General features: G+C 38.9%; 38 protein-coding genes (1 of these 38 running past the window's edge). 18 read left to right on the top strand and 20 right to left on the bottom strand.

The window, feature by feature from the left end:
- Nucleotides 1–213: 213 nt before the first annotated feature.
- The 3 genes from DQ356_RS10605 to DQ356_RS10595 all read right to left on the bottom strand — a co-directional run bounded on the left by DQ356_RS10605 (nt 214) and on the right by DQ356_RS10595 (nt 3,923).
- Nucleotides 214–1,998 (bottom strand): hypothetical protein, encoded by a 1,785-nt coding sequence (locus DQ356_RS10605; RefSeq protein ID WP_114304465.1) that lies wholly within the window; start codon nt 1,996–1,998, stop codon nt 214–216.
- A complete protein-coding gene (locus tag DQ356_RS10600; RefSeq protein ID WP_114304464.1) occupies nt 1,988–3,058 on the bottom strand; it encodes an alkaline phosphatase family protein in 1,071 nt (356 codons plus the stop codon). Before DQ356_RS10600 ends, DQ356_RS10605 begins: the two co-directional genes overlap by 11 nt.
- A 514-nt stretch (nt 3,059–3,572) precedes the next feature.
- Complete coding sequence (locus tag DQ356_RS10595) at nt 3,573–3,923, bottom strand: hypothetical protein (protein ID WP_126723286.1); 351 nt, start codon at nt 3,921–3,923, stop codon at nt 3,573–3,575.
- 1,526 nt (nt 3,924–5,449) lie between these two features.
- Between DQ356_RS10595 and DQ356_RS10590 the strand changes: the two genes are divergently transcribed.
- The 5 genes from DQ356_RS10590 (at nt 5,450) to DQ356_RS10570 (ending at nt 13,336) form a co-directional block, all read left to right on the top strand.
- Complete coding sequence (locus DQ356_RS10590; protein WP_114304462.1) at nt 5,450–8,935, top strand: glycosyltransferase family 117 protein; 3,486 nt, start codon at nt 5,450–5,452, stop codon at nt 8,933–8,935.
- A 49-nt stretch (nt 8,936–8,984) separates the two neighbouring features.
- A complete protein-coding gene (locus tag DQ356_RS10585) occupies nt 8,985–9,509 on the top strand; it encodes a DUF1697 domain-containing protein (protein ID WP_114304461.1) in 525 nt (174 codons plus the stop codon).
- Nucleotides 9,510–9,546: 37 nt separating this feature from the next.
- Entirely contained in the window at nt 9,547–10,356 is an 810-nt protein-coding gene (gene kdsA, locus DQ356_RS10580; protein WP_114304460.1) for a 3-deoxy-8-phosphooctulonate synthase, read from the top strand.
- Nucleotides 10,357–10,443: 87 nt separating this feature from the next.
- On the top strand, nt 10,444–12,621 hold the full coding sequence (locus tag DQ356_RS10575; RefSeq protein ID WP_114304459.1) for a TonB-dependent receptor plug domain-containing protein: 2,178 nt from the start codon (nt 10,444–10,446) through the stop codon (nt 12,619–12,621).
- Nucleotides 12,622–12,850: 229 nt separating this feature from the next.
- Entirely contained in the window at nt 12,851–13,336 is a 486-nt protein-coding gene (locus tag DQ356_RS10570) for a hypothetical protein (protein ID WP_114304458.1), read from the top strand.
- Between the two features lie 39 nt (nt 13,337–13,375).
- Here the strand turns inward: DQ356_RS10570 and cphA are convergent, their stop codons facing one another.
- Complete coding sequence (cphA, locus tag DQ356_RS10565) at nt 13,376–16,000, bottom strand: cyanophycin synthetase (protein WP_114304457.1); 2,625 nt, start codon at nt 15,998–16,000, stop codon at nt 13,376–13,378.
- A 208-nt stretch (nt 16,001–16,208) separates the two neighbouring features.
- On the opposite strand from cphA, the gene DQ356_RS10560 reads away from it, so the two are divergent.
- From DQ356_RS10560 to DQ356_RS10550, 3 genes are all read left to right on the top strand, one after another.
- Nucleotides 16,209–17,093, top strand: a complete 885-nt coding sequence (locus DQ356_RS10560; RefSeq protein ID WP_114304456.1) for a cyanophycinase — start codon at nt 16,209–16,211, stop codon at nt 17,091–17,093.
- Nucleotides 17,094–17,112: 19 nt separating this feature from the next.
- The gene (locus DQ356_RS10555; protein ID WP_114304455.1) at nt 17,113–17,955 is read left to right on the top strand and encodes an isoaspartyl peptidase/L-asparaginase; all 843 of its coding nucleotides are present in this window, start codon (nt 17,113–17,115) and stop codon (nt 17,953–17,955) included.
- Between the two features lie 114 nt (nt 17,956–18,069).
- Nucleotides 18,070–18,312 carry a YtxH domain-containing protein gene (locus DQ356_RS10550; protein WP_114304454.1) on the top strand — a complete coding sequence of 81 codons (243 nt, stop codon included), beginning with the start codon at nt 18,070–18,072 and terminating at the stop codon, nt 18,310–18,312.
- A gap of 196 nt (nt 18,313–18,508) precedes the next feature.
- Here DQ356_RS10550 and DQ356_RS10545 read toward each other — a convergent pair whose 3' ends face one another.
- The 7 genes from DQ356_RS10545 to DQ356_RS10515 all read right to left on the bottom strand — a co-directional run bounded on the left by DQ356_RS10545 (nt 18,509) and on the right by DQ356_RS10515 (nt 26,711).
- Nucleotides 18,509–19,150 carry a YiiX/YebB-like N1pC/P60 family cysteine hydrolase gene (locus tag DQ356_RS10545; protein ID WP_228420713.1) on the bottom strand — a complete coding sequence of 214 codons (642 nt, stop codon included), beginning with the start codon at nt 19,148–19,150 and terminating at the stop codon, nt 18,509–18,511.
- 154 nt (nt 19,151–19,304) lie between these two features.
- Nucleotides 19,305–20,960, bottom strand: coding sequence for a gliding motility-associated ABC transporter substrate-binding protein GldG (gldG, locus tag DQ356_RS10540; protein ID WP_114304453.1), 1,656 nt, complete (start codon nt 20,958–20,960; stop codon nt 19,305–19,307).
- Nucleotides 20,961–20,976: 16 nt separating this feature from the next.
- Nucleotides 20,977–21,705, bottom strand: coding sequence for an ABC transporter permease (locus tag DQ356_RS10535; protein WP_114304452.1), 729 nt, complete (start codon nt 21,703–21,705; stop codon nt 20,977–20,979).
- Nucleotides 21,689–22,249 carry a CopD family protein gene (locus DQ356_RS10530; RefSeq protein WP_114304451.1) on the bottom strand — a complete coding sequence of 187 codons (561 nt, stop codon included), beginning with the start codon at nt 22,247–22,249 and terminating at the stop codon, nt 21,689–21,691. Before DQ356_RS10530 ends, DQ356_RS10535 begins: the two co-directional genes overlap by 17 nt.
- Nucleotides 22,250–22,285: 36 nt before the next feature.
- Entirely contained in the window at nt 22,286–23,512 is a 1,227-nt protein-coding gene (locus DQ356_RS10525) for a porin (RefSeq protein WP_114304478.1), read from the bottom strand.
- A 19-nt stretch (nt 23,513–23,531) separates the two neighbouring features.
- On the bottom strand, nt 23,532–24,725 hold the full coding sequence (gene kbl, locus DQ356_RS10520; RefSeq protein ID WP_114304450.1) for a glycine C-acetyltransferase: 1,194 nt from the start codon (nt 24,723–24,725) through the stop codon (nt 23,532–23,534).
- A gap of 60 nt (nt 24,726–24,785) precedes the next feature.
- Nucleotides 24,786–26,711, bottom strand: a complete 1,926-nt coding sequence (locus tag DQ356_RS10515; RefSeq protein ID WP_114304477.1) for a M1 family aminopeptidase — start codon at nt 26,709–26,711, stop codon at nt 24,786–24,788.
- 118 nt (nt 26,712–26,829) lie between these two features.
- Between DQ356_RS10515 and DQ356_RS10510 the strand changes: the two genes are divergently transcribed.
- Both DQ356_RS10510 and DQ356_RS10505 read left to right on the top strand, forming a co-directional pair.
- Nucleotides 26,830–27,195: a DUF2200 domain-containing protein gene (locus DQ356_RS10510; RefSeq protein WP_114304449.1), complete on the top strand. Its 366-nt coding sequence runs from the start codon at nt 26,830–26,832 to the stop codon at nt 27,193–27,195.
- 21 nt (nt 27,196–27,216) lie between these two features.
- Nucleotides 27,217–27,774 carry a DUF7010 family protein gene (locus tag DQ356_RS10505; protein WP_114304448.1) on the top strand — a complete coding sequence of 186 codons (558 nt, stop codon included), beginning with the start codon at nt 27,217–27,219 and terminating at the stop codon, nt 27,772–27,774.
- A 27-nt stretch (nt 27,775–27,801) separates the two neighbouring features.
- Here DQ356_RS10505 and pdeM read toward each other — a convergent pair whose 3' ends face one another.
- The 5 genes from pdeM to DQ356_RS10480 form a co-directional block, all read right to left on the bottom strand.
- Nucleotides 27,802–28,443 carry a ligase-associated DNA damage response endonuclease PdeM gene (gene pdeM, locus DQ356_RS10500; RefSeq protein WP_166413109.1) on the bottom strand — a complete coding sequence of 214 codons (642 nt, stop codon included), beginning with the start codon at nt 28,441–28,443 and terminating at the stop codon, nt 27,802–27,804.
- Nucleotides 28,444–28,457: 14 nt separating this feature from the next.
- Nucleotides 28,458–29,000 carry a hypothetical protein gene (locus DQ356_RS10495; RefSeq protein ID WP_114304446.1) on the bottom strand — a complete coding sequence of 181 codons (543 nt, stop codon included), beginning with the start codon at nt 28,998–29,000 and terminating at the stop codon, nt 28,458–28,460.
- 85 nt (nt 29,001–29,085) lie between these two features.
- Complete coding sequence (locus DQ356_RS10490) at nt 29,086–31,545, bottom strand: ligase-associated DNA damage response DEXH box helicase (RefSeq protein WP_114304445.1); 2,460 nt, start codon at nt 31,543–31,545, stop codon at nt 29,086–29,088.
- Nucleotides 31,546–31,563: 18 nt separating this feature from the next.
- Entirely contained in the window at nt 31,564–33,147 is a 1,584-nt protein-coding gene (locus DQ356_RS10485; RefSeq protein ID WP_114304444.1) for an ATP-dependent DNA ligase, read from the bottom strand.
- 32 nt (nt 33,148–33,179) lie between these two features.
- Nucleotides 33,180–34,199, bottom strand: coding sequence for a ligase-associated DNA damage response exonuclease (locus DQ356_RS10480; RefSeq protein ID WP_114304443.1), 1,020 nt, complete (start codon nt 34,197–34,199; stop codon nt 33,180–33,182).
- A gap of 623 nt (nt 34,200–34,822) precedes the next feature.
- Here DQ356_RS10480 and DQ356_RS10470 point away from each other — a divergent pair.
- The 6 genes from DQ356_RS10470 (at nt 34,823) to DQ356_RS10445 (ending at nt 41,173) form a co-directional block, all read left to right on the top strand.
- Nucleotides 34,823–35,833, top strand: a complete 1,011-nt coding sequence (locus tag DQ356_RS10470) for a TQO small subunit DoxD (protein WP_114304441.1) — start codon at nt 34,823–34,825, stop codon at nt 35,831–35,833.
- Nucleotides 35,834–36,038: 205 nt separating this feature from the next.
- Entirely contained in the window at nt 36,039–36,389 is a 351-nt protein-coding gene (locus DQ356_RS10465) for a 4Fe-4S binding protein (protein ID WP_114304440.1), read from the top strand.
- A gap of 72 nt (nt 36,390–36,461) precedes the next feature.
- A complete protein-coding gene (gene serC, locus DQ356_RS10460) occupies nt 36,462–37,520 on the top strand; it encodes a 3-phosphoserine/phosphohydroxythreonine transaminase (protein ID WP_114304439.1) in 1,059 nt (352 codons plus the stop codon).
- A gap of 26 nt (nt 37,521–37,546) precedes the next feature.
- On the top strand, nt 37,547–38,503 hold the full coding sequence (locus tag DQ356_RS10455; RefSeq protein WP_114304438.1) for a D-2-hydroxyacid dehydrogenase: 957 nt from the start codon (nt 37,547–37,549) through the stop codon (nt 38,501–38,503).
- 11 nt (nt 38,504–38,514) lie between these two features.
- On the top strand, nt 38,515–39,756 hold the full coding sequence (locus tag DQ356_RS10450; protein WP_114304437.1) for a DUF1015 domain-containing protein: 1,242 nt from the start codon (nt 38,515–38,517) through the stop codon (nt 39,754–39,756).
- A 34-nt stretch (nt 39,757–39,790) separates the two neighbouring features.
- A complete protein-coding gene (locus tag DQ356_RS10445; RefSeq protein ID WP_114304436.1) occupies nt 39,791–41,173 on the top strand; it encodes a M28 family peptidase in 1,383 nt (460 codons plus the stop codon).
- Nucleotides 41,174–41,175: 2 nt separating this feature from the next.
- Here the strand turns inward: DQ356_RS10445 and DQ356_RS11450 are convergent, their stop codons facing one another.
- The 4 genes from DQ356_RS11450 to DQ356_RS10425 all read right to left on the bottom strand — a co-directional run bounded on the left by DQ356_RS11450 (nt 41,176) and on the right by DQ356_RS10425 (nt 44,737).
- Nucleotides 41,176–41,394: an RES family NAD+ phosphorylase gene (locus DQ356_RS11450; protein WP_114304435.1), complete on the bottom strand. Its 219-nt coding sequence runs from the start codon at nt 41,392–41,394 to the stop codon at nt 41,176–41,178.
- A gap of 549 nt (nt 41,395–41,943) precedes the next feature.
- Entirely contained in the window at nt 41,944–42,981 is a 1,038-nt protein-coding gene (locus DQ356_RS10435) for a peptidylprolyl isomerase (protein ID WP_114304476.1), read from the bottom strand.
- Between the two features lie 71 nt (nt 42,982–43,052).
- Complete coding sequence (locus DQ356_RS10430; RefSeq protein ID WP_114304475.1) at nt 43,053–43,571, bottom strand: FKBP-type peptidyl-prolyl cis-trans isomerase; 519 nt, start codon at nt 43,569–43,571, stop codon at nt 43,053–43,055.
- Between the two features lie 92 nt (nt 43,572–43,663).
- On the bottom strand, nt 43,664–44,737 hold the full coding sequence (locus tag DQ356_RS10425; RefSeq protein ID WP_114304434.1) for a branched-chain amino acid aminotransferase: 1,074 nt from the start codon (nt 44,735–44,737) through the stop codon (nt 43,664–43,666).
- An 81-nt stretch (nt 44,738–44,818) separates the two neighbouring features.
- On the opposite strand from DQ356_RS10425, the gene mnmD reads away from it, so the two are divergent.
- Both mnmD and DQ356_RS10415 read left to right on the top strand, forming a co-directional pair.
- Complete coding sequence (gene mnmD, locus DQ356_RS10420; protein WP_114304433.1) at nt 44,819–45,505, top strand: tRNA (5-methylaminomethyl-2-thiouridine)(34)-methyltransferase MnmD; 687 nt, start codon at nt 44,819–44,821, stop codon at nt 45,503–45,505.
- 32 nt (nt 45,506–45,537) lie between these two features.
- A protein-coding gene (locus DQ356_RS10415) for an NUDIX domain-containing protein (RefSeq protein ID WP_114304432.1) crosses the window boundary here: on the top strand, nt 45,538–45,756 show its 5' portion. Its footprint extends 210 nt past the window's final position; the window shows 219 of its 429 coding nt (coding positions 1–219); it begins with the start codon at nt 45,538–45,540; its stop codon lies off the right edge, out of view.

The following is a 45,756-nucleotide window of genomic DNA, read 5'->3' as shown; positions in this document are numbered from 1 at the left end:
ATGCTGAAACGAAAAATCACAGCATTTAAACCCTACAAAGTGCCACTTCTGCCCACAAAAAAAGCAGTACTTCTAAAAAAACTGCTTTGTGTATCTAAATTCTAAAAACGATAACTCCATAAACTGCCAAAAAAGCTCCCGAAGCTTCCGTTCAACGGGCTTTCATTGTTGGCTTTTCAAGCCCAACGAAAGCTTAATTATTACCTGCAGTGATTATTTTATTATTATATATCTACTTTCATCTGGAATTATAAACTCATATTTCAGTAGAATTTTTGCATTTACGTTATTACTTTCTAAAACATCTACTTCTTTTTCGTTATATTCATAACCATCTTTTTCGTTCCATTCCTTGATTACGTTGTCAGTTATATCATCTTTTTGAGATTCAGTTATTTCAACTAAAAGTTGATTCTTGTACCAATTTGGATTATCGCTAGTATAAACAATAGCCTTTATGAGAGTAAAATCTATAACAATGATAGAATCTTTATACTTTGAAAATTGGTGTACTATCGGAATTCCTTCAAATTTTTTATTGAAAATAGAGTTTTTGCTATTATGCTCATAAGTTATGTTTTCTAGTTTATCAGCATTACTCCAATTCGCAAAGATTACAATATTACTTTTATTATCTGTTTTATTTATGAAATTCTGAACCGTTTCCTTAATATTATCAGTTGAAACTATTTTATCATTTTTTAAACTATTGAAAAATCTATTATCTATACTTCTCGCTAAATGAGAACCAAAATCGCTTAAGCCAAAAATATTCTGATATAACTCTCCATCAATAAAGGCAAACTTCATTTTTAAAAGACGTTGAAAGAATCCGTATCCATTTACTTCTTCAATATTAGGAACATAATCAATATTTCCTAAATTTTTTAGTATATTTAAGATTAGTGTATTTTCTTCCCAAAGTTTTCCAACATTGGCTCTAAATTCATCAATTTTTTCTTTTGACAGAGGAATTTCTTTTATTTTTTTATAGTAATCAATTTCAATTTCTTTTTTTAGAAATGAAAATACATTTAGTATTTTTTCTTTCTTGAAACTGAGTTCTGTATTTAAGTCTTGATTTGAAATATTGTTAAAAATGAAATTTTTATACTCTTCATTTTCAACTGTTACATTATCAAGTATTTTCTTTATATCATCATAAATAAATTTAAATCTTTGACTTAATTTTATTTCACTAAGATCATCATTTAAGTTGATAAGATGTTCAAATTTCAACAATATAATTGCTAAACTATATGGAAGCCAATTATGGGGTGATAATGCAGCATAAGCTCGATTCATTGGAGGTTCTTTAATTTCCCATTCTGAAACAGCCCATAAACCTTCATTTTCAATTTTATCAAACAGTTCAAAAAAATGATTTAAAAAAGTGAAATTAAAATCATAAGATATATTTTCTAAATTTTGCTCTAAATAATTGATATCATACTTTTCATAAGTTATTGATTTGGTATTCTTCAGAAAGTAAATCCAACCTAATAGTGTGGTAATAAAATAAAAAAATAAATTCCCTCTATCTTCTTTGTTTTCTATCCTAAAAACAGTGTCTTTAAATTTATTTATGGCAATATTAAACAATTCATAATCATCATCTTGCAGGATTAATTTAAAAATGTTTATTAGAGGTAAATATGATAATTCAATGTATTGTTTATCAATATTTTTATAATCATTGCTTAGGCAAATATTTGTAACTAAAGAATCAAATACTCTCTCTACAAATATTTTTTTATAATTTGGTGAAAGATTGGGAAATATATAAATGAATGTAGTTACTGATTTTGAAAAAGCATTCACTGACCTATTAAAAGATTTACTTTTTAAGTTGTAGATTGAAAAATCTAACAATTTATTAAAAGATTCTAAAAAGTCTTTTTCCGAAGCAACTATAATATCTCGTGATACAGTACTAAAAATTTCGTTCACATAATTGAACGGAATAGTATCATAATTTTTATGTAAATTAAATCTCATTTTCTAATTCTATATATTCTTCGTAAATATCTTCTAGATTTTTCAAATTTGTGGACAACTCGTAATATTTATTACTTAATGTATTATCATTTATTTTTTTTAGGAGCTTATCTAGGTATTCTTGACTATATTCGGATTGCAGAGGTGCTTTTTTAGAAAAAGAATAAATTTTATTGTATTTGAAATTCTTCTTTTTAGAGAAGGAGAATAATTTTATTTCAGTATCTTTCTGATACTGCTTTCCTAATTCTAATACATGATAATACTTTTTAGTATTATTAATTTCTTTAGATAATTTTGTAACAGCATTAACACTAATGTCTTTTAAATAAATATTTTTTGAACTTTTATGGGTGTAGTGATTAATTCCTTCAACTTCTTGCCAAATTGGATAAAGTTGAAAATTTAACTTATCTTCCATTAAATTTATATATTCTTCTTTGAACCTTCTTTTAAAATAGTCAATGTAAAAAGCCTTATAAAATTCAAGATTAAGTTCTGATTTTACTATTTCTGTTCTTTTTGTTTTATGTATAAAATTAAAAACAGTATTATAAAGAATAATAAGTAAAAGAATATAGCAGACAAACGAACTAAAAATGAAAATCAAAATATTACTTTTTACGTTTACATTAGTAATACTAGGGCTGAAAAAATATAGACATAAAACACAAATTATTAATGTGAAGCCTAAGTAGGTTATGAATTTAAAATTTACTTTTCTATCAATAATTGATTGGATATCATCCCTTTCATCCTTTAAATGAGTTAGCAATAAATTGGTTACAAAAAGATTCATTGAAACCAATGTGATTATACCTGTTGTAAATGTTTTTACAGTATCTTCAAATTTTATATCTAAAATTTTTAGAAACTCAAAATCAATATATTTAGAATATAATGCAATAATTAAAATTAGAGCATTATAAATAAGTAATATAGACCAGAAATTTTTACTGTAAAACCAAATGTAAAAATTTGATATTTTATCGTTTTTAGATTTATAAACTTTAGGAAATTTAGTTTCGATTTCCTTAGTTATCAATTTTTTTAGACTCATTTATGAACTGCTGTTTTATTCATCATTGCAGATAACGTTTTCGGGCTTTGCGTTCGGGCGGGTTTAGCTTCGCTGATTTTCAATTCGGAGCACAAAACTGTCAACCTGCACTGAACTTGAATAGAAGCACAAAGTTCCAAGTTTGCACAGCTTGTCCCGTGAGGAACGAAACGGGATCACCCCGCCTGACGCAAAACCCGTGTTATAGCCAGTGCTTCTCTCTGTTGTCATTGTGTTTGTCGTCTTTTAAGCGTTATAAAAAGTCCGTGGGCAAAGCCAATTATTATGTGTCCAATGATAAATAATACTCCAAGCCCAAGTTGTCCAAGCCCATATTCATCGTGTCCTGTCAGTAACTTTGAATAGTTAATTACAAAAGTCATATAAATAATAAATGTAATTGTATGTCCTGTAAATATTTTCTAAAACGATTTACTTTTTGCAGTCATTAGATATGTCGCAAGTAGAAGAAATGGCGAGATGAACAATAATATGATAAAGACGTTAAACATTGTCAGTCAATTGGTCCGTTTACGATTAACATTGTTGCAAATAATAAAATGAATAGAAGTCCGCTATAAAGTTCTTTCGTTTTATTATCTTTAAGGGCAAAGTAAACTTGAAAAAACAAGGTCGTCAAGAATAAAATTGTCCAAGAACCTGTGTAGGTCAAATAGGTCATTTTGTTTTCATAATACCACGGAAATGGTTCAGCTCCCCAATGATACTCTTTCTCTATGTCGGTAAATGAGATTTGATATATTTCAAAAACAGAAGCCAATGAGAATAACATATTTGTCAAAATGACCAATATTGCAATTGTCCAAAAAAGTCCGTCTTTTAAATTTAATTTTCTATTTGTCACGGTGTCTGTTAGCATTGGCTATAACACCCAAATGTACGCATATATTTTAAATAAGCAACAATAAGTGTTAAAATTAATAAATAAATGCAATTCCTTGTTTTTTAAATAATTATACCTACTTTTGATCGGGAAAAGGGAATGAATACCAGAAATACCTGAGTAATATTAAGAAATTCTAACACATACAAAATACGCATCTTTTTATGAATTTTTCTGACAAATATTTTCAGTTTGCATTGGGACATCATCACGGAAAAGAGGTGATCTGGATAATATTTGATAAAAATAATGAACTTATTCAGCTTCTTCGGCAAAACACTAAGACACGCTGAGTCCAGGACACAACACAACCTAAATACTAAGGTTGGCAGCATAAATTATCGTTGAATGTTTTCAGGGAATTAGACTTGGTTTAGGTGTCAAGGACGGGTCACTCGGGTGGGTCATAAGGTAACTACGGGGTATATACGGGGTATGTACGGGGTATGTACGGGTGAAGTATGGAGGTAAAGAATTTTGGGGATGCAAAGTCCCTGTTTCAGGGGTTTTATGGGAGCTAGGAAAAGGATTTGCACAACCATTTAACCACCAAATGCTCTGAAGAAAGCAACCGACCCAAGAGCTTTTTATCTCAGAATTTATTTATTGTTTTTAATGGAATCGATGAATCTGCGATTTGCGTAAAGAATCCGCTTGCGGATCGCCGATAGCATGGCTTCGGCTCCGCTCAGCCTCCCGTGCCGACTAACCCCAGAAAGCGAATCAGCAAATCAGCAAAATTCGCCCCCTAAACAACTAACCGACAAATCAATTTAACCTTCTCAAAACAATTAACCAGCTTCAACTCTTTGCCTGTTTTAAATCTTTGCCTGTCTTAAATCTGTGAGAATCTGCGAAATCTGTGAGAACTAAAATCCGCGCTGGCTTCGAGAGCCTCAGCCACCCGAGCCGACCAAGGCAACCATCACCATTCACCATTCACCAGTCAAGTCTTTTCCCCTTTGCCTTTTGCCTTTTACATTTTAACTTTTACCTTAGAAGAGCAAATCAGCAAATTCGCTCCCTAAACAACTAACCGATTAATCAATTAACCTTCTCAAAACAATAACCCGCTTCAACTCTTTGCCTGTTTTAAATCTTTGCCTGTTTTAAATCTGTGAGAATCTGCGAAATCTGTGAGAACTAAAATCCGCGCTGGCTTCGAGAGCCTCAGCCACCCGAATGACCAACCAAGCTTCACCATTCACCATTCACAATTTACAATTTACTGATTTTCAGGCACCCGAGCCGACTAACCAACTATCCCTCTAAACGATTAATCACTTAATCACAACAAAAAGCAAATTCGCAAATCAGCAAATTCGCCTCCTAAACAATTAATCACTTAACCACCACAAAAAGCAAATCAGCAAATCAGCCTTTAATCCATTAACCGATGAATTAATTCAACAATAATAATGCTAATTGGTATTTTTAACCGGTCTGAATCAAGGAAAAACCTTATTTTCGCAACATTGAAACTTATTATGAAGAACTGGACTTTTAAAAAATGGAACACTGTTTTAGGATGGGTGATTTTTGCAATGGCTTTCATTACCTATTTGATGACCATAGAACCCAATTTCAGTTTCTGGGATACTGGAGAATATATTTCATCTGCCGTGAAGCTGGAAGTAACCCACGCTCCGGGTGCCGCACTTTTCCAGTTGGTAGGTGCTGTGGCCGCTTTCTTTGCTTTGGGTGATGTCACGAAATATTCACTGGTCATCAATGCCATGTCGGCACTTTTCAGTGCTTTTACTATTCTTTTCCTTTTCTGGACCATTACCCATCTTGTAAGAAGATTGCTGAACAAGGAATTTGAAGAAATTAACACCCATCAGGAAATCTCCATTCTTTTTGCAGGTGCTGTAGGTGCGCTGGCGTTTACTTTTTCAGATACGTTTTGGTATTCGGCGGTGGAAGGCGAGGTATATTCCATGGCATCTATGTTCATTGCACTTATTGTCTGGCTTATTACCAAATGGGAAAACGAATATAACCAGCCCGACAACGAACGCTGGATTATTTTGATTTTCTTCACTATCGGCCTTTCTGTGGGTGTTCATATGATGGCGATGCTGGCGATTCCCGCAGTGTGCTTTATTTACTACGCAAGAAACTATCAGTTTACATGGAAGAATTTCTTCTGGGCCAATGCCATAACGCTGGTTATTCTGGCCATTGTTTTCAAAGGAATTTTCCCTGTAATCATGACAATATTCGGGAAAATGGAAATCTTTTTCGTGAACGGAATCGGGCTTCCTTTCCATTCGGGAACTATTATCGCATTTCTGTTGATGATTGCACTTTGTTATTTTGGAATTCAGTACGCCAGAAAATCAGGAAAAAGAATCTATCAGACCATCATGCTTTCGGTGGTGTACATGATGATTGGTTTTTCCTGCTGGATGGTAATTCCGATTCGTGCCACAGCCAATCCGCCCATGAATCTTAATAATCCTGATAATGCCATCGGAATGCTGGATTATTACAACCGCGAACAGTATGGCGACTGGCCTACCATTTACGGGCACAATTACACCGCCTATCTGGATGCCAACGGAATTCAGAAAAATGCAGATGGTAGTTTTAAAACGACCAAGCAGGGAGATATATACGAAAAAGATGAGAAAACCGGCACGTATAGAAAAGTAGGAGAGCGTACCAATTATGTGTATGCGGATGAACATGTAGGTTTCTTGCCGAGAATGTTCAATGAGGACAGAAATGTAATGTCCAATTATATTTCCATGTACGGAGCACCGGATTTTTCCTTCAATTACAGCAATCCTGACATTGCAGACAATCCCGAAGCGATGAAGATTTTTGATGAACTTCGGAACAAATATGAGGAAGGAACCATTCGGGTGGATGATTATCTCGATGTCCGGCCTTATGATCTTCTTCGGGTGCAGAAGCCTTCGCTGGCTCAAAATCTGGATTATTTTTTTACCTTCCAAAACGGATATTATTTCCTGCGCTACCTGATGTGGAATTTCGCAGGCCGCCAGAATGATCTGGAAGGAAACATGGAAAATACCCACGGAAACTGGATTTCCGGATTTTCTTTTATTGATGATGCACGTTTGGGTTCACAGGCGGATATGCCGGCAAAGTTTAAAAATGCAAGTACCGTAAAGTTTTTCTTCTTGCCGCTCATTTTGGGGTTAATAGGATTCTTCTTTCAGTTAAACAGAGATTTCGGACGGTTCTATGCCATACTTTCCCTCTTTATTCTGACCAGTGTGGGAATTATTTTTTATACTGGCGTAAAACCTTTTGAGCCACGTGAAAGAGATTATGCCATGGTAGGCTCTTTCTATGCATTTGCGATTTGGATAGGGTTGGGTGCTGCGGCGATATTGTGGTATTTGCAGTCTAAAATAAAGTCGAACGCCGTCAATATTATTGCCGGAATGTTACTCTTGGGAATTCCTTTTATGATGGGTTTCCAAAACTATACACCGCACGACAGAAGCCAAAGATATGCTGCCTATGATTATGCTTATTCGGTTTTGAAATCGTTGCCGGAAAATAATATTCTCTTTGTTTATGGTGATAACGATACCTATCCGGTTTGGGGAATTCAGGAGACAGAAGGGTTCCGCAGTGATGTGAAAGTGGTGAATTTCACGCTGCTTTCCACACCGTGGAATATCGATCAGGTAAAACGGCGTACCTACGAAGCCATGCCGGTTCCGGGTGCTTTAACTCATGAAGAGTACCGCGATGGCACCAATGATCAGATTGTGGTGATGGATGCAGAAAGTCTGGATCGTTTTATCAAAGGGCAAATTCAGCAGGGAGCTCCGGAAAGTATTTTTGAACCTTTTAAAAAATACATCGCTCAGGATTCCATGACCGTAAAAGAAGCCATTAATTTTATTAAAACCAAAAGTCCTGAAAAGGATGAAGTTTTGAAAATGTTGTTTGGAGACAGCCGTTATGAGAGGTTTAATTTCATTCCTGTTTCTAAACTGATCATTCCTGTTAATAAAGAAAATGCCATCAAATCGGGCGCCGTAAAAGCTTCAGATTTACCCAATATGGTGGATCATATCACGATAAATTATCAGAGAAGCACCATGTTTAAAAACAACCTGATTCTGTTGGATATGCTAGCGCATTTCGATTGGAAAAGAACCATGAATTTTTCTAACGGCGGTATTTACGACAGCGAAAATGTGTTTTATCTGGACGATTATCTTCAGTTTGATGGGTTCACTTATCGTTTGGTTCCCATCAAAACTCCAGTAAGGAAAGATGGCGAAATCGGAAGAGTGGATGCGGAATCGCTGTACCAAACGGTTAAAAATTTCCGTTGGGGCAATTTTAAAAATACGGATGTTCATTTTGATGAAACCTCCACCTCCAATATTATCAGCTACAGGAATTCTGTGGGCAGAGCGGCCGAAGCTTTATCTTTATCCGGACAGAAACAAAAAGCACTCGAAATTCTGGATTTGGCTTCCAAAGAAATTCCGGTTTCCAAATACAATGATGCGCGTTCGCTGGCGTCCATTGCTTATGCCTATATCGTTGCAGGCGAAGAAAAGAAAGGCCTTGATTTGGCGGATCAATTAAAGAAAGAAATTTTCGGGGAATTTGATTATTATTCTGCACTTCCTTCGGAACAACAGCGTTTCGTAAGCCGCCAGATGCGTACCAAAACAATGGAATATTCGCTGGTAGTGGCTGCCGTAACCGATGCTTATGAAAAATCGGGACAGAAAGACAAAGCGTATAATTATCTTGTAAAATCTCTGGAACCGGTGGACAAGCGCTTTAATGATTTTGTAAAAAATCTGGAACAAATGGGCAAGGAAAAAGCGTTCAGGGAAACCGATAAGGTGCAGCGGATAACGCCTTTCTACAGCTATCTTTTTGATATTATGACACCGTATGATTCTACTTTTGCAAAAGAAAAAGAGGATCAGATTACCAAAGCAATCATGAGGGTTGCTCAATAAATATTAGCGGGCTTCATTTCCCGCTTTTTGTTTTCGAACTGATGTCAAAATGAGATATTGTGCATTTCTGAGAGGGGTAAACGTAAAAGGAACGACCATGAAAATGGCTGATGTATGTGCAGTTTTCGCAAATGTTGGGGTGCAAAAAGTGACTTCAGTATTAGCATCGGGCAATATTATATTTTCTTCGGAAGAAGAAGTGGCTGTGCTAAAAGAAACGCTGCAAAAAGCCATGTCAGCACATTTTAATTACGATGCATTTCTGTTTATCAAATCGGAAAAAGAGATTGAAGAAATATTGAAATGCAATCCTTTTCCTAAAGACGAAAACTTTCATACGTATGCTTTCATCGGTAATGATGGTGTTGAGAATATACTGGCAGCGGAATTTGAAAAAGCGGCAAAGGCAGAAAATGAAAAAGGGAAAATCACCGCGCAAACCTTTTATTGGCAGATTTCGAAAGGCAATACTTTGGGCTCAGAATTCGGAAAAATTCTGGGAAGAAAGAGCCTGAAGGAGCAGTTTACTTCAAGAAATATTAATACATTTGAAAAGATAATTAAAAAACGATAACGTTCAGCGATTCATTACATTCCAATTTTCACTGTTTATGATACAACATCTCAATAACATTCATCATCAAAACTCCCGAAACTTTTTCCTGATCGCTGGTCCCTGCATTATCGAGGGCGAAGATATGGCGCTTAGAATAGCCGAAAAAGTCCTGAATATGACAGACCGGCTTCAGATTCCTTTTATCTTTAAGGGAAGTTTTAAAAAAGCCAACCGCAGCAGGGTAGATTCCTTCACCACCATCGGCGAAGAGAAATCTCTGGAAATTCTGAAAAAAGTAGGCGATACTTTCAACATTCCCACCACCACTGATATTCATGAAAATGAACACGCAGCTCTGGCAGCCCAGTTTGTAGATGTACTTCAGATTCCTGCATTTCTGGTGAGACAAACAGATTTGCTCGTCGCCGCAGCGAAAACTGGGAAATGTGTCACCTTGAAAAAAGGACAGTTTCTTTCACCGGAATCCATGAAATTTGCAGTAGAAAAAGTGAAAGATTCAGGAAATGAAAAAACTGCCATTATTGAGCGCGGAAATTCTTTCGGCTACACCGATTTGATTGTGGATTTCCGGGGAATTCCAACCATGCAGCAGTTTGCACCGGTGATTCTGGATGTCACCCATTCATTGCAACAGCCTAATCAAAGTTCGGGTGTTACCGGAGGCCGGCCCGATCTTATTGAAACCATTGCAAAAGCCGGAATTGCTGTTGGAGCAGACGGCCTTTTCATAGAAACACACGAAGATCCTGCTTGTGCATTGTCGGACGGTGCCAATATGCTGAAACTGGATCAACTGGAAAGTTTGCTGCAGAAGCTTACACGAATTCGGGAAGCGATTCTGTAGTTTAGTTTAAATTTTTTACATTTAGTTTTTAAAAACTTCACATTGAAAAAACAGCTCTTTTTAGCCGCATCACTGTTCCCTTTGCTAATGTTGTCGCAGGGAAGAGATACGCTTCGCACCCAACAGATTGAGGAAGTGGTTTTCCAGCGACAGTCCAGCAGATCGAATGATCAGACCAATGTCAGCATCAAAGCCGGCGAAGCAGCACAAATCGCATCTATTTCCGGAGGAATTGAAGGATTGATTAAAACTTTGCCGTCCGTAAATTCCAATACCGAACTTTCCTCTCAGTACATGGTTCGGGGCGGCAATTACGATGAAAACCTGATTTACATTAATGATATTGAAATTTACAGGCCTTTCCTGATCCGAAACTCGATGCAGGAAGGAATGAGCATCATTAATCCTGATATGGTTTCTATTGTGAACTTTTCTGCAGGTGGATTTGAAGCAAAATATGGTGATAAAATGTCGTCTGCACTCAATATTTATTACCGTGAACCTGAGAAATTTGAAGTTTCGGGGGAAGCAAGTTTGATAGGAGGGAGGCTTACCACAGGTTTTGCTACTGACAATAAAAAACTGACCGCACTGGTTTCGGGAAGATATAGAAATACCAACCTCATATTGAAAACGCTGAATGAGAATACCGATTTTAATCCGGTATACATGGATTTTCAGTCGTTTATCAATTATCATGTCAGTCCGAAATTTTCAATGTCGTTTATGGGATATTATTCTCAGAATGATTTTGAAATGATTCCACGGGATAAGGAAGTAGAATTTGGAACGGTCAATCAGCCCATCCGGATTCGCATGTTTTATAGCGGGAAAGAAGACGATCGTTATAAAAACATGATGGGAACTTTTTCCCTTAACTATAAACCCAATGATAAATGGAGGTTTTCACTTGATAATTTTGCGTATCAAAACCGCGAGAGGGAATATTACAGCATCGCTTCCGGCTATATTCTGGAAGCTTTTGATCCCATTACCAATGAACCTGCAACTTCCTACGATATTGGCGGACAGATAGAACATGCACGTAATGATCTTTTAATTAAAACCTACGGAGCGCAGTTTAGAACACGTTTCAAACCGAATATTAATTCCGATATCGAACTCGGAGTGAAATATGAAAGAGAAGATCTGAGAGATTTTACCAATGAATGGAAACTAATAGATTCTGTAGGGTACAGCGTGCCACGAGATCAAGTAATTCCGGGAGTTTTGGATGACAGCGCTCTGGAATTGCAGTATCATTTGGCAGGAAACAATCACATTCAACCAACGAGACTTTCGGCTTATTTACAGTATTCCAATAAATTTTACTGGGGAAGAAGCCGCGCATTCGTGAATGTTGGAGCCAGAGTTGCCAACTGGAGTTATAATAAAGAAACCATATTCTCGCCAAGAGCACAGTTTTCTATAAAACCCGATTGGGAACAGGATATGCTGTTCAGAATTTCCGGAGGTGTCTATTATCAACAGCCATTTTATAAAGAAATAAAAGATTTGGACGGAAGTTTTAATGATCAGATTAAATCGCAGCGTTCCTATCAGCTTATTTTGGGTAACGATTATGAATTTTGGATGTACGACCGGCCTTTCAAATTGACCACCGAACTATATTATAAGAAAATGGATCAGATGATTCCTTATTTTATGGATAATGTCAGAATTCGTTATGCCGGCAAGAATATGGCAGACGGATATGCTTATGGCGTTGATGCGCGACTTTTCGGGGAATTCGTTCCTGGTGTAGATTCTTGGCTGTCTGCAAGTTATGCCCGAACTTTTGAAAACATCAATGGAATGGGAGATTTACCACGCGGAACAGACCAGCGTTTTCGTTTCGCAGTTTTTTATCAGGATTATATGCCGAGATTTCCCAAAATGAGAGTCAATCTAACGGGGGTTTTTGCTATGGGATTGCCTACGGGAGCACCGGTAATGTTTGATGCAGCAGGACAACCGGATGTGATGTCACGGTATCAGTTTCAGAAAACTTTGCCTTCCTACAAACGTGTAGATATCGGACTTTCATATGTTTTTATCGATCCTAAAGAAAAGAATAAAATGTGGGGATTCTGGGGCAACTTCGAAGAACTTACTTTGGGCGTGCAGGTTTTCAATGCATTTAATATTTATAATACAGTCGCCAATCAATGGGTAACCGACGTAAGCAATAATTATATTTATCCGGTACCAGTAAATCTCACAGGACGGTTTTTCAATGCGAAGTTAGAGTTTAGAATTAAATAATAGAAACACCGGTTTTTATAACCGGTTTTCGTTAAGAAATAGTTTGCCTATAATTTATATTATGTTAAATTAAATAGGTTCACATTTAAATAATAAAACCCATATTTATTGATACAGTTTAAAATATGAGAATACCAGATCTTCTGATTCACTCACTATTTATCCGATGTTTACAAAGCCAAACCCATAATTTCACGATAAAATGTATCTTTGCTTGAAATATTTTGAAATGAAGAAATATATTTTTTTAGCGTGTATTTCCTGGCTGTTCATCGCTTGTGAAAAGAAAAATAAGACAGATAACATTCTAGCAAAAAAAGAAGCGGCGACTGTAAATGAAAGCGACATTGTCATCGAAGAAATTCCGGAAGAATGCTATATGAGGGTCAATGGAAAAGATACACTGTTCCTGAAAATGAGTGATAATCTGGGAACCATCACAGGAACAATGAATTATAAGAATTTCCAAAAGGACAGTTCTTCCGGAGATATTGTAGGAATTGCCGATGGCGATACCATCAGGATTGATTATAATTTCGCTGCGGAAGGAACACAATCTACACGAGAAATATGGTTTCTGAAAAAAGACGGAAAACTGATTGAAGGTATTGGCGAGTACGATGAAACGGGTGAGCGATTTAAAAATAATTCTGTGAAATTTACCGACGGACAAATATTACAACCTACAGATTGTAAAGAATTTGATAGGAAATAAATCGGAAATCCGCCTTTAAAAAGCGGATTTTCTTCTTGTTTATTCCATATCTTCCTGTAATTCCTTTGTCTGATAATTTTGTACGAGTTCTATTGCATTAGACACCACATCACTCAGCGCTGTAATATACGTCCCTTCTTCTGCAAGGCTGATGGCGTGTTTTAATGCTTCAATTTCCTTAGGAATTATTTCAAAACTCGGATTTTTTCCTGAAGAATGAATCCCCTCAATCACTAAACCATTTATTTCTTCTTCCGTTCTGCCTCGCAAATGCTTTTCATTCCGGATAATAATATGGTCAAACATTCTGCCTGCAATTTGGCCACATTTTTTAATATCTGAATCTCTGCGATCCCCTACTCCGGATATAATTCCTATTTTTTTCGGACTCTCGATGTTTTTTAGAAAATCTTCAATAGCTTCGTAACCGGCAGGATTATGAGCAAAATCGATGAGAACCTTGAAGTTTTTAAACTTGAAAATATTTAGTCTGCCCGGAGTGAGCTGCGCGCTGGGAATAAAAGTTCTGAGTGAATTGGCGATATCCTCAATTTCAAATCCATGAAGATACGTCGCTAAACTTGCCGCTAATACATTTTGAATCATGAATTTAGCTTTCCCCTCCATGGTGATAGGAATGTTGATTACTTTTGCAATCCTGATTTTCCAGTCGCCTTTTTTAATGGTAATATGTCCTTCTTCTAAAATACATGTCGTTCTTCCCTCTTTTGCAAATTTTTTAATGAAAGGATTTTGCTCGTCCAGACTGAAAATAGCTACTCTGGCATCCAGATCATTAATTAGTCTCATGGAATATTCGTCATCGGCATTCAGAACGCACCAGCCGTTTTTTTTCACACTGTCCAGAACCACCCTTTTTACTTTAGTCAAATCTTTCAAAGTATGAATATCATTGATTCCGAGATGATCTTCGTTAATATTGGTGAGCACGCCGATATCACACTGCCCGAATCCCAATCCTGAACGAAGAATACCACCGCGTGCGGTTTCCAGTACTGCAAACTCTACTGTCGGATCTTTTAAAATAAATTCCGCAGATATTGGTCCTGTAGTGTCACCTTTCGTCAGCATGGTATTTTGAATATAAATTCCGTCGGAAGTGGTGAAGCCTACACGATATCCGTTATTTTTCACAATATGGGAAATAAGTCGTGTAGTGGTGGTTTTACCATTGGTTCCTGTTACAGCTATAATCGGAATGGTAATCGGTTTTCCGGGCGGATACAACATATCTACTACCGGACCGGCAACATTTCTAGGAAGGCCTTCACTGGGTGCAAGATGCATTCTGAATCCAGGAGCTGCATTTACCTCCAAAATAACGCCTCCGCTTTCTTTCAAAGGTTGGGTGAGATTTTCCGCCATGATGTCGATTCCACAAACATCCAGTCCGATGATTTTAGAAATTCTTTCACACATGGTGATGTTTTCGGGATGTACCATGTCCGTAACATCAATCGATGTTCCACCAGTAGAAAGATTGGCAGTAGATTTTAGATAAATGGTTTCTCCTTTTTGCGGAACTGTTTCTAAGGAATACTCTAATTTGTCCAGCAGTTCCAAAGTATCTTTATCGACGTTAATTTCTGTAAGTGCGTTTTCGTGGCCATATCCTCTGCGGGGATTTTGATTTTCTAAATCGATAAGTTCCTGAATGGTTGCCGAACCGTCGCCAACAATATGTGCGGGAACTCGCCGCGCTGCCGCAACCATTTTATGATTAATTACCAAAACTCTGTAATCAAATCCTGTAACATACCGTTCCACAATAACTTTATGGGAAATTGTTTGCGCATAAACCAGACCCTCTTTTGCGGTTTCCCAATCTTGAACATTGATGGTTTGGCCACGTCCGTGATTGCCATCGAGCGGTTTTAACACCAGAGGAAATCCTATTTTTCTGATCACTCGTTCCAACCCATCAGCATCGGTAACCAAGTCACCCGCAGGAACCGGAATGGCGGCATCTTGCAGCATTTTCTTTGTTATTTCCTTGTTGCAGGCAATATCTACCGCAATAGAACTGGTTTTCCCTGTGATGGTAGCCTGAAATCTCTGTTGATTGATTCCATAACCCAACTGGACTAAAGAATTTTTTCCAAGCCGGATCCATGGAATTCTTCTCGACTGTGCTTCTTCCACAATGCTTCCTGTAGATGGTCCCAGCCGAACACGTTCTCTGATTTCTCTTAGTTGCTGGATGCAGGCATCTATATCATATTCTATATTATCAATTAAAGCTTGTGCAATTTTTACGGATTCTTCTGCAGCGTAAATGCCAGCATTTTCTTCAATATAATTGAAAACTACATTATATACGCCGGGAGTTTTGGTTTCTCTGGTTCTTCCAAATCCGGTTTCCATTCCTGCCAAAGACTGTATTTCCAACGCAATGTGCTCAATAACATGCCCCATCCAAGTACCTGTTTCAATCCGGTGAAAAAAACCGCCTTCGTATCCTTCAGAACAGCGGTGTGTGATGAGAGAAGGAATAAGTTTTTCAATCCGTTCTCGAAAACCGTCGATTTTATTCGTAGGAAATTGTTCTAATTCTTCCAGATTGAGCCTCATTTGAATCAGTTTTTTTCTGCTAATACTCCATATATTTGGCCCGCGTAATGCCTGAATTTTTTCGATTTTCATAGTAATTGAGTGCGTTTATTTTTAAATATCAAAATCAAAGATAAACGAAATCCTTGAATATAAATGCGGTCTGTAAATTATTTTTAAAATCTTGTAAACGGCTCTGTATGGGAAAAAGGCGGGATAAGCAATGCTTTATGAAGTTGGGTCGTAATTTGAATGAGATAATCCCATTTCAGATTTAAATATTTTTATAAATTTGTAAGCTATGAAACCTGAAGGAAAATTAATGATCATCGGTGGTGCTGTGAATAAAGGCAGTTTTACGGAAACCGATTATGATCAAAATATAGAAAAAAATCTAAATTTTTTTGAGAGAGGAATTCTGAGAAAGATCATCAATGAAAGTAAGAATAAAAACGATTCTTCCATTGAAATCATAACAACAGCATCCCAAATCCCTCAGATTGTAGGCCCGGAATACAAAAAAGCATTTGAATTCTTAGGTGCTAAAAATGTGAATATTCTGGATATTGAAACACGTGAACAAGCCAATTCCGATGCGATTGTAGCCCGCGCAAACCAAGCCGATGTCGTTCTATTTACGGGTGGAGATCAGCTTCGCCTTACCTCTATTTTAGGAGGAACCCGTTTTCATGATGCCATTTTGTTAAAATATCAAGAAACCGATTTTCTGTACGCAGGTACTTCCGCGGGTGCAGCGGCAGCTTCGGAGAATATGATTTATCAGGGATCCAGCGGTGAAGCTCTTTTGAAAGGCGAAATTAAAACAACACAAGGACTGGGTTTTATTGATAACGTAATTGTGGATACTCATTTCGTACAACGCGGAAGAATCGGGCGTTTGTTCCAGGCGGTAGTCAATAATCCGCGGACTTTAGGCATTGGTCTGGGTGAAGATACCGGCCTTTTTATCAAAAATGATGTAATGACAGCAGTGGGTTCCGGACTTGTAATTCTGGTAGATGGAAGGTTCATTAAAGATACCAATCTTACAAAAATAAATCTCGGAGATCCCGTTTCTATTGATAATTTAGTGGTTCATGTCATGAGTATGAATGATGAATTTGATCTGAAAACAAAAGAGCTTAAGATTAATAATTCACAGTATAATTCTATTCCGGTGGTCTGAGATTTTAAGATAGCATTTTATGAAACTTATAATACACGGTGGTTTTTTTTCCGAAAGCAGCCAAAGTGACGAAACCAAATTCGCCAAACAAAAATCTTTAAAAAATATTGCGGAAAAATCATTTGAATTTCTGAAGAATCATTCAGCATCAGAAACTGTAGTTTTTGCAGTATCATTATTAGAAGACGATCCTCTTTTTAATGCTGGCATCGGTTCCCAAATACAGCGCGACGGCAAAATACGCATGAGTGCTTCCCTGATGGACAGCGCCACACAGAAGTTCAGTGGTGTAATTAATATTCAAAATGTAAAAAATCCAGTACTTGTCGCCAAAGCTTTGATGAATGAAGATGATCGGGTTTTGGGAGACACTGGTGCAAAACAATATGCCGAACAACATGGTTTTGAAGATTTTTCTACAGAAATTTCACAACGGAGAAGCGAATATGAAGCAAAGGTAAAAAGTGAAGGTAAAGGAACTGTAGGATGTGTTGCTCTGGACAAAGATGGGAGATTAGCCGCCGCAACTTCCACAGGCGGAAAAGGGTTTGAACTTCCCGGTAGAATTTCCGACAGCGCAACAGTGGCCGGAAATTTCGCTAATTCATACTGTGCAGTAAGTTGTACAGGTGTGGGCGAAGATATTGTGAGCAATGGAACTGCGGTGAAAATTGCTACCAGAGTGACCGACGGACTCAGCATTCAGCATGCATTTCAAAAAACCTTCATTGAACTGAAAGAAATCGATGGTTTTGCCGGTGCAATTGCGATAGATCACCTGGGAAATATACACCATCAGGAAAGCCATCCTACAATGGTATTTGCAAGCTATGATGGAAATGAATTTAGAATATTTGACTAAGAAATCTGAGATTATATAATTTATTTCTGAAATTATTAAAATAGAAAGCTCAAATTGGCACAGTGTTTACATTGATTAATAAAATCAATTACTAACAATTAAACACAATTTTTTATGGGAAGCAAAAGAAATGGCTTACTCGCATTACTAGGATTATCAGCTTTGGCATGGTGGAGATATAAAAAAGCGACACCAGAAGAGAAACAAGCTGTAAAAGATACGATCAATACAGCTAAAGGTAATCTTAACAAATGGAGTAACGACCTAAAAGAAAAAGCAAGTGATGTAGCATCACAAGTTCAGAGCAAAGTTTCTGAAGGACAGCAGAAAGTTGAAGAACACATTACAAAAAATTAAAACACAAACAACTTTATAGTTGTTGTAGTAAGAAACCACCTGTTTTTAGGTGGTTTCGTTTGTTAAATAGTAAGTTAGAGCGTTGCATCCGAACTAAAGTTATATTTTTAGTGGGATGATGCCTGCATATTCAATTAGTAGAAATATTTGCAATGAGTGATTTGTGAAAACTTAAACTATTTACTGACTATTAAAATCATTCAATTCTAATCAATCCCATTCGCTTTCTATGATTTTCAATTTCATCCGATGAAAAAATAAAGTTTTCATTCAATTTTCCCAAACGTTTCAGATTGGCTGAAGCTGCCAACTGATTAGGATTGGTTCCCGGTTCGTCTTGAGGCACCGCAATTCCAAAATTTTTATAAAGTAATTTCCAGAAGTCATCTATTTCACCGGTTTTGGGATTTTTAAAGTTCATCGGAATGTGCTCGAAAATACCGTGGCTGCGGAACGCTCTTTCTATAAAATCTGAGCAATAATATTGTTCTTCATTCAAAACATAAGTGCTGTTGTAAGGCTTTCCGAGCATGGTTTTGGCTTTGTCTATTGCAGATGGAACTGCATTACCGAATTCTTTTCTCAACCGATATACCACCATATTTTGCTGATTTTTAAGATTACTTCGATAAAATTCCTGAAAAGGCTGCCGCACCGATCCCAACTTAGGCGATGCGTGCAAAACAAACATTCCTTCATCCGAAATTTCGAGGATTCCGATATGATCAAAATTTTCATGTTCTGAAGTTTGGGTGACGCGATTGATAGCTCCCGAAAGATTTTCCTGCCGCGCTTCCACAAAGATAAGATCGCCATTCTGCAAAGATGAGAAAGCCATTTCTCGCTGTGAAGCACAACTACACAATAGCCAAAGAAACAAGAGTAAGCAAAACTTTTTTAGCATTTCAAAATCTTCAATTACATAAAACTTTGTGTTAATCTGTCTCACCTTTGCACAAATCAGCGAAAATTAATATACACAAAACGTTTTTCTATGCAAATTTTCTTTTTCTAAGCAGGAAAAACAAAGCACCTAAAACACCGATAATGGCCAACGGAAGAAGCAAGTTAAACCATTGCCAGTTGGTCTTTTCGTTATCGATACGCTGGCGGTCCAGTAATCGGGCTTCAATATTCCGGTTTCTAAGCTCCATCAAATTGGCATCGTCCAGAAGATAATCGAGTGCATTGCGCAGGAACTGTTCATTTCCAAATTGCTGATTAGTCAGCAAATCGTAGCCTAGCGGAAGCGGATTTCCTTTAATGATTTTATTTCTGCCAACGTCGCCATCCGAAATAACAATCATTCTGTTTTCGGTACTTTTAGGTTTAAAATCCGGATACGCATTCCTTTCGCTTCTGTTAGCATAGGCTGAAGAAAACTCACCATTCAATGCGACAGCAAAAATCTTGCTGTCGGAAGCTCTTTCATTTACACCGATGCTATCGGGTTTTGAAAGTTCTTTCAGATCTACATAATTGGGAACCGTTTTCAGTATCGTTCGCGGACTGGATTCATAAAGGATTTCCGTTTTGATTCCGGGTCTTTCCAAAATTTCAATCGCCGTAGGAAATTCAAACTTTACCGGATTGATGTTGCGGGTAACTGGATGATTGTTTTCAGCAATACCCAATGGAAAATACGGCCAAGGTAAACTCGTATACTGTGGATTTCCGGACACTTCACCGGTGACTAACCTTAGAAGAGCAAATTTCTGAACATCTTTTACCAAAGCAGAATTGATGCGCACGCCATAATTGAAGAAAAAATCATTCATATTCAGATCAATCGGATACGCCATAATTTTTTTGCTGCGCGTAAGCGTATCCATTTCTGCATTCACGGCATCCATCATCCAAAGTGTTTTCCCTCCATTCATAATGTATTGATCCAGAATAACTTTTTCGCCGTCGGTGAAAGGTTTCCTCGGCTTTGCAATTACAAGAGCATCCATTTTTTTCAGTTTTGGAATATCGGCTTGTGTCAGTTCATCACCTTGTTCGGGAACTACGGGACCTGCATTGTAGCTTTCGAGTGCCATTTGCATAAATCCCTGGAACTCTTCTGGGCCCAGCTCATCTTGATTGATCAAAATTCCAACGTTTTTTCGATTTTCCTGAGCGATCGATTTAATATTGGAAATCAGGTTATACTCGAGATATTCTATAGATTTATTAAGCTGTTCAGTCGCATCTATCCCGCTTTGCTGTACAATCAGCGGAACGGAACTTCCGAACTCCTGATATTTTAAAGCCACATAAGGAAAAATAACGATCTGCCGAACCTGCCCGTCTTTCATATCAGGAAGTATAGAAGGCTGCATTCCCATCGCCATCAGGGTATCCTGGGACATTTTGGTTTTGATGGGATCGATAAATTTAAAATCAATATTGGAATTGATCTTGCGGAATTCCTCCAGCATGAACCGGGTTTCATTCTGCAACTGTTTGAAATTCGCCGGGAAATCGCCGTCCAGATATACTTCTATCATCAGCGGTTTCTGTACATTTTTCAGCACCTGAAGCGAGGAAGAAGACAGGGTGTATCTCTTCTCCTTCGTAAGATCAAACCGTGAGGAAAAAATTCCCACAGTTCCAGCCAGCAAAACAAATCCTAAGATAAGATAAATGATCGACCGTTTATTCATTTTTTAGATTTCAATATTATTTTTTCTTTTGAACAAAATACTGTGCAGCAAAAAGTGCCGCTGCAATCACGAGCAGAAAATAAAACACATCCCTTGTATCAATTAACCCTTTGGTAAAAGCGATATAATGCTGATAAAAACCAATATTGGAAAGCAAATAATCAGCACCGCCAAGAAGTTTATAACTCGCGAGTTGTTCGATCCCGAAATACAGAATAAAACACATGAAAACGCCCAGAAGATAGGCCATAATCTGGTGTGACGAAAGCGAAGAAGCCAGAATTCCTACCGCAGAAAAAGCAGCAATTAGAATCACCAAGCCGAAATAACTTCCCAAAGTAGCTCCCATGTCCAGATTTCCTGCCGGAACACCCAATACATACACGGTGTAGAGATACACCAGCGATGGAATAATGCAGAGAATCCCAACCAGCCAGACAGAGAAAAACTTTCCTAAAACGATATCTGAAATCTTCACAGGCTGGGAAAAAAGCCAGTATAAAGTTCCAGTTTGCTGTTCTTCTGCAAAAGATTTCATGGAAATGGCCGGAATAATGAACATCAGCAACCACGGACACAGTGCAAAATAAGTCTGAAGAGAAGCACTTCCTATTTCGAAAATATTAGAACTGTTTTCGAAAAAAAAGAGAAAAAGTGTCGCCGTAATACTGAAAGCTGCGATGATGAACCACGCGCTCCAGTTTCCGAAATATCCCCAAAGTTCTTTTTTAAATATTGCTGTCATGTTTTTTATTTTTATTAACCAGTTTTACGGTGAGAGAAATCCCCACTACCAGAACGACAAAGCCCAAGATTAATTGCCACCAATACTGCAAAACCTGACTTTTCAGAATGACCGTTCCCACCACCAGAAAGAGAATGAAAGTGGCAATTTCGTTGAATTGTCTTAGCTTAATATTGGGTATAGATAAAGGGTTACCATTCAGTGTTGCCATTTCCTGTACTTTTTTCCAACACCAATAATGATAGGCAGCCAATCCGATAAGAAATGTAAGTTTTAAATGAAACCAAGGAGTTTTCATCAATCCGAAATTCAGGAAAATAAGGGTAATTCCGCTGATAAGCATGATGATCCCCGCAGGAATAATGATAATATTCCATAATCTGCGCGCCATCATCACATACTGTTCCCGCAGAATTTCCTGTTTTGTTTTGCCGAAAGCATCGGTATCCTTGTAATACACAAAGATTCTTACAAGATAAAAAATGCCGGCAAAATAACTTACCATAAAAATGATATGAAATGCTTTGATGATAAGATACAGCATCTGGAGTAAATCGTAAAAAATTAAATAATCAAAGAGTTAAATTCCCATTTCAATCTGGAAACGGATGTACCAGTTGTCCTTATTGGTTCCGTCAAAATACTGGAAATCATTTTTTGAAACTTCCATTTGCGCTTTAAAAGCATGTTCCCAAATGTATTTTGTGACCCCGAATGAATATTGTTTTTGCTTCGGCATGAAAGGAAATATTTCATTTCCCGGAGCCAGCTGCGAATATCTGCCGATGATTTCCCAGTTGGATGGGAAAGTATAACTCATTTGAGTATCAAAACCTTGCCCGGTATGAACATAATTGAAATCTGATAGATCTACAGGATTTATCGCTACGGAACTGTGATTGGGCGTTTCTCTATTCATATAAGACGACATGACGGAAAATCCGTTGTATTTTACCATCGCATCCACAAAAAGAGAGGAAAGATCTTTCTGCTCATAAAGCGTAGCTCCGGTTTGTCCGGCAGTTCTTCTTGCTTTTTGGTTATAATGATAGGTAGCTCCCAGATACAGTTTCGGCGTTTCTTCTCTCATCAGATCTCCCTCGAAATATTCACCTCCTTTTTTAAAACTTCCCAAAGGATAGAGTTCCAAACGGCCGGTGTACGCCAAACCGTCGTCTCTTGTTTTGGTCCAGTTTCTTCCTTCTCCGGTAGAAACTGCAGTTTTGACATTAAATCCAAAACCTTCGGTATTTGGTTTTAAGTAATAAGCATGAAGCCCGAAATCCCTGTCGATATTGAAATTGGAATTATTGATGGAACGATCTGTAAGCTGTAAAGCTCCGGAAGAATTGACTCTTTGTCTGTTCCCGGGCAGTTTTGTTTGTCCGAAACCAAAATTCCAGTTTTTATTTGGATTGAAAAAGATCATCGCATCGCGGATAATGTTCAGGTCGCCGTCATCTTCCAGCGGTCCCACATCTTTCGGCGAAAAAGAGAGCTGAATGACATATACAAAACGTGGATCTCCCACATAACCATCAAAACGGAGCCTCAGTCTGCGGATCATGGCATCATAGGAAGTACTTCCTTCATCATTCAGAACTTCCAGTCGGTTCTGCATTCTGAAACGAAGGTTCATCTGAAATAGACTGTCCGGAGACGTCATCCCAACACCTTTCCCGAAATTATAATACGGCAGTGCTTCAATTTTTAATTCATCATTATGATCTAAAATGACAGTATCTTTTTTCTGCGCTCCTATAGCCACAGACAAAGACAACAATAGAATGGATAAAATATTTTTCATTATACCAACAACCAGTTTATTAAATAACACCAAGTTCTTTCCCTACTTTTTCAAATGCTGCAATAGCTTTGTCAAGTTGTTCGCGGGTGTGTGCGGCGGAAAGTTGTACACGGATTCTGGCTTTGCCTTTCGGAACAACAGGATAGAAAAAGCCGATTACATAAATTCCTTCATCCATCAGTTTTTCCGCCATTTTTTGAGAAAGCGGAGCATCATACAGCATCACCGGAACGATGGCAGCGTCTCCATCAGGAATATCAAAACCTTTGGCTTTCATCTTATCTCGAAAATATTCAGCATTTTCCATCACCCGGTCTCTTTTGGAAGTATCGTTTTCAATCATATCCAATACTTTGATGGCGGCTCCTACGATTCCAGGTGCTAATGAATTGGAGAATAAATACGGTCTTGAACGCTGACGAAGCATGTCAATAATTTCTTTTTTCCCGGAAGTAAATCCGCCTAATGCACCACCCAATGCTTTGCCTAAGGTAGAAGTAATAATGTCTACTCTTCCCATCACATCACTGGCTTCATGGGTTCCGCGGCCGGTTTTCCCGATAAATCCTGTAGCATGAGAATCATCCACCATGACCAAAGCATCATATTTTTCTGCCAGATCACAAATTCCTTTTAAATCCGCTACAATTCCGTCCATAGAAAATACTCCATCGGTCACAATAATTCTGAAACGGTGATTCTTTTCGGCGGCAGCTTTCAACTGTTCTTCCAGATCCGCCATATTATTATTTTTATAACGGTAACGCGCTGCCTTACAAAGACGCACTCCATCAATGATGGAAGCATGGTTCAACTCATCAGAAATAATGGCATCTTCTTCACCAAAAAGCGGCTCGAAAACCCCACCATTGGCATCGAAACAGGCGGCATACAAAATAGTATCTTCCATTCCCACAAAACGGGAAATTTTTTCTTCCAGTTCTTTATGAATATTCTGTGTTCCGCAAATGAACCGCACCGAGGACATTCCGTAACCATGAGAATCCATCATGTCCTGCGAAGCTTTTATGACTTCCGGATCATTAGCGAGTCCAAGATAATTGTTGGCACAGAAATTAAGAAGGGTTTTTCCATTGGCTACAATTTCAGCAGATTGCTGCGACGAAATAATACGTTCCCGCTTGTACAGCCCTTCTTTGTCGATATTCTGAAGTTCATTCTGAAGCGTTTCAAGATATTTTTTTGAGATCATAATATTATTTTTTAGAATCTGCTAATTTAAGAAAAAGCCTTCAGTTGAGAAGGCTTTTGTTTATTTCCTAGTAAATTTGAGTTGTTTCCCGTCTACTAAAATAATGTAGAATCCCGAAACAAGCCCGGAAATATTTATCGCCCGTTCCGGCATGTACTTCCCTTGCTGGACCAGCCTTCCTTCCTGATTATGAATCTGATAATCAGCACGACGCTGAAGTCCTTCCAGATAAATTTCATCTTCGGCGGGAACCGGATAAAGCCTGAAATTAGAACGGGTACCTTCCAACGTAGAAAGATTGGCGTCCATCATCACTACAGAATTCCGTTCCAGGAGTTGATGTTCATCATTAAAATCCACTGTTGCAATGGTAAAATTTACAGGTACTGTAAAATATTGATTATTGAAAGTATTTTCAAGTTTCAAATATTCCACTTCTCCATTGGTTCCGGTAACTTTGATAGGCAAAGGCATTTCAAAAAAGCTGACTGAAGGATGGCTTTGCACTTGTGATGCCTGAAGAATCAGTGACTGATTCGGTGCCTGTTTCCATTTGATGGTATACGAAGGATAACCCTGTCCATACAGCCAGTCATTGAAAAATTCAGTAAAATCTACCGAAGTAGACTGGAGCAAAGAGGCTTTCAAATCATTAGTGACAGCATAATTATAAGCCAAATGTGGACGCTGATGATAATCTTGAATGGCCTGAAAAAAAGCAGTTTCTCCCAAAACCCATTTCATCATTCTTAAGATATAGCCGCCTTTAGCATAGGAAAGTCTTCCGTTGAAAATTCCGCTGACAGTTCCCAACTGTGCATCGGGAACATAGGTGCTTCCACCCGGAAGATTGGTAATATAATTCTTTTGACCTTCCAGATAGTCCATAAACTGACTGTGATTCATCAGGAGTTTTTCGTTGGCCAAATGTTCGCCAAAAGTCGCAAATCCTTCGTTCAGCCAAATGTCATTCCACGTTCCGCAAGTTACTTTATTCCCGAACCATTGATGCGCCAACTCATGTGCGATCACATATTTTCCCCAAGAACTCATGGAAGACATGGTCTGATGCTCCATACAAACGCCGTTGTGCCCAAATTCCATGTGCCCGTATTTTTCATTCTGAAAAGGATATTCTCCGAAATAGGTTTCAAAAAGGGTCATCGCCTGTTTGGTCCACTCAATATTATCCATAATCGTCGGATTGGTTGCCGAAGCAGGATACACATAATTGATAAAAGGAAATGGTGGATTTCCGATGGTATCTGTAAATCTCGTAAAATTGGTAATGGAAAACGCTGCGAGATAAGCGGTCATAGGATATTGTGTTCTCCAGAAAGTAAGTTTTTGCCCCGCAGGCAAGGCGGTTTCCGACATCAGAATGCCGTTTGCAGCCACGCTGTATTGTTGAGGCGTAATTATTTTAAAATCAAACCTTTCGATTTTGTCATTCATGCTCTGTTTTGTGGGAAACCAATCCTGCGCTCCATACGGTTCGGAAAGTGTTGACATCACAGGAACCGAATTCTGGGTATGCACAGCGAAAGCATTATACGTAGGTGCCGGTGCTCCGGAATAATGGATCGTCAGTGAATCCAGAGTATTTGCCGGTAATGGCGTAGGAAAATCAATTTTAATTTCGTTGGTAGGAAGTTGCTGAAATGTGAGCGGAACTCCCTGTTTAGTCACCTGAGAAACGGTCAGTTGCGGAGTCAGATCAAAATAAATGCTCTGCATAGATTGGTTGGGCACAAAATGATTGGTAGCACTTCCGCTGATGTGATACACTCCCGGATTTAGTGTCAGATCCAGACGCTGGTATTTCAGATCATAGTTCAGGGTATTGGGATTGACATTTCCTGTTCCCATTTTAAAAAGAAAACCCTTCTTCTCTTTCTCAATAAGAGCTTGTTGATCGGTATCAAACTGTGCATTGATGACAGTGCAAATTCCCAAAAAAACAGCTATAAATAGTTTTTTATGCATAAAAATATTAAAGTTTAAAGATAGAAAAAAGAATGGTGTCTTCATTACGGTTTGCAGGAAAGTAACTTTTACATCATATTTGTAAGAAGAACTTTGTAAAAACAGAATCAGGAAAATCATGAAAACAACACCTGAACATAATGAACGAATCGCTAAACTGACCTTTGCTTCTGTCTATCCTCACTATGTGGCGAAAGTGGAGAAAAAAAACAGATCTATCCACGAACTGCATAAGGTAATGGAATGGCTGACCGGTTTTAACGAGATTAAAATAAAAGAACTGATTGATAACAAAGTTACTTTCAAAGAGTTCTTTGAAGGCGCTGAACTGAATCCGAATGCTCATCTTATTACAGGTGTTATTTGTGGCTACCGAATCGAAGAAATTGATAATCCTTTGACAAAACAAGTTCGCTATCTTGATAAACTGGTTGATGAACTATCAAAAGGTAGAAAAATAGAGAAAATTCTGAGAAACGGATAACGCACAATTTTACATTACAAAATGACTGAACTTAAACGAACTCTTGAAGAACAAAAAGAAGATTTTAAACGGAAAAAACTGCTGGCTTCTCCCATCGCCGGATTAATCGCCTGGTTAACGGTTGCGCTTTCAGGTATTTTTTTTCCTGACCACATAACAGTGTGGGTATTGTTCATCGCTACAGGCTCCATCGTTTATTTAGCCATGGGAATTTCGAAATGGACAGGAGAAGATTATCTGGACAAAACCAAACCTAAAAATACGTTCGATAATTTATTTTTCCTCACAGTTGTTCAGGCTCTTTTGGTCTACTCTATTGCGATCCCGTTTTTCCTCGTAGATTATACCTCACTTCCGTTAACCGTTGGAATTTTAACAGGACTCATGTGGGTTCCTTTAACCTGGATTATTGATCATTGGATTGGCCTTTTTCATTCGATCCTGCGAACCATTTTAATTGTAATTCTCTGGTATTTATTTCCTTCTGAAAGATTTATAACCATTCCACTGACTATTGTTGTCATTTATATTATCTCAATTTTAGTGTTAAAAGAACGAAAAATTCAAGAAGAAGTTTAAGGCTAATTGCCCAACACACATTCTGGTTTACATTTCAAAAATCTCGTTAGGAGTGAGTGGAAAAAATGTTGCGCGTGACGGTAAATTTCTGGTATCAAGTCCGGTAAATTCACTGAAAGCGGGAAGCAAAATTTGCTTTTCAGTAACGGCAAAACAGGGAAGCCGGATATTTTTAATTTTATTTCTGATTTCGATTCCGGGATGAATATGACCCGTAATCTGAAAATCCGTACACTGAGAATCAAACTCATGCACAAAACAAAAAGGGCCTGCTTTCAATTGTTCCTGTATGGAAGTAAGACATAATTTTACTTCCAGTTCTTTTGAAATCCGATCGTGATTGCCTTTTATCAGATGAAAATCTGCCGGAATTCCCTTTTTCCATTCGCAGAAAAAATCCACATCGGTATTGTCGCCGGCGTGTAGAATATCTCCGTTAATGAGCAACTGTTCCGCGCCAAAATAAGAAATCATCTGATCCAGTTTATTCAGATCATTTTTTAGTACGGAATTGGGAATCGCAATACCGTTTTTCCTGAAATGAGCAGATTTTCCGATATGCATATCGCTCAAAATTAGCATTGACTGTGCCTCCCAAAACATCACTTTTTGGTTGCACAGCAGCAGTATCTCACCCAACACTTCTATTTCCAGCGTCCTGATCTTCATTATTTTATTCATTTTCAAAAGGTTTTATCTCCGAACGGATTTTTGAAAATGAGTTCTTCAGTTCTGGATTTCAGCTGGAATTTCCGCTGAATAAGATTCATGGCCATTTTTTTCAGCATCATATCCTTATCTATCAGTTGCCAGTACGGAGTTTCGTGCAGAGTTTTCGGAGTGCGGATCGTTCTGAAAACGGTCTCCCAACGGTCGGCATCGTGATAAAATTCGATAATTCCACAGTGTTCCGGAATTTCTTTGGAATCAATCATTCCCATTGGAAGCAGAAAACTGAAATGATTGCAGACATAATCGCCACAGCAAATCTTATCATGTTTCAGGTACTTCTCTCCTGTGTGCCGGTTTAGATAGAACTTTTTGAAATCGCTTTTGAAATCGCTTTTGCTGAATTTAATTTCAATTTCATGGCTGAAACCATCCGGATTAATCAATAACAAATCCGCTTCCCAATCGGCATGGAAATGATGGGTTAAGATTACCTGTTTTTCGAAATCACATTGGGTAGAAATATAAGCGTGTATCAGTTCTTCAATCTTAATCATCACGGTGCAAAATTAGCAAACCGCATTGATTATTCCTGACAATTACTCAGAAATAAAAGAAAATTCTAATGCGTTTAAAGATTCATTAAGACTGCAATTTATTTTTCATGGCTTCTAATCTTAATTTTTTGATGCGGGCATCCAGATCTTCACTGGAAAGTGTGGAACGAAGGCTATCCACTTTTATCGGGAAACTGAGCGGCGTAAATGCGGTGGCTTTTTTCAAAATAATTTTTGATTGGGAAATTCTGTGGAACGCTGCACGCAAACGTACCTCTTCCAGTTGCTGGTTAAATACCTCAGTATAAGACTGCCGTACCAAAAAATGATCCGGATGATACTGTTCTAAAACATTGAAAATCAGTCCGGCAGATGCTTGCAACGACTTATTATTGCGCTGTTTTCCATACAGATTCTGAAGCACCAAGCCGGAAACTACGGCGATATCTCTGAATTTTCGTCTTGCCATTTCTGTAGCATTGATGCTGGAAATTACATCGCGCATCAGGTTTTCCTCGGACAAAATTTTCTTTAGACTTTCATCGTTTAAAGGTATTTCGGAATCGCTGAACAATTCAAAACCGTAATCATTCATCGCCATCGAAAACGAAATCGGGGATATTTTTGAAATCCGGAATGCAATTAAAGCCGCCATCACTTCATGGATGAGCCTTCCTTCAAACGGATACATAAACAGGTGAAATCCCTGCCGGTTTTCTATCATTTCCACCAGAAATTCATCTTCTCTCGGGATATGCGATCGCTCATTCTGACGAACCAAAAGCGGATGCAGGAACTTCAGTTCTTTCTCTGTGGCTTTTGGATTTAATGAGTCTGAAAGTTTTTTGCGAAGAAAATGTCCCAAATCCGAACTCAGCGGCAATCTTCCACCCAAATAACTGGGGACTTTTGCTTTTCCTTTTGAAGCGCGGACATACACGGTCATTTCTTTAATCATTGCCACTTCCAGTACTCTTCCGGCAAGAATAAATTTATCCTCTTTATTCAATCGTGAAATAAAATATTCCTCAATCATCCCGATATATCCACCAGAAAGAAACTTCACTTTCAGCATCGCATCGCTGACGATAACGCCCAAATTCATGCGGTGAAGCATCGCTATTTTTCTTGAAGTAACACGATAAATTCCCTTTTCATCCACCACCACTTTGTGAAATTCTTCATAGTTTTTCAGAGCACCGCCACCGATGGTGAGAAATTCCAGAATTTCATTAAATTCAGACTCCAACATCGCACTGAAAGCAAAAGTCTTTTTTACGATAGTCAACATTTCTTCTTTTTTAAATCCTTCGCCGACAGCGATAGTGACGAGGAATTGGGTCAATACATCAAAACTTAAAAGCAGCGGTTCGCGTTTCTCGATGACCTTTTGTTTGACCGCTTCTTTCAACGCTGCGACTTCTATCAGTTCCAAGGAATGGGTCGGAACACAGTAAATTTTTGACGTTTCAAAAGGCGAATGTCCGCTTCTTCCGGCACGTTGCAGAAACCGAGCTACCCCTTTTACAGATCCTACCTGAATGACGGTATCGACAGGCTTGAAATCTACACCCAAATCCAGCGATGAAGTTGAAACCACTGCTTTCAGTTTGCCCGAACTTAAATTTTCTTCAATCCAAATCCGGAGATGGGCATCGATGGAACTGTGATGAATGGCAATCTGGCCGGCCAAATCGGGATTAGCGTCCAGCAACAGCTGATACCAATATTCGCTTTGACTTCTCGTGTTGGTAAAAATGATGGTTGACTTTGACTGTTCGATCACCGGAATTACTTTTTCTGCCATTTTCGCTCCGAGATGTCCGGCCCAGGGAAGTACTTCCACCTCATCTGGAAACACGGAAATAATGTCGGTTTTTTTCTTTTCTTTAGCAATAACTTTGGCTTTCTTTCCCGGAAATGGCAGCAGCACTTCCATCGCTTCATCCAGGTTTCCAATGGTTGCTGTTATTCCCCAGATTTTCAGTTTCGGAAGTTGATTTTTAAGGTAACTCAGCGCCAGCTCCGTCATTACGCCCCGTTTGTTTCCCAACAGTTCATGCCATTCATCAACGGCGATACAGGAAAGGTTTTTAAAGAAATTGGAATTGTTTTTCTGAGCCAAAAGAAGATGCAAACTTTCCGGAGTTACCAAAAGAATATCCGGCATATTCCGGGTTTGTTGCTGACGGATTTTAATGTCGGTATCGCCGTTTCTAACACCCACGGTCCAGTCGAGGCCGATTTCATTGATGGCTTCGTTAATCGCTTTGGCAATATCTTTTGCGAGGGACCGCAAAGGTGTGATCCACAATAATTTTAATCCTTTAGAATATTGTTCAGGATGATTCAGAAAATGGATGACCTGCGCCAGAAAAACGGAGTAGGTTTTTCCGAATCCTGTGGGCGCAATCACCATTCCGCTGTACCCATTTCCAAATTTTTCCCAGGTTTTATGCTGGAAACCAAACGGGCTGTTTCCTTTTTCCTTCATCCAGTTGCGGACGATCCGGTATCCTTCTGTTGTCTCAAATTTGTTTTTCATGAATCAGAAGTTCTAAAATCAATCGGTAATTAATTTTTTAAGATCGTCCAGATGATCTATTTCTTCGGCAGTTTTATCTTTCCGCCATCGTACAATCCGGGGAAACCTCAATGCCACACCGCTTTTATGTCGTTTACTGTAGCTTATTCCTTCAAAAGCAATTTCAAAAACGAGCTCCGGCTTCACCGTTCTTACAGGCCCGAATTTCTCCAGCGCATTTTTGTTTACGAACCGGCTTACTTCCATTATTTCCTTGTCAGTCAATCCCGAATAGGCTTTGGCAATCGTTACCAAACGATCTTCATCTTTCACCGCAAAGGTATAATCGGTATAATATCCGCTTCTTCTGCCGCTTCCTTTTTGTGCATAAATCAAGACTGCATCTATGGTATAAGGATTTATTTTCCATTTCCACCAGTCGCCTCTTTTCCGGCCTGCATGGTACACTGAATTGTGATGTTTCAGCATCAGCCCTTCTGCATTTATTTCTCTCGCATTATTCCGGATTTCATCCATAGTTTCCCAACTTTCAGAAGTTATTTTTTGTGATAAAATAATATGTGAAGGCAAGTTCAGTTCGAGCCAGTTTTCTAATTTTTTTCTTCTTTCCTGAAGGGGTTTCTGTCGGAGATCTTCATATTCCAACTCCAGCAGATCGTACACGATACATTTCACAGGAATTTCTTCCAACATTTTTTTTGAAATCGTTTTTCGGTTCAGCCTCTTCTGAAGTTCGCTGAAATTCAAAATCTTATCCTCTTTCCAAGCAATAATTTCCCCGTCAATCACAAAATTTCCTTCACACTTTTTCAGAGATTCCACCAATTCCGGAAACTGATCCGTCACCAGTTCTTCACCACGTGACCAGATAAAAATTTGATCATTTCTTTTAATGAGTTGCCCGCGTATTCCGTCCCATTTGTATTCAATCTGCCAGTCTTCCGGATCTCCCAGTTCGTCCGTTTCTTTTTCGAGGGGATACGCCAGACAAAAAGGATACGGTTTGGAGTCGTCCGGATTGTCAATATCACCCTGTATCAGTTCTGAAAAAGAATAATTCACAGGATCCCACTTTCCCATAATGGAGTGCATGAGCGCCGCAGGTTCCTGCTCAGTAAATTTGGCCAAAGCATTCACCAAAGTTTTATGCGACACGCCGATTCTAAAACTTCCGCCAATTAATTTGTTGAAAATAAATCTTTCTGTGACTTCCAGTCCGTCCCAAGTGTGAAGAATAAATTCCTTTTTTTCAGCTTCTGTTTTATTTTTCAATTCTATGATTTCGGACATCCATTGCGATAGAGATTTCACAATCTGGAACCTTGGCGGAGGAAGCAGCAGCGAAATGGTTTCTCCCAAATCTCCTACTGCGCTGTAACTTTCCACAAACAACCAATACGGAAGCCCGGTGATTTCCAAAGTCCATTCCTTCAGTAGATTAGTCGCCACCGTTCTTTTCGGCCTTTTTCCTGTGAAAAGAGCGATGAACCACAACTTATCATCATCTGCAGCCGTTTCCAGATAACTGATGATGGCTTCCAGTTTTGCATTCGTTTTATTGGTGCTTTCCAGTCGTTTTATTAGTTCGGCAAAATCTTTCATTCAAACTTTGGGTTAGTAATGGAGACATTTTTTTAATTTTTATTTTCCGGAGAATCCGTTGGTACTTCATCCGGTTCTTCACCTCCGAAGCGGGTAGAAATTGCTTCTGCCTCAATTCCGATTTCATTCAGGTATTTTGAAAAAACATCTGTAAAACCGTGAGTGACGTATACTTTCTCCGCTTCCGTTTCCTTTACTGCCTGCAAAAGTCCGTCCCAATCGGCGTGATCACTGATGGCAAATCCGGCATCCGCGCTTCGCCACCTTCGGGATCCTCTAACCTGCATCCACCCGCTGCAAATAGCCAGCGCAGCATTCGGAATTTTTTTGATGACATTACTGTCTAATAAAGCCGGCGGAACGATGACGGTGGCGCCCTGCATTTCGCTTTTGTGTGTAAAATCGATAACACTGTACGACGGCAATTCTATTCCCGATTCCTCAAATGCAGAATTTAACTTGGCGATCGAATGATGCACCAGAATGTTGTCATTACTTTCCAACGCCTTCAGAATCCGTTGCGCTTTGCCTAAAGAGTAGCCTACCAACACTGAAGTTTTGCCATTCTCCCGATTCTGAGACACCCAATCCTGAAGTTTTCGGGTCATTACCGGCACCTCATCCCAATGATAAATGGGCAATCCAAAAGTAGATTCTGTAACAAATTCATGGCATTTCACCGGATGAAACGGTACAGAAAGGCCATCGTCCTGCAGTTTGTAATCACCGGAAACCACAGCCACGAAACCTTTATATTCCAGTTTGATTTGTGCCGACCCAATAACATGACCGGCCGGAAAAAAAGTAATTTCTACATTATTTTTGTTGATAGTTTCGCCATATCCTACACTTTGCACGGATATATCTTCTGCGATTCGAAGTTTCAGAATAGGCTTGGTATCGTGATGGCAAAGATATTTTTTCATTCCCCATCGCGCATGGTCGGCATGAGCATGGGTGATGACTGCAAAATCCACGGGATACCACGGGTCAACATAAAAATTTCCCGGTGGACAATATATTCCTTTGTTCGTAAATTCAATTAATTTCATCTAATATCAATCTTCCCTTCCGTTTTGATTTCGGAAAATTTATAAACCTAACAATACGGTTAGTTTTCAAAAATCCGGCCACATCGGGTCATTTTACAATGAGTGAAGATTCTAAATATTTTTTACCGGATGATTAAATTGACAATGTAATCAACCATATTCATCACCAAAAAAAAACCTATCTTTGCCACAATGCGTATTACTTTACGACATATCCTCATCTTTAAACACTTCTTAATTCTGTGTCTTGGTGCATTTGCATTAAGTCCATGCATCGTAAAAGAAGCCATGTTTGGCTCTGCAGAGATAGAATACACCCGACCATTCAATAAAACGAAGACCACAAATACGATAAATATTTGTGCGTATTTTCAACGTGAAAGCCTTCAGATTTCGGCCGACCAAAAGACGAAAATCAAGCATCAAACTGAACATTTTTATTTCTCAGAATATCCGTTTTTTGAAATTAATTTTGATAAAGCAAAAAGCACTTTTTCAGAAGGATTCTCGGGGAATAATCCTCCCAAATATATTTTGTTTAAAAGACTGAAAATAGCTGTTGCGTGATTTTGTAAATCCCGCGATCATCACAAACTTTTCACGTTAAACAAATATATAAATCAATGAAACATACTATTGACAATACTGCGTACACCAATGCCGGACTTTTTACATTATCCCTTCGATGGGTTATCGGCTGGACTTATTTTTCAGCATTTTGGAGACGTCTGATTTTAGACAATAAGCTAATTCCGGAAGAAGCAGGTTACATCGGCGAAAAATTCAATCATTTCCTTCCCAACGCTTTAGGTATTCGCCCTATTATTGAATATCTGGTCACTCATCCGGAAGCGTTACATCTTTCGATGGTTATTTTCACGATTGTAGAAGCCATCGTTGGATTGTGCATCATTTTAGGCCTGTTTACAAGACTGATGAGCGTGGGAATATTTTTCCTTGCTATGGGAATATTACTGGGTTCCGGATGGATTGGAACCACATGTCTGGATGAATGGCAGATTGGTGTTTTAGGCGTATCCAGCGGATTTGTCCTCTTACTTACCGGAAGCGGGTCATATTCTCTGGATCAGTATTTCATGAACAAAAACTACGCATTCACTCACAAAAAATGGTTTTCATTTCTAGGTTCAGGAGTGCTTCCTCTCAGAAATCTGCGCGTGAAAGTGCTGGTGATGTCCTCAGTTATTTTTGGACTTACTTTGTTTACGAATCAATATTTTCACGGTGGTGTTTTTGGAACCCTTCATAATAAATCAGTAAAGCCGAAAGTGGAGATTTCTAATATTCAACATCAGGGTTCTTTGCTGACTTTTGAATTATTCAGGGTCGAAGGTGCCGATGTTTACGGTTCATTTCTGATCGGAATCGAAATTCTGGACGAAAATAAAAATATTGTGAAGTCTCTTTTTCATCAACAACTTGCGGAATTTCCCACCGATAAAATTCACAATCACTATGTGGCAAAAATTAAACCCGGAAAACACAGCTTGGTCTTGCCGCTTGGTGCCAAAGCAGATATAACTCTTGATTTAGAAGAAACTCAAATTAAAAAAAACTATCTGCTGAGACTGACGGACATCAGCGGAATAGAATGGACAGCGGAACTACCTTAGTTCTTTTAAAATCTGCCGTTGTCATCTTCGGCAGCTTTTAATAAGTTCAACTTGCTCATTCTATATTTGCTTTATCCTTCTGTTTTTTAGAATTTATTGTGGAATTTTTAAGCTGTAATGAAGTCGAATTGACTGGTACGTTGCTGAGGGTCCGGAGAATTCTTCGTATATTTGCAGCAAATTTCATAAAAAATAAAGATCAGCAATGGCGATTAGAATAACAGATGAATGTATCAATTGCGGGGCATGTGAGCCGGAATGCCCAAACAACGCAATTTATGAAGGTGCTGTAGACTGGAAAGCATCCGACGGTACGGCGCTGAAAGGGATGGTAACGATGAAGTCCGGATTAACCATTGATGCCGATGCTCCACAGGAACCGGTGAGTGACGATGTCTACTTTATAGTGACCGATAAATGTACTGAGTGCATAGGCTTCCATGAAGAACCACAGTGCGCGGCTGTTTGCCCGGTAGACTGTTGCATCCCTGACGAAGATCATGTGGAAAGCGAAGAAAGCTTGCTCATCAAAAAAGCTTTTTTGCATGGAGAATAAATAATAGCCCCGGTAACTGTGGGCTATTTCCTTTTCTAAACCTAAAACTAAACACAAAACACTCTCAATTATATGAAAAAACACAATTTCAGCGCAGGTCCCTGCATTTTGCCTCAGGAAGTCTTTGAACAATCCGCCGCAGCCATTCTGGATTTCAACGGTTCCGGACTGTCACTTTTGGAAATCTCACACCGGAGCAAAGATTTTGTTCCTGTAATGGAAGAAGCCAGAGCCATTGTAAAAAGACTGATGAAACTTGGTGATGAATACGAAGTCCTGTATTTGGGCGGCGGAGCAAGTTTGCAATTTGCCATGGTTCCCTTCAACCTGATGAAACAGAACGGTGGCCATGCTGCGTATCTGGATACTGGAGTTTGGGCTTCAGGCGCCATCAAAGAAGCTGAAAAACTGGGAAAAGTTAATATTATCGGGTCTTCCAAAGCCGAAGGATATACTTATATTCCTAAAAATTATACCGCAGGTCCGGAATATGATTATTTCCACTGCACTTCCAATAACACCATTTACGGGACTCAAATGAAAACTTTTCCGAAGGTAGATACCCTCATGGTATGCGACATGAGTTCGGATATTTTTTCAAGAGAAATGGATTTTTCACAATTTGATCTCATCTATGCCGGAGCCCAGAAAAACATGGGGCCTGCAGGTGTAACCCTCGTGGTAGTAAAAAAAGAAATTCTCGGTAAAACCGGCAGAAATATTCCTTCCTATCTGGATTATTCACTTCATATTTCCAAAGATTCCATGCTCAATACGCCTCCGGTATTTCCGGTGTATGCCAGCTTGCTGACCCTTCAGCATCTTGAAAAAAATGGCGGTATCGCTGCTGCAGAAGAAAAAAATATGGCCAAAGCTGCACTATTGTATAGAGAAATCGACCGCAATCCCCTGTTTGAAGGTTTCTGTGCAGAAGAAGACCGTTCGCTGATGAATGTCTGTTTCAAAATTACGGACGAAACCCGCAAAGAAGCATTCGATGCTGCCTGGAAAGCTGCCGGAATCAACGGGCTGAACGGACATCGAAGTGTAGGCGGCTATCGCGCCAGCCTGTACAACGCTCTTCCTTTGGAAAGCGTAAAAATACTCATCGACGTTATGAAATCTCTATAACCAAAAAACTGATAACACTTACAAGTATGAAAATTTTAGCCAACGACGGAATTTCCCAAGCCGGTAAAAACGCACTGAAAGAAGCCGGACTCCAACTCCTTGAACACAAAGTTGCTCAGGAACAGCTAGCTCCTTTCATTAATGAGCATCAGGTCGATGTTTTGCTGGTACGCAGTGCAACCCAGGTAAGAAAAGAACTGATTGATGCCTGTCCAAGCCTGAAAATTATAGGCCGCGGTGGTATCGGTATGGACAATATTGATGTGGAATATGCCCGTGCAAAAGGGATACTCGTGATAAATACTCCTACTGCTTCGTCCCGGTCGGTAGCAGAAATTGTATTTGCACATTTCTTTTCTCTCGCCCGTTTCCTGCATGAATCCAACAGAACCATGCCGCTGGAAGGCGAACTGAAATTCTCCGAACTGAAAAAATCATATTCCAAAGCTGTAGAACTTCAGGGTAAAAACCTGGGAATTATCGGATTTGGAAGCATCGGTAAAGAAGTTGCCAAAATGGGAATTGCACTGGGCATGAACATTGAGATCTTCACCAGAACACCGAGAACCGAAACTCTGACTCTGAATTTCATGGACGGACAGGCGGTTCATTTTGAAATCAGCACCACTCAGGATTTGCAGGCGTTTCTTAGTAATAAAGATTTTATAAGTCTTCATACTCCAAAATCTGAAGGTTATATTATTGATCATAATCAATTTGAGCAGATGAAAGACGGTGTTTTCATCGCCAATACTGCTAGAGGTGGCGTCATCAATGAAGTCGCCTTGTTGGATGCCATAGAGTCTGGAAAAGTAGCCGGAGCGGCCTTGGATGTTTTTGAAAACGAACCACGCCCCGAACTTGCCCTGTTGATGCATCCTCAATTATCGCTCTCGCCACACCTCGGCGGAAACACGATAGATGCGCAGGAAAAAATAGGAACCGAACTCGCGGCGCAAATCATTCAATTTTTCAAAAACTAATTCACCGAAATATGCCTATTTTCAAACCATTCCGTGGCATCCGTCCTCACGAAGATTATCTCGAGCGGTTCCCGAGCCATCCTATCGACAATTATACTCAGGAAGAACTGAATCGAAAAGCTCAGGAAGATTCTTCTTACATTCAGATGATCAAACCTTTTGTCTGCAGCAAATCCAAAGATGTAGACCGCAACCTGAGAAAGATCCGGACTAATTTTGAAGAAATGCTGGACAGTAATAAGCTGGTTCAGGATGCCTCATGTTATTACTTATACGAACAGATTCACCCGAATAAATCTATATTCAGAGGGCTTCTGGGATTGGTGAGTGTGGAAGATTTCTGGGCTGGAAAAATTAAAAGACATGAAAGTACCATTCCGCAAAAAAAAGAAAACCTCGCTTATTATCTCGAAAAAGTAAATCTACAGGCAGACCCGGTATTGCTTACCTACCCTGCCAATTCCAAGGTGGAACTTTTGATGAATTATGAAGAAAAAAATGTTCCGACAGTAAATATTGTAGATAGCCAAGGTATTCGACATAAGATATGGAAAATAGACAACCGACTGAAAATGCTTCAATACAAGGAAGTGTTGGATCAGGTGGATTCATTCTACATTGCAGACGGACATCACAGAATTGGTTCCACAGCACTAAATGCCAAACTGCAAAAGGAGAAAAATAAAAAACACAACGGCACAGAAGGATATAATTTTATTTTCAGCTTCATCGTTTCCAATCAGTCCATTAAAATACATGATTACAACCGTTATCTGACGGATCTGGGCGGAATGAAACCCGATGAGATTCTGGAAAAACTCCAAAAGTCATTCACGATCTATGAAAAAGGAAGTACTCCTTATTTTCCTTCACAGAAATTCCATATTTCCATGTATCTCGACGGTTTATTTTATTCGCTGCATGTGAAACACGAACTCCGAAGCAATGAGGCTTCTCTTCATCATTTGGATCATCATTTGTTGGATCAATATATTTTGAAAGATATTTTCGGGATTGAAAATACTGACAGTTCCGACCGGATCAAATACCTGAAAGGCAACTCTTCCGTAGAAGGTATTTTAAAACTGAAAGAAAAAATAGATGACGGCCACGGTGCTGTTGGATTCGGAATTTATCCGGTGAGTTTTAATGAAATGCTTAGAATTTCAGACAACAAAATAAGCATGCCTCCCAAATGTACCTACATCGAGCCTAAACTCATCAGTGCACTCATTATGTACGACATGAAATAATTTTCTTATTTTAGTCTCGCAAAGAAAGGTATCGATGAATAAAACCCTCCTTCTTATTCCACTCTTTCTGGGTGGAATTTTATTTTCCCAGAAAAGACCGGCTCAAAAGCCAAAAATTGATTTCCGTACAGATTTTAAAAAAATATCCGACGAAATCATGCTGAACAGTACCGCCTACGAGAACTTGCGTGATCTCACCCAGAATATTGGTGCCCGTTTCAGCGGAACACCGTCTTACGATCGTGCTGTGGAATGGGCAGAAAAGAAATTTGAAGAAAACGGAGGAAGTGCTATACGGAAACAAAATGTTAAAATTCCGGTTTGGGAAAGAGGCCGGGAACAGTTTCAGATCAGTAGCCGACAAGGCAAATGGAAGAACATCAAAGCACTGTCAATGGGAGGATCCGAAGGAACTTCCGGCAAAGATATTACCGGTGAAATTCTCTATGTTCCGGATCTCGTGGCCTTCAACAAACTTACCACCGCAGAAGTGCGTGATAAAATTGTATTTTTCAATTATGCATTTGATCAGACGCTCATCAACCCTGCCGAAGCCTATCTCGATGCAGGAAGATACCGCTGGTCTGCCCCATCATTAGCCAGCCGCAAAAGCGCAAAAGCCATTATTACCCGTTCCGCAACGTCCGCTTTTAACGATGTTCCGCACACCGGAAGCATGTATTACGACAGCGATGATAAAAGAAAAATCCCGGCGCTCACCATTGGTGCGAAAAGCGCAGACGAGTTGGAAATATTGCTAAAAAAACAATCGGTGACCGGAAAACTCAATACTACTTCCGGAACCAAAGGTGAAACGGTAGTTCATAATGTGATCGCTGAAATTCCCGGAAACCGTTCTAAAAGTATTATTCTGATCGGAGCGCATCTTGATTCCTGGGATATCTCGGAAGGCGCTCACGACAATGGTGCCGGAGTGGTACAGGTACTGGAAGTGTTGCGGATTTTTAAAAAATTAGAGATTCAGAACCAACATACGTTACGATTTGTTCTTTTTGCCAATGAAGAAAATGGCGTTCACGGTGGCGAAACGTATGCAGCACAAGTAAAAAAATCCGGAGAAAAGCATCTTTTTGCAATTGAAAGTGACGCTGGTGGTTATTCACCACGGGGCATTTCTTTAGACATGATTCCGCAGCGTAGAAGACAGATTCTGGCTTCGAAACAATTATTTTTACCATACGGTGTTTATGATTTCAGTCAGGAAACGGCAGCTCAGGATATTTTGCCTCTTAAAAAACTGGGTATTCCGTTGGCGGAACTGGTTCCTGATATGCAACGTTACTTTGATATCCATCACACCAGCGAAGATACATTTGATAAAATCAACCGCCGGGAACTCAATCTTGGTGCGGTTGCGCTTGCTCAAATGGTCTATCTGATTGATAACAGTTGGTAATTTTAACGGACAAACAACCGCTGATCAAAACTGAATTTTTCTTTTTTAATGATTTTAACCTTTTTAAAATCCGGATGTTGAGGATTAATAAGATAATTAAAATCGCCCTGAACCACAGCTGAAGGCACTTTTATCACCAAAAACTTTTTGTTTTTCAGAAAAGCATCGCCCAATTGCTGGGTAGAATCAGAATGCGGAAATAGCTGCCAGTCGGAAGGCAGTTTTTTGGATTCATAAAAAAAGCGCGGTTTCCCGCGCTAAAAACAGACCTAAGGTCATAACATAAAAAAGTGTCTATGAAGAAATTATTTTGGTGCCTTTAATTATAAGATGCAAAAACATAAAAAAGTTGCACTTGGAAAAGAAAAAATTTTTAAATTTTATTTTTTCTATAATTTCTGAATGATACCGATTTAAAAATTAGACTCCGCAGAACACCTTCATATTTACTTACAAAAAAAACGCAGTTTCCCGCGTTTTAACAGACCATAAGTCATAAGTAAAAAAGTGTCTATGAAGAAATTATTTTGGCGTCTTTAGTTATAAGATGTAGAAATGTGAAAAAGTTGCACCCCAAACAGGAAAAAAGTTTCAAAAATTTTATTTACTTTTAATCAATATCCGATGTATCCCGCATAAACACTCAGTTTTTTATTTATTATAGTTTCTAATTTTTTTTGTCTTTCATTGTTAATATCAATAATCATAAGAACAAAAAAAAGACTGCCGGCAAGGACAGTCTTCTATATAAATTTGTATTTTAAAGACGATTAATGAACTTTCACAAGTTCCACATCAAATACCAGCCATGCATTTGGCGGAATAACGCCCCCTGCTCCGTTTGCTCCATAACCAAGCGATGCCGGAATCAGAAAAGTAGCGGTTTCGCCTTCTTTCAGCATCATGATTCCTTCATCCCAGCCTTTAATGACGCGGCCCATTCCCACAGGAAATTCAATGGGATTTCCTCTTTTGAAAGAATTGTCGAACTCCGTACCGTCCACCAGTGTTCCGGCGTAATGTACAGAAACCATATCTCCTGATTTTGGTGATTTACCGGCCGTAGTTTTGGTAATTTTATAGTACAGTCCGGAAGGGGTTGATTCCATATCGGCTTTTTTGTCATTCACCATTTTTTCCTGATTTGCTTTAAACTCCTCTTCCTTTTTTTTCTTTTCAGCTTCTGCTTTTGCTAAGAAGGATTTATTATTTTCTGCAATTTTCGCTTTTCCTTCGGTAAATATCTTCGCGGCATCATATTCTTTATAAGCATCACCTTTTCCGAAAATAGAAACTTTCTCCAGAACGATATCCGTTTTAGGTTTGTCTTGTGCGCCTTTTTCTACCGCAGCAATCGTATCAATTACTTCGATTCCGTTCACCACTTTGCCGAAAATAGTATGTTTTCCATCTAACCATGGTGTAGGAACCTGAGTAATAAAAAACTGGGAACCGTTGGTATTAGCACCGGAATTCGCCATGGAAAGAACTCCCTTTCCATCGTGTTTCAGATCATTTTTCTCGTCCTCGAATTTATAACCAGGATCGCCCATTCCTGTTCCTTGCGGATCACCGCCCTGAATCATAAAGTTTTCAATTACTCTGTGGAAGATAGTCCCATCATAAAAAGGGACTCCTTTCGCTTTTGATTTGTTGTCTATTTTTCCTTCCGCCAGTCCAACAAAATTGGCTACGGTAACCGGAGATTTCTGATCTTCCAGTTTTACAATCATGTTTCCCTTCGTAGTTTGAAGGTTTGCATAAAGGCCTTCCTGCAGGCCTTCATAGGTTTGCTTGTCTACATTCATCTTTTTATAAATTGGTGTGCAGCTGAGCAGCGACAGCGTCGCTACGGCCAACATTATTTTAGCTTTTTGCATTATTTTATTCGTTTTAATGTTATTATCAGCGGAATATCGTTCGTGATTTTTTCTCCGTCCCCATAGGTTCCGTACGCCAGCACAGACGGAACAAGAAGGGTCACTTCTTCGCCGGGATTCATATATTTTAAAGCATCTTCTACAGCTGTCAGTTCTGTAGGAAACTTACTTAATGGAACATCCCGGTATCCTTTCGGCTGGTCATACAGTTGTATTCCGGAAAAATCTGAAATATAATATCCATAGGAAACCACGGTCTCTTCAGGGCTTTTTTCTCTTTCGCTAAAGTTTTCCCGGTTCACCCAATAATTCATGGATGTGGGGTAAAATTTCTCTTTCTGTCCGGCAATCCAGTCTTCAATCTGTTCCCGTTCCAGCTTATTAAGATTCTTTGCTCTTTCCTGCGATACAGCAGCTTTTTGCTTTACTGAGCTGCCACTTACCGGAGCATAAACCTCCTGCTTCTGCTGGCAACCTGCCAACGCTAAAAAAGTTGAAAAAAGAATTATTTTTTTCATAAGCATTTGCGAAAATAAGGAATTAGGTTCAGATATTAAAACAAAAAAAACCGGAACATGATCCCGGTTTTATCAATAAGGATGAATGGCTTTTATACCGTTTCCAAAATATTTCTTTCCACCAGTTCTCTCCATCCAAAAGGGTCTTCTGCCTGATTGGTCTGAATATCCACTAATGCTTTTTTGAGCGTGAGCGCATAGCTATCTTCGTCGGCCAAAACCGGAAGTTCAAAACGCTGATCTTTATATCCAAAAGCTTTGAATACGGAAGTTACCACCGCAGTACCTACACCCCAAATTTCTTTCAGAGTTCCGTTTTTCTGTGCTTCCAAGACGGTTTTCACAGCAACCGGTTCCACACGGATATCGAGCCCTTTGTGTTTTGCCAATTGAATAAAACTATCGCGGGTAATCCCATCCAGAATTTTTTCGGAAGTCGGTGGTGTATAAATGGTGTCATTAATTCTAACGAAAACATTCATCGTACCACTTTCTTCAAAATACTCGTGGGTCGCATCATCTGTCCAGATAATCTGGTCATATCCTTCTTCGATCGCCATTTGTGTAGGATAGAAAGCGGCTGCATAATTTCCCGCTGCTTTTGCAAAACCTACTCCTCCGGAAGCGGAACGGGAATAATAATCTGAAATTTTTACCGATACCGGTGCTGTATAATAGCTTTTCGCAGGAGAAGCAACGATCGCGAACATATATTTGTGAGCAACTCTGGCTTTCAGTCCTTCTTCAGTGGCAAAAATAAGCGGCCGAATATAAAGTGACCTTCCTTCACCGTAAGGAATCCAGGCTCTGTCGACATCCATCAGCACCTTCAGTCCTTTCATGAATACTTCTTCCGGAACTTCCGGCATTGCCAGGCGTTTTGCGGATTTATTGATGCGTTCAAAATTCTTACGCGGCCTGAAAAGGAACACCTGCCCGTCCTTATCTTTATAGGCTTTCATTCCTTCGAAGCACGCTTGTCCGTAATTGAAAGTCATGTTGGCAGGAGAAAAAGACAACGGCCCGTACGGCATCAGTTTTGCCTCTCCCCATTTTCCGTTATCGTATTCACAGATGATCATGTGATCAATAAAATGATCGCCAAAAGAATAATTCTCCTGATCAAAAGATTCGAGTCTTGAACTGGAAGTTTTTTGAATTATCATATCTTAAAATTTAATCGATTTTGACAAATAATTTAATTTTATAAATATAGTAATTTTCCATTAAATTTGAACAAAAATTAAGTGAAAAGAACCATAAAATCCACCGCTGACGGCAGCAAAACCTTATTCATCAATGAATTGAATGAGAATTACCACTCCCATCACGGCGCACTTCAAGAGGCGAAGCATGTATTTATTGATAACGGATTAAACCAGCTTGATATTTGGGAAATTAATATTTTAGAATTGGGTTTCGGTACAGGATTAAATGTTTTAGTCACTTTTGATGAGTTTTTACGAAAAGGAAAATATCTCAAAATCCGATATTTTACCCTGGAAAAATACCCGATTTCTTCCGAAGAAGTTTCAGCATTGGATTATAGCGATCTTTTTTTGGATGAAAGAACCAAAAACTCTTTTCAGAAAATACATGAGCTTCCATGGGAAATGCCATCAGAGCTGGCTCCGGGTTTCGAGCTTACTAAATTCCAGTGCGATTTCACCCAACTACCACAACTTTCTTTGCCCGAAATACATTTGGTGTATTACGACTGTTTTGGAGCCCGTGTACAACCGGATCTTTGGGAGAAACCTCTTTTTACCATGACAGCGGACAAAATGAAAGTCGGCGGATTGCTGACGACCTATTCCTCCAAAGGCAGTGTGAGAAGAATATTGGAAGAACTGAACTTTAATGTTGAAAAAAAACAAGGGCCGCCCGGAAAGCGTGAAATGATCAATGCTTGGAAAAAAACGCTTTCTTTATAATGCGCATTAAAATTTATCATTATCTTTAGCTTATGATACATCCTAACATCAACCGGATTAATATCCGTGTGTATGCCTGCATTCTTCGAAATAGACACGTTATGGCTTTGCACGAAGAGTACGCCGGCGAACAACTTCTAAAACTTCCCGGCGGTGGTTTGGAATACGGAGAAGGCGTTCTGGATTGCCTTCACCGTGAATTTGAGGAAGAACTCAATGCGAAAATTCACAACATTTCACACCTTTATACT

The organism is Chryseobacterium lacus (assembly GCF_003336205.1).
Classification (GTDB): domain Bacteria; phylum Bacteroidota; class Bacteroidia; order Flavobacteriales; family Weeksellaceae; genus Chryseobacterium_A; species Chryseobacterium_A lacus.
Note: the sequence above shows the minus strand (reverse complement) of the source record. Positions and strands in the feature narration are given on the sequence as shown.

Coding starts and splice junctions, on each gene's coding strand:
- DQ356_RS10605 (WP_114304465.1), bottom strand. CDS start 1,998: ATGAGATTTAATTTACATAAAAATTATGATACTATTCCGTTCAATTAT.
- DQ356_RS10600 (WP_114304464.1), bottom strand. CDS start 3,058: ATGAGTCTAAAAAAATTGATAACTAAGGAAATCGAAACTAAATTTCCT.
- DQ356_RS10590 (WP_114304462.1), top strand. CDS start 5,450: ATGAAGAACTGGACTTTTAAAAAATGGAACACTGTTTTAGGATGGGTG.
- DQ356_RS10585 (WP_114304461.1), top strand. CDS start 8,985: ATGAGATATTGTGCATTTCTGAGAGGGGTAAACGTAAAAGGAACGACC.
- kdsA (WP_114304460.1), top strand. CDS start 9,547: ATGATACAACATCTCAATAACATTCATCATCAAAACTCCCGAAACTTT.
- DQ356_RS10575 (WP_114304459.1), top strand. CDS start 10,444: ATGTTGTCGCAGGGAAGAGATACGCTTCGCACCCAACAGATTGAGGAA.
- DQ356_RS10570 (WP_114304458.1), top strand. CDS start 12,851: ATGAAGAAATATATTTTTTTAGCGTGTATTTCCTGGCTGTTCATCGCT.
- cphA (WP_114304457.1), bottom strand. CDS start 16,000: ATGAAAATCGAAAAAATTCAGGCATTACGCGGGCCAAATATATGGAGT.
- DQ356_RS10560 (WP_114304456.1), top strand. CDS start 16,209: ATGAAACCTGAAGGAAAATTAATGATCATCGGTGGTGCTGTGAATAAA.
- DQ356_RS10555 (WP_114304455.1), top strand. CDS start 17,113: ATGAAACTTATAATACACGGTGGTTTTTTTTCCGAAAGCAGCCAAAGT.
- DQ356_RS10550 (WP_114304454.1), top strand. CDS start 18,070: ATGGGAAGCAAAAGAAATGGCTTACTCGCATTACTAGGATTATCAGCT.
- DQ356_RS10545 (WP_228420713.1), bottom strand. CDS start 19,150: ATGGCTTTCTCATCTTTGCAGAATGGCGATCTTATCTTTGTGGAAGCG.
- gldG (WP_114304453.1), bottom strand. CDS start 20,960: ATGAATAAACGGTCGATCATTTATCTTATCTTAGGATTTGTTTTGCTG.
- DQ356_RS10535 (WP_114304452.1), bottom strand. CDS start 21,705: ATGACAGCAATATTTAAAAAAGAACTTTGGGGATATTTCGGAAACTGG.
- DQ356_RS10530 (WP_114304451.1), bottom strand. CDS start 22,249: ATGCTGTATCTTATCATCAAAGCATTTCATATCATTTTTATGGTAAGT.
- DQ356_RS10525 (WP_114304478.1), bottom strand. CDS start 23,512: ATGAAAAATATTTTATCCATTCTATTGTTGTCTTTGTCTGTGGCTATA.
- kbl (WP_114304450.1), bottom strand. CDS start 24,725: ATGATCTCAAAAAAATATCTTGAAACGCTTCAGAATGAACTTCAGAAT.
- DQ356_RS10515 (WP_114304477.1), bottom strand. CDS start 26,711: ATGCATAAAAAACTATTTATAGCTGTTTTTTTGGGAATTTGCACTGTC.
- DQ356_RS10510 (WP_114304449.1), top strand. CDS start 26,830: ATGAAAACAACACCTGAACATAATGAACGAATCGCTAAACTGACCTTT.
- DQ356_RS10505 (WP_114304448.1), top strand. CDS start 27,217: ATGACTGAACTTAAACGAACTCTTGAAGAACAAAAAGAAGATTTTAAA.
- pdeM (WP_166413109.1), bottom strand. CDS start 28,443: ATGAAGATCAGGACGCTGGAAATAGAAGTGTTGGGTGAGATACTGCTG.
- DQ356_RS10495 (WP_114304446.1), bottom strand. CDS start 29,000: ATGATTAAGATTGAAGAACTGATACACGCTTATATTTCTACCCAATGT.
- DQ356_RS10490 (WP_114304445.1), bottom strand. CDS start 31,545: ATGAAAAACAAATTTGAGACAACAGAAGGATACCGGATCGTCCGCAAC.
- DQ356_RS10485 (WP_114304444.1), bottom strand. CDS start 33,147: ATGAAAGATTTTGCCGAACTAATAAAACGACTGGAAAGCACCAATAAA.
- DQ356_RS10480 (WP_114304443.1), bottom strand. CDS start 34,199: ATGAAATTAATTGAATTTACGAACAAAGGAATATATTGTCCACCGGGA.
- DQ356_RS10470 (WP_114304441.1), top strand. CDS start 34,823: ATGAAACATACTATTGACAATACTGCGTACACCAATGCCGGACTTTTT.
- DQ356_RS10465 (WP_114304440.1), top strand. CDS start 36,039: ATGGCGATTAGAATAACAGATGAATGTATCAATTGCGGGGCATGTGAG.
- serC (WP_114304439.1), top strand. CDS start 36,462: ATGAAAAAACACAATTTCAGCGCAGGTCCCTGCATTTTGCCTCAGGAA.
- DQ356_RS10455 (WP_114304438.1), top strand. CDS start 37,547: ATGAAAATTTTAGCCAACGACGGAATTTCCCAAGCCGGTAAAAACGCA.
- DQ356_RS10450 (WP_114304437.1), top strand. CDS start 38,515: ATGCCTATTTTCAAACCATTCCGTGGCATCCGTCCTCACGAAGATTAT.
- DQ356_RS10445 (WP_114304436.1), top strand. CDS start 39,791: ATGAATAAAACCCTCCTTCTTATTCCACTCTTTCTGGGTGGAATTTTA.
- DQ356_RS10435 (WP_114304476.1), bottom strand. CDS start 42,981: ATGAATGTAGACAAGCAAACCTATGAAGGCCTGCAGGAAGGCCTTTAT.
- DQ356_RS10430 (WP_114304475.1), bottom strand. CDS start 43,571: ATGAAAAAAATAATTCTTTTTTCAACTTTTTTAGCGTTGGCAGGTTGC.
- DQ356_RS10425 (WP_114304434.1), bottom strand. CDS start 44,737: ATGATAATTCAAAAAACTTCCAGTTCAAGACTCGAATCTTTTGATCAG.